The organism is Streptomyces bugieae (genome assembly GCF_036352915.1).
Lineage (GTDB): Bacteria > Actinomycetota > Actinomycetes > Streptomycetales > Streptomycetaceae > Streptomyces > Streptomyces endophytica.
The window spans coordinates 1-56,662 of record NZ_JAZBJP010000020.1 but is presented as its reverse complement, the minus strand read 5'-3'; the positions used below and the strand labels follow the sequence as shown (position 1 = coordinate 56,662).

47 protein-coding genes and 1 pseudogene (1 of these 48 cut by a window edge) are annotated in these 56,662 nt (G+C 73.4%); 28 read left to right on the top strand and 20 right to left on the bottom strand.

The features are described from left to right. Positions 1-1,334, top strand: partial view of an acyl-CoA dehydrogenase family protein gene (locus V2J85_RS26005; RefSeq protein ID WP_261955080.1) — the 3' portion only. It extends 310 nt beyond the left edge of the window; only the last 1,334 of its 1,644 coding nucleotides appear in the window; its start codon lies off the left edge, out of view; its stop codon occupies positions 1,332-1,334. Between the two features lie 343 nt (positions 1,335-1,677). Here V2J85_RS26005 and V2J85_RS26000 read toward each other — a convergent pair whose 3' ends face one another. Next, positions 1,678-2,106 carry a hypothetical protein gene (locus tag V2J85_RS26000; protein ID WP_330822889.1) on the bottom strand — a complete coding sequence of 143 codons (429 nt, stop codon included), beginning with the start codon at positions 2,104-2,106 and terminating at the stop codon, positions 1,678-1,680. Positions 2,107-2,442: 336 nt separating this feature from the next. On the opposite strand from V2J85_RS26000, the gene V2J85_RS25995 reads away from it, so the two are divergent. The 15 genes and pseudogenes from V2J85_RS25995 to V2J85_RS25930 all read left to right on the top strand — a co-directional run bounded on the left by V2J85_RS25995 (position 2,443) and on the right by V2J85_RS25930 (position 16,245). Beyond that, complete coding sequence (locus tag V2J85_RS25995; protein ID WP_261955082.1) at positions 2,443-3,741, top strand: helix-turn-helix domain-containing protein; 1,299 nt, start codon at positions 2,443-2,445, stop codon at positions 3,739-3,741. Between the two features lie 316 nt (positions 3,742-4,057). Then, a pseudogene (locus V2J85_RS25990) lies at positions 4,058-4,917 on the top strand (LLM class flavin-dependent oxidoreductase). Between the two features lie 173 nt (positions 4,918-5,090). Beyond that, positions 5,091-5,756, top strand: coding sequence for a class F sortase (locus V2J85_RS25985; protein WP_330822888.1), 666 nt, complete (start codon positions 5,091-5,093; stop codon positions 5,754-5,756). A gap of 156 nt (positions 5,757-5,912) precedes the next feature. Continuing rightward, positions 5,913-6,518: a GNAT family N-acetyltransferase gene (locus tag V2J85_RS25980; protein WP_261955084.1), complete on the top strand. Its 606-nt coding sequence runs from the start codon at positions 5,913-5,915 to the stop codon at positions 6,516-6,518. Positions 6,519-6,610: 92 nt separating this feature from the next. Then, positions 6,611-6,694: a putative leader peptide gene (locus V2J85_RS41420; protein ID WP_350257049.1), complete on the top strand. Its 84-nt coding sequence runs from the start codon at positions 6,611-6,613 to the stop codon at positions 6,692-6,694. Between the two features lie 214 nt (positions 6,695-6,908). Next, positions 6,909-8,606 (top strand): nitrite/sulfite reductase, encoded by a 1,698-nt coding sequence (locus V2J85_RS25975; RefSeq protein WP_261955085.1) that lies wholly within the window; start codon positions 6,909-6,911, stop codon positions 8,604-8,606. A 31-nt stretch (positions 8,607-8,637) separates the two neighbouring features. Further along, entirely contained in the window at positions 8,638-8,823 is a 186-nt protein-coding gene (locus V2J85_RS25970) for an eL43 family ribosomal protein (RefSeq protein WP_261955086.1), read from the top strand. Further along, positions 8,820-9,512 (top strand): phosphoadenylyl-sulfate reductase, encoded by a 693-nt coding sequence (locus V2J85_RS25965; RefSeq protein WP_261955087.1) that lies wholly within the window; start codon positions 8,820-8,822, stop codon positions 9,510-9,512. The genes V2J85_RS25970 and V2J85_RS25965 overlap by 4 nt, the downstream gene beginning before the upstream one ends. A gap of 20 nt (positions 9,513-9,532) precedes the next feature. Beyond that, positions 9,533-10,066, top strand: coding sequence for an adenylyl-sulfate kinase (gene cysC, locus V2J85_RS25960; RefSeq protein WP_261955088.1), 534 nt, complete (start codon positions 9,533-9,535; stop codon positions 10,064-10,066). Then, positions 10,063-11,013 (top strand): sulfate adenylyltransferase subunit CysD, encoded by a 951-nt coding sequence (cysD, locus tag V2J85_RS25955; RefSeq protein ID WP_261955089.1) that lies wholly within the window; start codon positions 10,063-10,065, stop codon positions 11,011-11,013. Before cysC ends, cysD begins: the two co-directional genes overlap by 4 nt. Before the next feature lie 2 nt (positions 11,014-11,015). Further along, positions 11,016-12,371: a sulfate adenylyltransferase subunit 1 gene (locus V2J85_RS25950; RefSeq protein WP_330822886.1), complete on the top strand. Its 1,356-nt coding sequence runs from the start codon at positions 11,016-11,018 to the stop codon at positions 12,369-12,371. A 212-nt stretch (positions 12,372-12,583) separates the two neighbouring features. After that, entirely contained in the window at positions 12,584-13,693 is a 1,110-nt protein-coding gene (locus V2J85_RS25945; RefSeq protein WP_261955091.1) for an aliphatic sulfonate ABC transporter substrate-binding protein, read from the top strand. Between the two features lie 36 nt (positions 13,694-13,729). Continuing rightward, positions 13,730-14,536, top strand: coding sequence for an ABC transporter ATP-binding protein (locus tag V2J85_RS25940; protein ID WP_261955092.1), 807 nt, complete (start codon positions 13,730-13,732; stop codon positions 14,534-14,536). Further along, complete coding sequence (locus tag V2J85_RS25935; RefSeq protein ID WP_261955093.1) at positions 14,523-15,470, top strand: ABC transporter permease; 948 nt, start codon at positions 14,523-14,525, stop codon at positions 15,468-15,470. Before V2J85_RS25940 ends, V2J85_RS25935 begins: the two co-directional genes overlap by 14 nt. Before the next feature lie 4 nt (positions 15,471-15,474). After that, on the top strand, positions 15,475-16,245 hold the full coding sequence (locus tag V2J85_RS25930; RefSeq protein WP_261955094.1) for a sirohydrochlorin chelatase: 771 nt from the start codon (positions 15,475-15,477) through the stop codon (positions 16,243-16,245). Between the two features lie 31 nt (positions 16,246-16,276). Here the strand turns inward: V2J85_RS25930 and V2J85_RS25925 are convergent, their stop codons facing one another. Further along, positions 16,277-17,959, bottom strand: a complete 1,683-nt coding sequence (locus V2J85_RS25925) for a glycoside hydrolase family 13 protein (protein ID WP_330822885.1) — start codon at positions 17,957-17,959, stop codon at positions 16,277-16,279. An 80-nt stretch (positions 17,960-18,039) separates the two neighbouring features. Between V2J85_RS25925 and V2J85_RS25920 the strand changes: the two genes are divergently transcribed. Both V2J85_RS25920 and V2J85_RS25915 read left to right on the top strand, forming a co-directional pair. Beyond that, positions 18,040-18,354: a hypothetical protein gene (locus tag V2J85_RS25920; protein ID WP_261955096.1), complete on the top strand. Its 315-nt coding sequence runs from the start codon at positions 18,040-18,042 to the stop codon at positions 18,352-18,354. 189 nt (positions 18,355-18,543) lie between these two features. Next, positions 18,544-19,575 (top strand): LacI family DNA-binding transcriptional regulator, encoded by a 1,032-nt coding sequence (locus tag V2J85_RS25915; RefSeq protein WP_330822884.1) that lies wholly within the window; start codon positions 18,544-18,546, stop codon positions 19,573-19,575. Between the two features lie 103 nt (positions 19,576-19,678). Here V2J85_RS25915 and V2J85_RS25910 read toward each other — a convergent pair whose 3' ends face one another. The 8 genes from V2J85_RS25910 to V2J85_RS25875 form a co-directional block, all read right to left on the bottom strand. Further along, entirely contained in the window at positions 19,679-20,782 is a 1,104-nt protein-coding gene (locus V2J85_RS25910) for a glycosyltransferase family 2 protein (protein ID WP_261955097.1), read from the bottom strand. Beyond that, positions 20,748-20,888: a hypothetical protein gene (locus V2J85_RS25905; protein ID WP_158744977.1), complete on the bottom strand. Its 141-nt coding sequence runs from the start codon at positions 20,886-20,888 to the stop codon at positions 20,748-20,750. The genes V2J85_RS25910 and V2J85_RS25905 overlap by 35 nt, the downstream gene beginning before the upstream one ends. Positions 20,889-20,955: 67 nt before the next feature. Beyond that, entirely contained in the window at positions 20,956-22,578 is a 1,623-nt protein-coding gene (locus V2J85_RS25900) for an MFS transporter (RefSeq protein ID WP_330822882.1), read from the bottom strand. Beyond that, positions 22,575-23,189: a TetR/AcrR family transcriptional regulator gene (locus V2J85_RS25895; protein ID WP_330822881.1), complete on the bottom strand. Its 615-nt coding sequence runs from the start codon at positions 23,187-23,189 to the stop codon at positions 22,575-22,577. Before V2J85_RS25895 ends, V2J85_RS25900 begins: the two co-directional genes overlap by 4 nt. A gap of 131 nt (positions 23,190-23,320) precedes the next feature. Beyond that, the gene (locus V2J85_RS25890) at positions 23,321-24,529 is read right to left on the bottom strand and encodes a S8 family peptidase (RefSeq protein WP_330822880.1); all 1,209 of its coding nucleotides are present in this window, start codon (positions 24,527-24,529) and stop codon (positions 23,321-23,323) included. A 352-nt stretch (positions 24,530-24,881) separates the two neighbouring features. Beyond that, entirely contained in the window at positions 24,882-26,210 is a 1,329-nt protein-coding gene (locus V2J85_RS25885) for an ABC transporter substrate-binding protein (protein WP_330822879.1), read from the bottom strand. After that, positions 26,210-27,049, bottom strand: coding sequence for a carbohydrate ABC transporter permease (locus V2J85_RS25880; protein WP_261955102.1), 840 nt, complete (start codon positions 27,047-27,049; stop codon positions 26,210-26,212). Before V2J85_RS25880 ends, V2J85_RS25885 begins: the two co-directional genes overlap by 1 nt. Next, positions 27,046-27,990 carry a carbohydrate ABC transporter permease gene (locus tag V2J85_RS25875; protein ID WP_330822878.1) on the bottom strand — a complete coding sequence of 315 codons (945 nt, stop codon included), beginning with the start codon at positions 27,988-27,990 and terminating at the stop codon, positions 27,046-27,048. Before V2J85_RS25875 ends, V2J85_RS25880 begins: the two co-directional genes overlap by 4 nt. A gap of 185 nt (positions 27,991-28,175) precedes the next feature. Between V2J85_RS25875 and V2J85_RS25870 the strand changes: the two genes are divergently transcribed. After that, on the top strand, positions 28,176-29,066 hold the full coding sequence (locus V2J85_RS25870) for an aminoglycoside phosphotransferase family protein (RefSeq protein WP_330822876.1): 891 nt from the start codon (positions 28,176-28,178) through the stop codon (positions 29,064-29,066). 88 nt (positions 29,067-29,154) lie between these two features. Here the strand turns inward: V2J85_RS25870 and V2J85_RS25865 are convergent, their stop codons facing one another. Continuing rightward, entirely contained in the window at positions 29,155-29,874 is a 720-nt protein-coding gene (locus tag V2J85_RS25865; protein ID WP_261955105.1) for an exonuclease domain-containing protein, read from the bottom strand. A gap of 231 nt (positions 29,875-30,105) precedes the next feature. Between V2J85_RS25865 and V2J85_RS25860 the strand changes: the two genes are divergently transcribed. Further along, a complete protein-coding gene (locus V2J85_RS25860) occupies positions 30,106-30,927 on the top strand; it encodes an SDR family NAD(P)-dependent oxidoreductase (protein WP_330822874.1) in 822 nt (273 codons plus the stop codon). Here V2J85_RS25860 and V2J85_RS25855 read toward each other — a convergent pair. The 4 genes from V2J85_RS25855 to V2J85_RS25840 all read right to left on the bottom strand — a co-directional run bounded on the left by V2J85_RS25855 (position 30,873) and on the right by V2J85_RS25840 (position 37,722). Continuing rightward, positions 30,873-34,163, bottom strand: coding sequence for an AfsR/SARP family transcriptional regulator (locus tag V2J85_RS25855; protein WP_330822873.1), 3,291 nt, complete (start codon positions 34,161-34,163; stop codon positions 30,873-30,875). The genes V2J85_RS25860 and V2J85_RS25855 overlap by 55 nt on opposite strands. Positions 34,164-34,185: 22 nt before the next feature. Beyond that, a complete protein-coding gene (locus V2J85_RS25850) occupies positions 34,186-35,436 on the bottom strand; it encodes an SAV2148 family HEPN domain-containing protein (RefSeq protein ID WP_330822871.1) in 1,251 nt (416 codons plus the stop codon). A gap of 100 nt (positions 35,437-35,536) precedes the next feature. After that, positions 35,537-36,871 carry a copper amine oxidase gene (locus V2J85_RS25845; protein ID WP_261955109.1) on the bottom strand — a complete coding sequence of 445 codons (1,335 nt, stop codon included), beginning with the start codon at positions 36,869-36,871 and terminating at the stop codon, positions 35,537-35,539. A 41-nt stretch (positions 36,872-36,912) separates the two neighbouring features. Beyond that, positions 36,913-37,722: a Tat pathway signal sequence domain protein gene (locus V2J85_RS25840; RefSeq protein WP_330822870.1), complete on the bottom strand. Its 810-nt coding sequence runs from the start codon at positions 37,720-37,722 to the stop codon at positions 36,913-36,915. A gap of 239 nt (positions 37,723-37,961) precedes the next feature. On the opposite strand from V2J85_RS25840, the gene glgX reads away from it, so the two are divergent. Beyond that, positions 37,962-40,160, top strand: a complete 2,199-nt coding sequence (gene glgX, locus V2J85_RS25835) for a glycogen debranching protein GlgX (RefSeq protein ID WP_261955111.1) — start codon at positions 37,962-37,964, stop codon at positions 40,158-40,160. On the opposite strand, the gene V2J85_RS25830 is transcribed toward glgX, so the two are convergent. Further along, complete coding sequence (locus V2J85_RS25830) at positions 40,120-41,370, bottom strand: MFS transporter (protein WP_330822869.1); 1,251 nt, start codon at positions 41,368-41,370, stop codon at positions 40,120-40,122. The genes glgX and V2J85_RS25830 overlap by 41 nt on opposite strands. A gap of 151 nt (positions 41,371-41,521) precedes the next feature. Between V2J85_RS25830 and treY the strand changes: the two genes are divergently transcribed. Beyond that, the gene (treY, locus tag V2J85_RS25825; protein WP_330822868.1) at positions 41,522-44,113 is read left to right on the top strand and encodes a malto-oligosyltrehalose synthase; all 2,592 of its coding nucleotides are present in this window, start codon (positions 41,522-41,524) and stop codon (positions 44,111-44,113) included. Positions 44,114-44,292: 179 nt separating this feature from the next. Here treY and V2J85_RS25820 read toward each other — a convergent pair whose 3' ends face one another. Next, entirely contained in the window at positions 44,293-45,189 is an 897-nt protein-coding gene (locus tag V2J85_RS25820) for a LysR family transcriptional regulator (RefSeq protein ID WP_261955114.1), read from the bottom strand. Between the two features lie 159 nt (positions 45,190-45,348). On the opposite strand from V2J85_RS25820, the gene lpdA reads away from it, so the two are divergent. Further along, entirely contained in the window at positions 45,349-46,782 is a 1,434-nt protein-coding gene (lpdA, locus tag V2J85_RS25815) for a dihydrolipoyl dehydrogenase (RefSeq protein ID WP_330822867.1), read from the top strand. Positions 46,783-46,954: 172 nt separating this feature from the next. Next, on the top strand, positions 46,955-48,883 hold the full coding sequence (otr(A), locus tag V2J85_RS25810; RefSeq protein ID WP_330822866.1) for a tetracycline resistance ribosomal protection protein Otr(A): 1,929 nt from the start codon (positions 46,955-46,957) through the stop codon (positions 48,881-48,883). Here the strand turns inward: otr(A) and V2J85_RS25805 are convergent. Beyond that, on the bottom strand, positions 48,862-49,407 hold the full coding sequence (locus tag V2J85_RS25805) for a DUF1707 and FHA domain-containing protein (protein ID WP_261955117.1): 546 nt from the start codon (positions 49,405-49,407) through the stop codon (positions 48,862-48,864). The two genes, otr(A) and V2J85_RS25805, sit on opposite strands and share 22 nt — an antisense overlap. Positions 49,408-49,618: 211 nt before the next feature. Here V2J85_RS25805 and treZ point away from each other — a divergent pair, with 211 nt between their 5' ends. Beyond that, on the top strand, positions 49,619-51,403 hold the full coding sequence (treZ, locus tag V2J85_RS25800; protein WP_330822865.1) for a malto-oligosyltrehalose trehalohydrolase: 1,785 nt from the start codon (positions 49,619-49,621) through the stop codon (positions 51,401-51,403). Positions 51,404-51,409: 6 nt separating this feature from the next. On the opposite strand, the gene V2J85_RS25795 is transcribed toward treZ, so the two are convergent. After that, positions 51,410-52,903, bottom strand: coding sequence for a purine-cytosine permease family protein (locus tag V2J85_RS25795; RefSeq protein ID WP_261955119.1), 1,494 nt, complete (start codon positions 52,901-52,903; stop codon positions 51,410-51,412). Positions 52,904-53,057: 154 nt separating this feature from the next. Between V2J85_RS25795 and V2J85_RS25790 the strand changes: the two genes are divergently transcribed. From V2J85_RS25790 to V2J85_RS25780, 3 genes are all read left to right on the top strand, one after another. After that, complete coding sequence (locus V2J85_RS25790) at positions 53,058-54,761, top strand: PucR family transcriptional regulator (protein ID WP_330822936.1); 1,704 nt, start codon at positions 53,058-53,060, stop codon at positions 54,759-54,761. Positions 54,762-54,822: 61 nt separating this feature from the next. After that, positions 54,823-55,785 carry a metallophosphoesterase family protein gene (locus tag V2J85_RS25785; protein WP_410011248.1) on the top strand — a complete coding sequence of 321 codons (963 nt, stop codon included), beginning with the start codon at positions 54,823-54,825 and terminating at the stop codon, positions 55,783-55,785. After that, positions 55,782-56,441: a 4'-phosphopantetheinyl transferase family protein gene (locus tag V2J85_RS25780; RefSeq protein WP_261955120.1), complete on the top strand. Its 660-nt coding sequence runs from the start codon at positions 55,782-55,784 to the stop codon at positions 56,439-56,441. The genes V2J85_RS25785 and V2J85_RS25780 overlap by 4 nt, the downstream gene beginning before the upstream one ends. 76 nt (positions 56,442-56,517) lie before the next feature. Here the strand turns inward: V2J85_RS25780 and V2J85_RS25775 are convergent. Beyond that, positions 56,518-56,662 (bottom strand): peptide-methionine (R)-S-oxide reductase (locus V2J85_RS25775; protein ID WP_330822934.1); only part of this gene is annotated, 145 nt, incomplete at its 5' end.

Here is a 56,662-nt window from a genome sequence, read left to right as displayed (position 1 = left end):
TGAACGACGCCTGGTCGCGGCCGGACGGCCATCTGCGGCGCACCGCGGGCTTCATCGTGTGGACCCAGGCCGAGGCCGGCCACGGCTGCCCGCTGTCGATGACCCATGCGGCGGTGCCCGCGCTGCGCCACGAGCCGGAGTTGGCCGCCGAATGGGAGCCGCTGCTGACCTCGTGGATCTACGAGCGGGAGCTGGGGCCGGCCGCCGAGAAGGCCGGCGCGCTGGCGGGCATGGCCATGACGGAGAAGCAGGGCGGCAGCGACGTACGGGCCAACACCACGCGCGCCGAGCCGCTGTCGGCGCCCGGCGAGTACGCGCTGACCGGGCACAAGTGGTTCTGCTCGGCGCCGATGTCCGACGCGTTCCTGGTGCTGGCCCAGGCGCCGGGAGGACTGACCTGCTTCCTGCTGCCGCGGGTGCTGCCGGACGGCTCCCGCAACTCCTTCCGCATCCAGCGGCTCAAGGACAAGCTCGGCAACCGGTCGAACGCCTCGGCGGAGGTCGAGTTCGACGGGCGGACGTGGGCGCGCCGGGTCGGCGAGGAGGGGCGCGGGGTGGCGACGATCATCGAGATGGTCGCGGCGACCCGGCTGGACTGCGTCAGCGCGTCGGCGGCGGTGATGCGGCAGGCGGTGGCCCAGGCGCTGCACCACACCGCGTACCGCGAGGCGTTCGGCCGCCGGCTGACCGACCAGCCGCTGATGCGCAACGTCCTGGCCGATCTGGCGCTGGAGTCGGAGGCGGCGACCACCCTCGCGCTGCGGCTGGCGGCGGCGTACGACGGCGGCACCGAACAGGACCGGCAGCTGCTGCGGCTGGCGGTCCCGGCGGCGAAGTACTGGGTGACCAAGCGCTGCACGCCGGTGGTGGCCGAGGCGCTGGAGTGCCTGGGCGGCAACGGCTACGTCGAGGAGTCGGGGCTGCCGCGGCTGCTGCGCGAGGCGCCGCTGAACTCGATCTGGGAGGGGTCCGGGAACGTCCAGGCGCTGGACGTCCTGCGCGCCCTGCGCCGCGAACCCGGGGCGCTGGACGCCTACTTGACCGAGATCGGTACGGCGCGCGGCGCGGACCACCGGCTGGACCGGGCGATCAAGGGGATGCTCACCGAACTTGCCGACCTGGAGGGCATCGAGGCCAGGGCCCGGCGCCTGGTGGAGCGGATGGCGCTGGTGCTCCAGGGCTCGCTGCTGGTGCGCCACGCACCGCCCGCGGTCGCGGACGCGTTCTGCGCCTCCCGCCTGGGCGGCGACGCCGGCGCGGCCTTCGGCACGCTGCCGCACACGTTGGACCTGGCAGCGGTGGTGGACCGGTCCCGGCCGGTACTGGATCCCTGAGAGGACGACCGGCGGCGCTGAACGCCAAAGCCCCACGGCTGCCCAAGAGTCCCGGGAATACCCCTCGCTACCACCTCGTTGTGGCCCCGCAGGGGGCCTTCGCGTCCCCTACGGGATCCGTTCGCCCGCCCCTAAGGGCAGTTCCCCCGGGGGCCCCACATGGCTGAAGCTCACCGGCCGGCGGGCCGCTGAGGCCGTGCCGGGCCCGCCCGCAAGGCCTCGACGCGGCGGCGGTTCCCCGTCGCTTCGGGCCGTGGCCTCGCGAAGGGACGGGACAGGGGGAAAACCGCCGCCGCGCCGGTCGGGGAGCGGTGCCGCGCCGACTCGGCACCGCTCCCCGGTCTCAGGGCCGCCAGGGCGTCCGGGGCGGGCCTTCCGGGTCGCCGCGCCCGCGCAGCGCCGCGTCGATGACCAGGATGATCTCGTCGTCGGGGGTGTCCGCCCCTACGGTCAGCAGCGCCCCGCGCGCGTCGCAGTAGCGCAGCACGCGGGAGGTCTCCTCCGTGGTGCTCCCTCCCGACTCGGGCAGCAGCACCACGAGGTCGGCGAAGGCCGGTACGGGCAGCAGACCGCCGACCCCGGCCACCCGGTCGAGCAGTTGCGGCGGACTGTCGATCACATAGCCGTCGGTGGGCAGTGACTGACGCTTTATCAGGACGTCGACCGCGCGCAGCAGGGGGATCGCGTAGTGGCCGGCCAGCCGGGCGGCCCGTGCCCTGCGTACCCCCTCACCCGCTCCGATCACCACGACGCGCGGAGCAGCGGCCACCATGGAGCCCCCTCCCCCGCACCGTGCCGACGTCGCGCGGCCGATGGACTTCCCGGCGACAACCGGCGGGTTCTCCGACGGGTGACCGGCGAATCCGCGGTGGCGAGATGCCATCGGCCGCTCGGGACAGAGTCCCGTTTACCCGTCATACGCCACAACGGTTGCAGTGCGTTGCACTCCCGGGGGCCGATGTGGGCAATGGCCCCTCCGGGGAAGGCCGATGACGGCACGATGGGCGCACGGGCCGGGGGTGCCTCCCGGTCGGGCCGACCGTGAACCCGTGAGCCCGGCATGATCGGGGGGACACCCCCCAGGGGACAGTGCACAACGGAGAGCAGCGTGAGCGACAGCACGATCGACAGTGCCATCTGGTCGGCCCAGGAAATCCGCGCCACGGCCCGCCGGCTCGCCACCGTCCGCGAGGCCGCGCTCGCCGGCGGGGCGCCCGGCGGCCCGGCCGACGCCCCCCGTGCGGTGATCGGCGCATCGTGGCGCCGGGCGCTGGACTCCGGTGTCGACCCGGATGCCGAGCCGCCCCAACAGCCGCTGTCCGTGGCCGAGTTGGAGCACCGGCGGCAGAAGTCGCAGCTGGCGGCGGTGCTGCCGGTGCTGAACGAGGGGCTGCTGGCGGCCGCGGACGCCGCGCAGCAGATCATGGTCGTCACCGACGCCGAGGGCCGGGTCCTGTGGCGGGAGGGCAGCGCGCCGGTGCGGCGGATGGCCGACCGGCTCGGCTTCGACAAGGGCGCCGACTGGACGGAGCAGGTCGTCGGCACCAACGCCATCGGCACCGCCCTGGTGGCCCGCCGCCCCGTACTGGTGCACTCCGCCGAGCACTTCATACGCAGCCACCACCAGTGGACCTGTGCCGCGGCGCCGCTGCACGACCCGCGGGACGGGCGGCTGCTGGGCACCGTGGACGTCAGCGGACCGGCGCAGTCCTTCCACCCCACCACGCTCTCGCTGGTGTCCGCGGTCGCCCGGCTCGCCGAGGGCGAGCTGCGCACCCGTCACCACCGGTCCCTGGAGCGGCTGCGGTCGAGCGCGGCGCCGGTGCTGGCGCGGCTCGGCGGGCAGGCGCTGGTGGTCGATCCGAACGGCTGGGTCGTGGGCGTGACGGGGCTGACGCCGCCGGACCGGGTGGCGCTGCCGAAGGCGCCCGAGGCCGGGCCGCTGTGGTTGCCGCGCTACGGCATGTGCGCCCTGGAGCCGTTGCCGGGCGGCTGGCTGATCCGGGTCGGGCGGGCGGAGCGGGAGCCGGTGCCGAGCCGGGTCGTCCTGGACGTCAGCCGGCGGGACGGCTCGACGGTCACGGTCAGCGGGCCGGCCGACAGCTGGTCGCACGAGCTGTCGCCGCGCCACGCCGAGTTGCTCTTCGTGCTGGCCGCGCAGCCGCAGGGGCGTACCGCGGCCGAACTCGCGCAGGACCTCTTCGGGGACGCCGGCCGGACGGTGACGGTGCGCGCCGAGCTGTCCCGGCTGCGCCGCCACCTGGGGAGCGTGCTGGCGCACCGGCCGTACCGCTTCGCCGACGGGGTGGAGGTGGAGCTGCGGCTCCCGGCGCGGCCCGGGCGGCTGCTGCCGCATTCGCTGGCGCCGGCGGTGGCGGCGGCCCGGCGGGGGCGGCACACGTCCTGAGCCGGCGGCGCGGCACGGCGCACCGGACGGGGGAAGCCGCCGGGTCGGAACGGGGAACGGCGAGTTCGCCTGAGCGGTAGGGCGAACCCGCGCCGGAAATTCGGATGCGGCCCCGCCCTCGCCCGTCCTACGGTGGGCGCACTCTGACTTCAGCTCTCCAGAAGGACGTCGCAGAACGGGAGCAGCCGGCGCGGTACGCACGCGCGGCCGAATGAGTGGGCGACAACGACGATCCGCGATCGTGCCTGCCCGGACGACGTGTGCGCCGGTGGCGTGCGCGCCGGCCGGCGGGTGCCCTTCCTTCTGGAGTACTTCCATGTCCGTAGGACTCGGCCTTCCCATCGGTGACCCGCGCAGCTGCTGAGCTGGGCCCGGCGCGCCGAAGCCACCCCGTTCACCAACGTCGCCCTGCTCGACCGGCTGGTGTTCACCAACCCCGAGCCGCTGATCACGCTGGCCACCCTGGCCGGCGCCACCTCCCGGATCCGGCTGCAGACCGAGGTGCTGCTCGCCCCGCTGCACCGCACGGCGCTGCTCGCCAAGCAGGCCGCCACGCTCGATCTGCTCTCCGGTTCCCGCTTCACGCTCGGCATCGGTCTGGGCGGCCGGGACGACGACTACCGGGCCGCCGGTGTCGACCTCCGCAGCCGCGGCCGGCGGCTCGACGCGCAGCCGGCGACCCTGCGGCGCCTCTGGGCCGGGGAGCCGCTCTCCGCGGACGTCGGCCCGGTCGGGCCCGCGCCGGCCCGGTCCGGCGGGCCCGAGGTGCTCTTCGGCGGGTTCGTGCCGGCCGTGATGGAGCGCGTGGCCCGCTGGGGCGACGGCTTCCTCGGGGCCGCGCTGCCCCCGCAGCACATGGACGGTCTGTTCCGGAACGTGGAGGCGGCCTGGTCGCGGGCCGGACGTGATGGCCGGCCGCGGCTGGTGGCGCAGGTCAACGCGGCTCTCGGCCCCGAGGAGACGCTCGATGGCGCCCGCCGCGAACTGCGCGCGTACTACGGCCCCGGTGATTACACGGCGCACGTCGTGGACGGGCTGCTCACCACCCCGGCGGCGATCCGCGCCGCGGTGGCCGCCTTCCGGGCGATCGGCGCGGACGAGGTGATGCTCTACTGCTGGTCGCCCGACGCGGACCAGGTCGAGCGCCTCGCCGACGCGGTGTTCGGCCCGGCGTGACCGCGGCCGGCCCGGGAACCGGCGTGACCGGGCCCGGTCCGGGACCCGACGTGACCGGGCCCGGTCCGGGGCCGGCACCCGTTCGGCCGTCCGGTGTCGCCGCCGGGGTGGGCACCGCCTAGCGTGCCGACCGGGCCATGGAGGTGGTGGCCGCGGCGTGCGGGAGGTGAGCGATGAGCCCGACGGATCCGCCGGAGGCGGCCCCGGGGGAAGCCGCCGCGGTCGCGCGCCGGCCGCGGTGGGGGGTGCTCGCGCTGGCCGGTCTGGTGGGGTTCGGGATGCTGCGGCAGGGGCTGTCGGACGATCCGGGCGGGCCGCCGCAGCCGGGGACCGCCACCTCGGTGGTGCCCGGTGGCGCGGGCGGCCCCGCGGCCGCGCCACTGCCCCGGTCGGCCCCGGCCGAGGTCGACATCCCGTCGCTCGCGGTGTCCGCGCCGGTGCTGCCGCTGGGCCTGGACAAGGACGGCTGGATCGAGGCCCCGCCGGACGGGAACCCCAATCTGGCGGGCTGGTACGCGGACGCTCCCTCTCCGGGGGAGCGGGGCACCGCCGTCCTCGTCGGGCACGTCGACACCCACAGCGGTCCCGCGGTCTTCTACGGGCTGGGCCGCCTCGCGAAGGGCAGCACGATCCGGGTGATCCGTGCGGACGGGCGGACCGCGGTCTTCGAGGTCTACGGCGTCCAGGTCTTCGACCAGCGCGACTTCCCCGCCCGTAAGGTCTACGGCAGCACCGGACGCCCCGAGCTGCGCGTGCTGACCTGCGGCGGTCCGTACGCGGCGGGGTCCGGGTACACGGGCAATGTGGTGGTCTTCGCCAGGCTGACCGGGAGCGTGTGAGGACGCACGGGACGCGAGGTTGGGTGAGCGGCCGCAGGGACCGGACGGGCCGGGAATGCCCCACGATGCGAACCACCGTCTCACGATCCGGGACATGGGACGCCCCTCCCCCTCGGCCCCGCCTCGCGCCCGCCCCCGGTGTGATGTATTGGGCGCATGAGCCTCTCGGTCACCACCTGGTATCTCGAACAGACCTCACGCGCCGCCCTGTCCCCCGGGCAGGAACCGCCGGCCGGACAGGGCGTCCGGATCGCCCGGGCCGAGGTGCCTTCGCCGGAATTCAGCCGCTTCCTCTATACGGCGGTGGGCGGGGACGTCACCTGGACCGACCGGTTGCCGTGGTCGCACGCGCAGTGGGCGGAGTACCTCGGTCGGCCGGGGGTCGAGACCTGGGTGGCGTACGAGCGCGGGACGCCCGCGGGATTCATCGAGCTGGCCGCGGGACCGGACGGTTCCGTCGAGATCGCCTACTTCGGGCTGATACCGGCCTTCCGGGGTCGCCGGATCGGCGGCCATCTGCTGACGTACGGCATCGAGCGGGCCTGGGACCTGGCCGAACGGTGGCCGGAGTGCCCGTCGACGCGGCGGGTCTGGGTGCACACCTGCAGCCTGGACGGGGTGCACGCGATGGCCAACTACGAGCGCCGCGGCTTCCGGGTCTACGAGACCACGGTGACCGAGGAGCCCGAGGTGCCTGCGCCGGGCCCCTGGCCGGGCGCCGGGCCGCTCGCGTCCCTGCCGCAGCCGACCGCCGGAAGGTGACCGACCTCACTCTGTCTCATCAAGCGGGACAGGGGTGTCCAAATCCTGGATAGCGGTGGACTGGCCGGAGAGCGGCGTGCCACGCTTCCGTCATGTCCAGAGCTGGAATTGCCTTGGTGAGTCGGCGGCACGTCGACCTCGGCCGCATGTCCAGCGCCATTTGTCGGGCGGGCTGAGGCTGTTTCCAGCCGGGGCCCATGGCCCTGGACAGCACCCGGCACCACCGATCACCCGCCGTCCCCATCGTCGCGGACGCGCCGGAACCCCCATTGACCCGCAGCTGTCGCCGACGCGTTGCCCACGCGCCGCGCTTCGGTGTGTCTGCGCAGGTCAGCCTGGGCGTCCGGCGCCGGTCCCGATCCCCCCGCCCGCCCAGAAGGACGTACATCCATGGCCGCCTCCCCCGACCGACCCGCAGCCGCTTCGACCCGCCGCAAGGCCGGACGCCACCGCGGCGAGGGCCAGTGGGCCGTAGGTCATTTCACGCCGCTCAACGGAAACGAGCAGTTCAAGAAGGACGACGACGGTCTCAATGTGCGGACACGCATTGAGACGATCTACTCCAAGGCCGGCTTCGACTCGATCGACCCCAACGACCTGCGCGGGCGCATGCGTTGGTGGGGCCTGTACACCCAGCGCAAGCCCGGGATCGACGGCGGCAAGACCGCGATCCTGGAGCCGGAGGAGCTGGACGACAAGTACTTCATGCTGCGGGTCCGGGTCGACGGCGGCCGGCTGACGGTGGCCCAGCTCCGGGCCATCGGCGAGGTCTCCGAGCAGTACGCCCGCGGCACCGCGGACATCACCGACCGGCAGAACATCCAGCTGCACTGGATCCGGATCGAGGACGTCCCCGCCATCTGGGAGAAGCTGGAGGGCGTCGGGCTGTCCACGACCGAGGCCTGCGGCGACTGCCCGCGCGTGATCATCGGCTCCCCGGTGGCCGGTATCGCCGAGGACGAGATCATCGACGGCACCCCGGCCGTGGAGGAGATCCACGAGCGCTACATCGGCAGCAAGGAGTTCTCCAACCTGCCGCGCAAGTTCAAGACCGCGATCTCCGGCTCCCCGGTCCAGGACGTGGTCCACGAGATCAACGACGTGGCGTTCGTTGGCGTCGTCCACCCCGAGCACGGCCCGGGCTTCGACCTGTGGGTCGGCGGCGGGCTCTCCACCAACCCCAAGCTCGCCCAGCGGCTGGGCACCTGGGTCCCGCTGGACGAGGTCGCGGACGTCTGGGCCGGCGTCGTCGGCATCTTCCGCGACTACGGCTACCGCCGGCTGCGCAACCGCGCCCGGCTGAAGTTCCTGGTGGCCGACTGGGGAATCGAGAAGTTCCGCCAGGTGCTGGAGGACGAGTACCTGAACCGGAAGCTGATCGACGGCCCCGCGCCCGAGGAGCCCGTCCAGAAGTGGCGCGACCACGTCGGCGTGCACCGGCAGCAGGACGGCCGCTACTACGTGGGCTTCGCCCCGCGCGTCGGCCGGGTCGACGGCACCACCCTCACCAAGATCGCCGAACTCGCCGCCGCACACGGCTCGGACCGCCTGCGCACCACCGTCGAGCAGAAGATGATCATCCTCGACGTCGCGCAGGACCAGGTCGACGCGCTGGTCGCGGGCCTGGAGGCGCTGGACTTCCAGGTCAACCCCTCGCCGTTCCGCCGCGGCACGATGGCCTGCACCGGCATCGAGTACTGCAAGCTGGCGATCGTGGAGACCAAGGGCCGCGGCGCGTCCCTGATCGACGAACTGGAGCGCCGCCTCCCGGACTTCGACGAGCCGCTGACCATCAACCTCAACGGCTGCCCCAACGCCTGCGCCCGCATCCAGGTCGCGGACATCGGCCTCAAGGGCCAGCTGGTCCTGGACGACGACGGCAACCAGGTCGAGGGCTACCAGGTGCACCTGGGCGGCGCGCTGGGCCTGGAGGCCGGCTTCGGCCGCAAGGTCCGCGGCCTGAAGGTCACCGCCGACGAGCTCCCCGACTACATCGAGCGGGTGCTGCGCAACTTCCAGGAGCAGCGCGAGGACGGCGAGCGCTTCGCCACCTGGGCCGCCCGGGCGGAAGAGGGTGCGCTGAAGTGAGCGGACGCCACACGGCCGAGCGGGAGGCACAGTGAGCGAGCGAGCGGCGCCGTTCTTCTGCCCGTACTGCGGGGACGAGGACCTGCGGCCCTCCGAGGAGGGCCACGGCTCGTGGGAATGCCGGTCCTGCAGCCGCGCGTTCCGGCTGACGTTCCGGGGCCTGCTGGCCCCCGGGACGTCCGCCAACTCCCCTGCCACTGACGGAGGTACGTCGTGACCACCGCTACCGATCTTCAGCAGCTCGCCGAGCAGGCGGGCCGCGACCTGGAGGACGCGTCCGCCCTGGAGATCCTCACCTGGGCCGCCGAGACCTTCGGTCCGCGCTTCTGCGTCACCTCCTCGATGGAGGACGCGGTCGTCGCGCACCTGGCCTCGCGGGCCTTCCCGGGCGTGGACGTGGTCTTCCTGGACACCGGCTACCACTTCCCCGAGACGATCGGGACCCGCGACGCGGTCGCCGAGGTGATGGACGTCAACGTCATCACCCTGACGCCGCGTCAGACGGTGGCCGAGCAGGACGCCGAGTACGGGCCGAAGCTGCACGACCGCGACCCGGACCTGTGCTGCGCGCTGCGCAAGGTCAAGCCGCTCGAAGAGGGCCTGACCGGGTACGACGCCTGGGCGACCGGGCTGCGCCGGGACGAGTCGCCGACCCGGGCGAACACCCCGGTCGTCGGCTGGGACCCCAAGCGGCAGAAGGTGAAGGTCTCGCCGATCGCCCGCTGGACACAGGCGGACGTGGACGCGTACGTGGCCGAGCACGGTGTGCTCACCAACCCGCTGCTGATGGACGGCTACGCCTCCGTCGGCTGCGCGCCCTGCACCCGGCGGGTGCTGGAGGGCGAGGACGCCAGGGCCGGCCGCTGGGCCGGGAGCAACAAGACCGAGTGCGGGCTGCACGGATGACGACGCATCAGGAGATATCCATGACGGGCGCCACGATCTGGCTGACCGGTCTGCCGAGCGCGGGCAAGACGACCCTCGCGCACGAGCTGGCCGGGAAGCTGCGCGGCGAGGGCCACCGCGTCGAGGTGCTCGACGGCGACGAGATCCGCGAGTTCCTCTCCGCGGGCCTGGGCTTCACCCGCGAGGACCGGCACACCAACGTCCAGCGGATCGGCTTCGTCGCCGAACTGCTGGCCAGCAACGGCGTCAAGGCGCTGGTGCCGGTGATCGCGCCGTACGCGGACAGCCGCGAGGCGGTGCGGGGGCGCCACCAGAAGGAGGGCACCGCGTACCTGGAGGTGCACGTGGCGACCCCGGTCGAGGTGTGCTCCGAGCGCGATGTGAAGGGCCTGTACGCCAAGCAGGCGGCGGGCGAGATCTCCGGGCTGACCGGCGTCGACGACCCGTACGAGGCTCCCGAGTCGCCCGATCTGCGCATCGAGTCGCACACCCAGACCGTGCAGGAGTCCGCCGCGGCGCTGTACGAGCTGCTCACCGAAAGGGGACTGGCGTGACCACGGCTGCTTCCATCACCGAGACCGGCCCGGGGCACGAGGGCGACTCCCCGTACGCGCTGTCGCACCTGGACGCGCTGGAGTCCGAGGCGGTGCACATCTTCCGCGAGGTGGCGGGCGAGTTCGAGCGGCCGGTGATCCTGTTCTCCGGCGGCAAGGACTCCATCGTCATGCTGCACCTGGCGCTCAAGGCGTTCGCGCCGGCCGCGGTGCCGTTCTCGCTGCTGCACGTCGACACCGGGCACAACTTCCCCGAGGTCCTCGACTACCGCGACCGCACCGTCGAGCGGCACGGCCTGCGACTGCACGTCGCGTCCGTGCAGGACTTCATCGACCGCGGTGAGCTGCGCGAACGCCCCGACGGCACGCGCAACCCGCTGCAGACCGTGCCGCTGCTGGACGCCATCGAGAAGAACCGCTTCGACGCGGTCTTCGGCGGCGGCCGCCGGGACGAGGAGAAGGCGCGCGCCAAGGAGCGGGTGTTCTCGCTGCGCGACGAGTTCGGCGGCTGGGACCCGCGCCGGCAGCGCCCGGAGCTGTGGCAGCTGTACAACGGCCGGCACTCGCCCGGTGAGCACGTCCGGGTCTTCCCGCTGTCCAACTGGACCGAGCTGGACGTCTGGCAGTACATCGCCCGCGAGAAGATCGAACTGCCCGCCATCTACTACGCCCACGAGCGCGAGGTCTTCGCCCGCAGCGGCATGTGGCTGGCGCCGGGCGAGTGGGGCGGCCCGAAGGACGGGGAGACGGTCGAGACCCGTCTGGTGCGCTACCGCACCGTCGGCGACATGTCCTGCACCGGTGCGGTCGATTCCGACGCCGCCACCATCGAGGCCGTGATCGCGGAGATCGCCGCGTCCCGGCTGACCGAGCGAGGCGCGACGAGGGCCGACGACAAGATGTCCGAGGCCGCCATGGAGGACCGCAAGCGCGAGGGGTACTTCTAACCATGAGCACCACCAATGCCACCCCGGGCGTCGTGGACGCCGGCGCCACTTCGCTGCTGCGCTTCGCGACCGCCGGTTCCGTCGACGACGGCAAGTCCACGCTGGTGGGCCGGCTGCTGCACGACTCCAAGTCGGTGCTGGCCGACCAGTTGGAGGCCGTCGAGCGCGCGTCGCTGGGCCGCGGGCAGGAGACGCCGGACCTGGCGCTGCTGACCGACGGGCTGCGCGCCGAGCGCGAGCAGGGCATCACCATCGACGTCGCCTACCGCTACTTCGCCACGCCGCGCCGCCGCTTCATCCTGGCGGACACCCCGGGGCACGTGCAGTACACCCGCAACATGGTCACCGGCGCCTCCACCGCCGAGCTGGCCGTGGTGCTGGTCGACGCCCGCAACGGCGTGGTCGAGCAGACCCGCCGGCACGCCGCGGTCGCCGCCCTGCTGCGCGTCCCGCACGTCGTCCTGGCCGTCAACAAGATGGACCTGGTCGGGTACGAGGAGTCCGTCTTCGCCGCGATCGCCGAGGAGTTCACGACCTACGCGGGTTCGCTGGGCGTCCCGGAGATCACCGCGATCCCGATCTCCGCGCTGGCCGGCGACAACGTCGTGACCCCGTCGGCCAACATGGACTGGTACGGCGGCCCGACGGTGCTGGAGCACCTGGAGACCGTGCCGGTGGTCGCCGATCCGTCGGACGACCCGGCGCGCTTCCCGGTGCAGTACGTGATCCGTCCGCAGACCGCCGAGCACCCCGACTACCGCGGCTACGCGGGCCAGATCGCCGCCGGTGTGCTGCGCGTCGGCGATGCGGTGACCGTGCTGCCCTCGGGCCGTACGAGCACGATCGAGGGGATCGACGCGCTCGGGGAGGCCGTGGACGTCGCCTGGGCGCCGCAGTCGGTGACCGTCCGGCTCGCCGACGACATCGACGTCTCGCGCGGTGATCTGATCGCCCCGTCCGCGACCGCGCCGGCCGTCACGCAGGACATCGAGGCGACCGTGTGCCACGTGGCGGACCGTCCGCTGACCGTCGGACAGCGGGTGCTGCTCAAGCACACCACCCGCACCGTCAAGGCGATCGTCAAGGACATCCCGTCGCGACTGACGCTGGACGACCTCTCGCAGCACCCGGCGCCCGGTGAGCTGGCCGCCAACGACATCGGCCGGGTGGTGGTCCGGACGGCCGAGGCGCTGGCCCTGGACGCGTACGCGGACTCCCGGCGCACCGGTTCGTTCCTGCTGATCGACCCGGCGGACGGCACGACGCTGACCGCGGGGATGGCGGGCACCGCGTTCGCCGAGGCGGCCGCCGAGGCGGCGCCGGCCGAGGCGACGGACGACGACGGATGGGACTTCTGAACATGCTGAACGACGTGTTCTCGACCTTCGCCAAGGAGGGCGGCCGCATCGGCAGCGGCGCCCTGGGGAGCGGACAGGGCGGAGTCGGCCGATGTGTGTGCTGACGATGCTCGACTCCGTACCCCCCACGCCTCCTTTCCGAAGATCCATCGCACCGCCGGGCGCGCCTTAGAGGGCGCGTGGTCCCCGGCCCTCCGAGAGGAAACACCTCCGTGTCTGCCGTTCGACACCGCCTGCTGGCGGCCGCCGTCTCCGTCCCCGTGCTGATCGGCGCGCTGGGCGCCTGCGGTTACGGCTCCGAGGCCAAGAAGGACACCTCCGCCCAGGTCGCCCCCAAGGGGCCCAAGACCGACGGGCTCGATCAGATCAAGCTCGGCTTCTTCGGCAACACCACCCACGCCACCCCCCTGATCGGCCTCCAGAACGGCCAGTTCCAGAAGGAGCTGGGCGGCACCGAGGTGAAGACCTCCCTCTTCAACGCGGGCCCCGCCGAGATCGAGGCGCTCAACTCGGGCGCGATCGACATCGGCTGGATCGGCCCCTCCCCCGCCATCAACGGCTACGCCAAGTCGCACGGCAAGAGCCTGAAGATCATCTCCGGTTCGGCGTCCGGCGGTGTCTCGCTCGTCGTCAACCCCAAGAAGGTCAAGGGTCTCGGCGACCTCAAGGGCAAGACGATCGCGACCCCGCAGCTGGGCAACACCCAGGACGTGGCGCTGCTCAACTTCCTTTCGGACAAGGGCTACAAGGTCGACGCCACCACCGGCAAGGGTGACGTCACCGTCCAGCGCACCGACAACAAGGTGACGCCGACCGCCTTCGAGCAGGGTTCGATCGACGGCGCCTGGGTGCCCGAGCCCACCGCCTCCAAGCTCGTCGCGGCGGGCGGCAAGACCATCCTGGACGAGAAGAAGCTGTGGAAGGACGGCAAGTTCGTCATCACGAACGTGATCGTCTCGCAGAAGTTCCTCAAGGAGCACCCGAAGGCCGTGGAGGCGGTGCTGCGCGCCTCGGTGAACACCAACTCCTGGATCCGGTCGCACCCGGACGAGGCGAAGAAGGCGCTCAACGCCAAGCTCGCCGAGCCGGACGTGGCCGGTAAGGCACTGCCGGCGAACGTCCTCGACCCGGCCTTCAAGAACATCGACATCACCGACGACCCGCTGGCCGCCACCCTCCAGGAGGAGGCCGACCACGCCGTCAAGGCGGGCCTGCTGAAGAAGCCGGACCTCAAGGGCATCTACGACCTCACGCTGCTGAACAAGGTCCTCAAGTCCGAGGGCAAGCAGCCGGTCGACGACGCCGGTCTCGGCACCAAGTAAGCCCGTAGCACCGCACTCCCCCAGGAGGTGACACCGATGACGACCACCACGCTCACCAAGCAGCGGCCCGCCACGGCGGACACGGGCACCACCGTGCCGTACGCGGCTCGCATCGATCACGTTTCGAAGTCGTTCGGCCGCCCGGGCGCCCAGCAGCACGTGCTGGACGACATCGACATCGAGGTGGCACCCGGCGAGTTCGTCTGCCTCCTGGGGGCGTCCGGCTGCGGCAAGTCCACCCTGCTCAACCTCGTGGCCGGTCTGGACGCGCCGTCCGCCGGCCGCATCGAGACGCCGGGCGGCCGGCCGGCCCTGATGTTCCAGGAACACGCGCTGTTCCCGTGGCTGACCGCGGGCCGCAACATCGAACTGGCGCTGCGGCTGCGCGGGGTGCCGCGGGCCGAGCGCCGCGACGAGGCCGAGCGGCTGCTCGAACTCGTCCGCCTCAAGGGCGCCTACGGCAAGCGGGTGCACGAGCTGTCCGGCGGCATGCGCCAGCGGGTGGCGATGGCCCGGGCGCTCGCCCAGGACAGTCAACTGCTGCTGATGGACGAGCCGTTCGCCGCGCTGGACGCCATCACCCGGGACGTGCTGCACGACGAGCTGACCCGCATCTGGCAGGAGACGCAGCTGTCGGTCCTGTTCGTCACGCACAACGTCCGCGAGGCGGTGCGGCTGGCCGAGCGGGTGGTCCTGTTGTCCTCCCGTCCGGGCCGGGTCGCCCGCGAGTGGCAGGTGGACATCCCGCAGCCGCGGCGCATCGAGGACGCCGCGGTCGCCGACCTGTCCATCGAGATCACCGAACAGCTCCGTGGGGAGATCCGCCGCCATGGCCAGCACTGAGACCCAGGCCGAGTCCACGACCACCCGGACCGGCGACGCCCCGGCCGCCTCCGGCGCCGCCGCGAAGGGCGGTGACGCCGCGGACCTCGCAGGTCTGGAGGCCGGGCTCGACGCCCTCGAATCCAGCGTGGTGCACCGGCAGCCCTGGCTGCGGACGGCCGTGTCGAAGGCGGTCCCGCCGGTCGTCGCGATCGCCATCGTGCTGGCGCTGTGGCAGCTCGCCTACCACTTCCAGCTCAAGCCGCACTACCTGCTGCCCAGCCCCGTCGACGTCGCCCGCTCGCTCCAGCAGAAGTGGCTGGAGGGCACGCTGCTGGGCTTCGTGTGGACCAGCATCTCGCGCGGTGCGCTGGGCTTCGTGGCCTCGGTCGCCATCGGTACGGTGCTCGGGCTGATCGTCGCCCAGGTCAAGGCCGTCCGGGCCGCGATCGGGCCGATCCTGAGCGGTCTGCAGTCGCTGCCGTCGGTGGCCTGGGTGCCGGCCGCGATCATCTGGTTCGGGCTGAGCGACGCCACGATCTACGCGGTGGTGCTGCTCGGCGCCGTCCCCTCCATCGCCAACGGCCTGGTGGCCGGCGTCGACCAGATCTCGCCGCTCTACCTGCGCGCGGGCCGCACCATCGGCGCGACGGGGCTGGCCGGGGTGCGGCACGTGCTGCTGCCGGCCGCGCTGCCGGGCTACCTGGCGGGCCTGAAGCAGGGCTGGGCGTTCTCCTGGCGCTCGCTGATGGCCGCCGAGCTGATCGTCAACGCGCCCGACCTGGGCACCGGTCTGGGCCAGCTGCTGGAGCAGGGCCGGGAGCTGCAGGACATGTCCTGGGTGCTCGCGGCGATCTTCCTCATCCTCGTCGTCGGCATCGGCATCGAGCTGCTGATCTTCGCGCCGATCGAGCGGCGGGTGCTGCGCAGCCGCGGTCTCCTCGTCAAGAACTGATCCCATGAGCGCACGTCCCACTCTCCTCGTCATCGCCCACGGCAGCCGCGACCCGCGGCACGCGGCGACCGTCGCCGCGCTCTGCGCGCGGGTCCGGTCGCTGCGGCCCGGGCTGCGCGTCGAGGTCGGCCACCTCGACTTCAACGCGCCCCGGGTCCCGCGGGTGCTGGAGCGGCTGGCGGCCGAGGAAACGCGGGACGTGGTGGCGCTGCCGCTGCTGCTCACCCGGGCGTTCCACGCGAAGGCCGACATCCCGGCGGTGCTGCGCGAGGCGGCCGCCCGGCTGCCCCTGCTGAACATCCGTCAGGCCGAGGTGCTCGGCCCGTCCACCCTCCTGACCGCCGCGCTGGAGCGCCGGCTGGCGGAGGCCGGGCTGCGGCCCGGCGACCGTCGCTCGACCGGGGTCGTACTGGCCTCGGCGGGCTCCTCAGACCCGGAGGCGATCGCAGTGATCGCTGAAATCGCGCGGGAGTGGCGGCGCACCGCTGGTTGGTGTGCCGTGCGACCTGCGTTCGCCTCCGCATCCCTGCCCCGCACGGCCGATGCCGTGCGGGCCCTGCGGGCCGAGGGCGTGGCGCGGGTGGCTGTCGCCCCCTACGTCATCGCCCCCGGCTTCCTCCCGGACCGGATCGCGGCCGGCGCCCGGGAGGCCCGGGCGGACGTCCTCGCGCCGGTCCTCGGCGACGCCCCCGAGCTGGCCCGGCTGCTGCTGCGCCGCTACGACCAGTCGGTGGTGGCCCGGGCCCGCGGCGATCTGTCGTCCCTGATCGCCTGAGGGCCGCGGCCCACCGGTCCGGCACCGCGGCTCAGCCGGCCGTCCGTACCCAGGCCGTCGTCCACGGCGGCAGCCGGTCGCCACTCAACGGTGCGGAGAACAGCAGCGGTTCACCGTCGGGCAGCGGCCGGGCGGTGTCCGAGAGGTTGGTCAGGCACTCCCAGCCGCCGGAGCGGCGGAAGTGCAGCAGCCCGCCGGCCACCGCTTCGGGGCCGCCGACCCACTCCAGCTCCTCGTCGGCGAGCAGTCCGCGGCGGATGCGCAGCGCGGCGCGGTAGAGCTCCAGGGGCGCGGCCGGATCGCCCTGCTGGGCCTCGACGGACAACTCGCCCCAGCCCGGCGGCTGCGGCAGCCAGGACCCGCCGCTGCCGAAGCCGTACGAGCTTCCCCCGCGCCGCCAGGGCAGCGGCACCCGGCAGCCGTCCCTGCCCTTGGAGCGGCCGCGGCTGCGGGTCCACACCGGGTCCCGCAGGGCCTCGCGGGGCAGGTCGGCGACCTCGGGCAGGCCGAGTTCCTCGCCCTGGTAGACATAGCCGGCGCCGGGCAGCGCCAGCATCAGCAGGGTGGCGGCCAGCGCCCGGCGCAGGCCGAACTCCCTCTCCACCAACGGTCGTCGGCCGTCGGCGAGCAGCCAGGACTCCTCGTCGCAGCCGTCCGGGAGGCCGTGCCGGGAGGCGTGCCGGATCACGTCGTGGTTGGAGAGCACCCAGGTCGCGGTCGCGCCGGCCGCCCGGGCGTCGGCGAGCGCGGTGTCGATGGACGACCGGAGCTCCCCGGCGTGCAGCGACGCCCTGAGGAAGTCGAAGTTGAACGCCTGGCCGAGCTCCTGCGGGGTGGCGTAGGCGGTGCGCCGGGAGTTGCGCACCCAGGCCTCGGCGACCGCGATCCGCGGCGGGTCGTACTCGTTGAAGACCCTGCGCCAGTCGCGGAAGATCTCGTGCACCTCGTCGCGGTCCCAGAAGGGGTGGCTGCCGTCCTCGGGCAGGTCGTCCGGCTGGTAGCTCTCGACGGTGCCGATGTCGCGGAGCGGCGCCGCCAGATCCTTGGCGAGGCCGTGCGCCACGTCGACCCGGAAGCCGTCCACGCCGCGGTCGGACCAGAAGCGCAGGGTCGTCCGGAACTCCGCGCGGACCTCGGGGTTGTCCCAGTTGAAGTCGGGCTGCTGCGGGGCGAAGAGGTGGAGGTACCACCAGCCGTCGGGCAGCCGGGTCCAGGCCGGGCCGCCGAAGCAGGAGACCCAGTCGGTGGGCGGCCGCTCGCCGTGTGCGCCCTTGCCCTCGCGGAAGACGTAGCGCTCCCGCGCGGCGGATCCCGGGCCGGCCCGCAGCGCCTCCTGGAACCAGACGTGCTGGTCGGAGGAGTGGTTGGGCACGATGTCGACCATCACCTTGAGGCCGAGGCGGTGCGCCTCGGTGACCACCGCGTCGAAGTCGTCGAGGGTGCCGAGCCGCGGGTCGACGTCGCGGTAGTCGGCGACGTCATAGCCGCCGTCGGCCAGTTCGGAGGGGTAGAAGGGGCTCAGCCAGACGGCGTCCACCCCCCGGTCGGCGAGGTGGCCGAGCCGGGAGGTCACACCGGGGAGGTCGCCGATGCCGTCGCCGTCGGAGTCGGCGAAGCTGCGCGGGTACACCTGGTAGACGACGGCCTGCCGCCACCAGTCGCGGCTGCTGCGGCCGGCCGTTCCGGGGTCCGGGCCGAGGTGCTGTGCGGTCACGTGGCTGCCTTTCGGTACGGGGTTGCACCGGGTGGTCGACGGACGGGAGGGGACGTCGTCCCTTGACCGCCCCTGAGGTCATGCCCGACACGATCGAGCGGCGGAAGATCACGACCGGGACGCCGATGGGCAGGGTGGCCGCCACGGCCGCCGCGAACAGCGTCCCGCAGGGGACGGTGTACTGGCTCGTCAACGGCCTCGGGCCGAAGCCCGAGGCTGCGGAATCCGCCGAACTCCAGCCGGACGTCGGCGAAGCTCAGCGGCACGGAGCAGAGCGCCGGGAAAACCGTGACGGCGGCGATGACGGGCAGCACCCGGGCGGCGAAGAAGCATCCGGTGCGGGCCCGGCGGCGGACACTCCTCCGGGCCGGCCCGCCGCGGGACGGTGCCGGTGACGGGATCCGCCGGCGAGCAGGGTTCTGCGGCTCAAGGCCATGAGTGCTCCTCACGTCTCGGCTGTCTTCATGACAGCGCTTGCAGGCTAGAAGTGGGCTCGTTGCCAGGTCAACGGCCGAGGAACCGGAGATTCCGCAAGCGATCTTTCTGCGAACGCTGTCATCGCCCGTCTGTGCTAGCGTCCCGCCATGTCCTCAGCTCGCAGCGAGGCCACGATGGCCGATGTGGCCCATCGGGCGGGGGTTTCGGTGTCGACCGTCTCGCGCACCCTGCGCGGCCTGTCGACCGTGTCGGAGACCACCCGGGCCCGGGTGGAGGCGGCGGCCCGCGAGCTCTCCTTCGCCATCACCCGCAGCGCCTCCAGCCTGGTCACCGGCCGCACCGGCCGGGTGGCCGTCCTGATGCCCCACCTGGAGTCGTGGTTCCTGAGCGCCACCCTGTCCGGCATGGCCCCGGCCCTGCGCGACGCCGGCCTCGAACTGCTGGTCTACAGCGTGACCGATGTCCAGGAACGCGCCGACTTCTTCGACCGGTTGCCCGCCCGCCGCAACGCCGACGCCCTCCTCGTGGTGAGCTTCGCGCTCTCCCCCGCCGAACGCGCCCGCCTCGACGACCTGGGCATGCCGCTGGTCTTCGTCAGCCAGCACGCCCCCGGCCGGCCCAGCGTCTACGTGGACGACGAGGAGGCCGCGCTGCGCGGCACCCGCCATCTGCTCAACCTCGGGCACCGGCGGATCGCCTTCCTGCAGACCGCCGACGAGACGGGCTTCGCCTGGAGCAGCAAGAACCGGCTCGCCGGCCATCTGCGCGCCCTCACCGAGGCGGGCATCGAGCACGACGACGACCTCGTCATGAGCGTGCCCGGCTGGAAGGGCAGCGGTATGGCCGCCGCGGTGGGCCGGCTGCTGAGCCTGCAGACCCCGCCGACCGCACTCTTCACCGAGACCGACGACCTGGCCTTCCGCCTCCTGGCCGCCCTCCGCGAGGCCAACATCCCGGTCCCCGGCCGGGTTTCCGTCATGGGCTTCGACGACCACGTCATGTCGGCCCTCATGGGCCTGACCACCCTCGCCCAACCCGCCGCCGAACTGGGCCGCACCGCCGTCCGCCTGACCCGCTCCGTCCTCGACGACACCGACGGCGACCCCCAACGCCACATCATCCTCCCCACCGAACTCGTCCCCCGCCGCACCACGGCGCCACCACCGGTGGAGCGTTAGCACGCGAAGCGTGCGGGGGCGCGTCCGGCGGCGACAGGTCAGGACCTGAAGCGGGCCGGGCGCGTCCCGCCGGTACAGAGTCCCGCCGCCTCCGTTTCCGCCGCTACCCGGCGCCGACCGGAGCCGTTCGTGCCGTCGTCCGCCCCCTCGGCGTGTCCGCTCGGCCCTTTTCGTACACCGTGAGGCCGCGGGCCAGGTGGAGGGGGACCAGGACGAGCTCGATGAGGAGGGCCTTCCAGGCGTAGACGAGGTTGACGGTCTTGGTGGCGTAGACGCAGGGGAGGTTCAACAGGACGCCGGCGAGCGGGAGTTTGCGGCGGTGGGCGGCGTAGATCAGGGGTGGGGCGGTCAGGAGCAGCTCGGCTCCGGCCCACCAGGCGAAGGTGACGGCGAGTGGCTGCCCGGTGGTCGCGGCGGTCACGAACGGGGTGGCCCACCACAGCGGTGCGGTGATGATCTCCAGGAGCGCGAGGTGCACCCAGAGGGCCAGCAGGGGTTTGTGGCGGATCAGGCTCCCCAGATGGAGGCGGACGTTCTGGCAGAAGCCCGCCATCCAGCGCCAGACCTGCTTGCGGAGATAGGTGAGGTCCTCCGGGTCGGCGGCGAGGGCGACGGCGTCGGAGACGTAGACCGCGCGTCTGCCGGCGATCTGCTGGGACCAGGTGTAATCCATGTCCTCGACGATGGTGCGTTCCGGGAAGCCGCCGAAGGACATCAGGTCGTCGCGGCGGAAGACCGAGCAGCAACCGGAGCAGACCATGGGGCTGTTGGCGCGGGCCTGGATGGGGCGGTGCCAGTGGAAGCCGAAGAGATACTCCGTGGACCGGCCGCGTTCCCAGACCGTGCGGGTGTGGCGGGTGCGGACCGTGCCGGCCGCGACCGAGACGGTGGGGTCGTCGAAGACGGGCAATACGGTTTCGAGGTAGTCCGGGGCGAGGACGGTGTCCGCGTCGACGGCCAGGACGAGATCGGTGGTGCAGTGCGGAAGGGCGTAGTTCTGGGCTTTGGCCTTGCTGCCGAGGTTGCGGGGCGGACGTAAGACCGTGACGCCGTGTGACGCCGCCACCTCGCCCGTGCGGTCCGTGGAGGCGTCGTCCACGACCAGGACGCGGTCGGGCGGGACCGTTTGCCGGGCGAGTGACTCCAGTGTGGCCGGCAGGCCCTCCTCCTCGTTATGAGCAGGAACGATGGCGGTGATGGTGCGCATGACGGGCTCCCCCCTTGGTGCGGATCGCGGTGATGACGACGCCGGTCAGACCGATGACGCCGTAGACGATGGTGCTGATGCCGATGAACGGCAGTCCTCCGTGCATGTCACCGACGGTAGTCGGAGGGAGCGGATCACGGTTCCGGAGGGTTCCTCCTGTGGATAACTTTCCGTCAGCCGAGGCGGGTTGGGGATGCCGGTGCCTTCTCGGCTTCCCCCTCGGGTTCCTCCTCGGGTTCCCCCTCGGTTTCCTTCTCGGATTCCTCCTCGGGTTCCTTCGTGGCGTTGCGGAGGGGGAGGCTCCACGCCGCCAGGGCGCCGGTGGCGGCGACGGCGGACAGGGCGAGGAGCGTGGTGCTCATCGCGGAGGTGAGGGTGGTCAGCATGGTCGCGAGGGCGACCCCCAGCGTCGGGCCGATGTTCATCGCGGTCTGCTGGAGTCCGCCGGCCACTCCCGCGTGCGCCACGGGGACATGGCGCACGATGACCGCCGTCGCGGTGACCATCACCGTACCGAATCCCGCACCGAGCAGGGCGAAACCCCCGCCGATCACCAACACAGGGGAACCGGGGGTGAGTTGGGAGAGGAGGAGGATGCCGGCGGTGAGGAGGGACATGGCCGCGAGGGTGGTCCGGCGGGGGCCGTGGCGGCGCTGGAGCACGGCCGAGGCGGGCGCGCTCAGCACCATCATGACGGCCAGCGGCAGTACCCGCAGACCGCTCTGGAGCGGGTCGAGCCCGAGGACGTCCTGCAGGAAGTACGAGCCGACGAAGAGCGCGCCGAACATGCCGGCGGAAGCGCACAGCAGGACGGAGAGAGCGGAGACCACGGCTCGTGAGGTGAGGACAGCCGGCGGGACGAGAGGGCTCGCGGTGCGGCGTTCGTGGCGGACGAAGGCGCCACAGGCGGCCGTTCCGAGGCCGGTGATGAGCAGGGTGGCCACGGTCCAGCCGGATTGCGGAAGCGCGACGAGGGTGTGGACCAGGCACAGGAGGGCGAGGGAGAGGAGGGCCGCTCCGGGGAGGTCGAGGGGGGAGCGTGCGGGCCTGGGCGAGTTGGGCGTCGGGGGCGGGGCTGCGGTGCCCGAGGCGTCGTCGGGGTGTGGTGGCGTGGGCACGCGGGCGGCGAGGGCCAGTGCGCCGACGATCAGCGCGGGCGGCACGTTGAGGAAGAAGACGGCCCGCCAGCCGAACTGGGCGGAGAGTGCCCCGCCGAGGACCGGGCCGACCGCGGCCGAGAGGCCGATGGCACTGGTGCGGAGGGCCAGGGGCATGGCGAGCCGGTCCGGTGGATACGTGGCGCGCAGCATGCCCAGGGTGGCCGGTTGCAGCAGCGCACCGAAGACGCCTTGCGCGATGCGCAGCGCGATCACCCAGCCGATGCCGGGCGCCAGTCCGATCCCCGCGGATGCGGCGCCGAAGCCCAGGATGCCGAGGGCGAAGATCCGTTGGTGGCCGTAGCGGTCGCCGAGCCGGCCGGCGAGGACGAGCAGGCCGGCCACGGCGATGAGGTAGCCGGTACTGGTCCACTGGACCTGTACGAACGAGGCATGCAGGTCCCGTTGGAGGGCCGGCTGGGCGATGGTCAGTACGGTGCCGTCCAGGGCCACGATCACCGCGCCGGTGATGCTCCCGGTGAGGATGAGACGGCGGTGGCGGCCGGAGGCGAGGCGGTGGGGCCGGTGGTCGTCGCGCGAATCGGCGGGCGGACAACTTCCGGCGTCAGCAGCACCGTGGCCCGTTACGGAGCGACCACTGTCGCCGTGCCTCCTCGAGGAGCGCAGCGGGGCGGTCATCGGGACTCCGGTCCGAGGTGCGCGTCCAGGGTGGCGCGCAGCAGCGGTTCGATGTCGTCGGAGCCGGTGGCGAGCGGGAGGCTGCCCCATCCCCACAGCTGAGCGATGCCGTGCAGGTTCGCCCACAGGGCGCCCGCCACCACCGGGGGCGGCGTGTCCGCGGGCGGCCGTATCCGGGCGATCAGGTCCACGAGTACCTGGAAGAGCGGGAGGCTGGTGTCCCGTAGGCCGAGCCGGTTGCTCTCCAACAGGTCGTGACGGAACATCAGCTCGTACATGCCGCGCTCGGACAGCGCGAAGTCGAGGTAGGTGCGGGCGAGCGAGGTGAGCCGGGCGCGGGGCGACGCGTCGTCGCCGTCGAGCACCTCGGCGGTCCGGGCGGCCAGGTCGGCGAAGCCCCGGCGGGCGATCGCGGAGAGCAGGTCGAGGTGCGTCGGGAAGTAGCGGCGCGGGGCACCGTGCGAAACCCCTGCCCGGCGGGCGATTTCCCGCAGTGACAGCGCTTGCACGCCCTCGCCGGCCACCAGCTCGACACCCGCCTCGACCAGGCGGGCGCGCAGGCCCTCGTCCTGGGCGGGTTCCTCGTTCGCGGAGTTCACAGGGGTAGGCATAGACACTGTCTACCAGGTGGCTGTAGACAGTGTCTACAGCTATCGAGGGAAGGGCGGACATGACGACGCCGGCCGCCGCGCCCCGTGGGGGCGAGCGCGACGGCCGGCGTGGAGAACGGGAGGCCGAGGTCCTACTCGACGACCTTCAGCAGCTTGTTGGGCGTTCCCTGACCCGGGTTGGTGATCTTGTCGGCGGTGGCGCCGTCGGTCAGCGCCTTCTCGACGTCGGCGGGCTTGGCGTCCTTGTGGCCCGCCAGGTAGACCGCGGCGGCACCGACCACATGCGGGGTCGCCATCGACGTACCCGAGATGGTCTTGGTGGCGTCATCGCTGCTGTTCCAGTCCGACGTGATGTCGGAACCGGGGGCGTAGATGTCCACCGCGCTGCCGAAGTTGGAGAAGTCGGACTGCTCGTCCTTGTTGGTGCTGGAGGCCACCGTGATGGCCTCCTTGACGCGCGCCGGGGAGCTCTGGCCCGCGTCACTGGACTCGTTGCCCGCCGCGACACCGAAGGTGACACCGGAGTCGATGGCCTTCTTCACGGCCGCGTCGAGCGCCTCGTCCGCGCCACCACCCAGGGACATGTTGGCGACCGAGGGGCCCTTGTGGTTCTTGGTGACCCAGTCGATGCCGGCGACGACCTGCTCGGTGGTGCCGGAGCCCTGACCGTCCAGGACCTTGACGGCCACGATCTTGGCCTTCTTGGCGACGCCGTGCGCCTCACCGGCGATGGTGCCGGAGACGTGGGTGCCGTGACCGTTGTCGTCCTCGGCCTTGTCGCTGCCGTCGATGGCGTTGAAGCCGTACGACGCGCGGCCGCCGAAGTCCTTGTGGCTGATGTGGACGCCGGTGTCGATGACGTACGCGGTGACGCCCTCACCCGCGCTGTCGGGGTAGTTGTACTTCTTGTCGCCCTGGGTGTCCTTCTGGTCGATGCGGTCCAGGCCCCACGACGGCGGGTTGTCCTGGGTGGCGTCGATGTGGAACTTCTTGTTCTGGACGACCTTGTCGACGGCCGGGTCGGCGGCGAGGTGCTTGGCCTCCTCGGCGCTCAGGCCGTTGGCCGAGAAGCCGTCGATGGCGGAGGAGAAGGTGCGCTTCACCTTGCCGCCGTACTTGGAAGCGAGATCGCCGCTCTCGGCCGTACGGACCGACTTCTTCAGCATGACGATGTAGCTGCCGTTCACGGCGCCCTTGGCCTGGGCGCCGTAGATCTTGCCTTCGGCGGGGGCGGGCGACGCGCCCGCGGTCACCGCGGTGACGGTGGCGATACCAGTCGCGGCAACCGCGGCGGCTATCGCCGTGACGAGCCGCTTCTTGCTGGAACGCTTGTGAGCCATTGCGAGGGTTCTCCTCGTTCGTGGTGTGGGGGGAAAGCGTTGCGCCAACAGCCCTTGGACACAGGAAAATCTGCGTCGGGCTGACTCGAAACCCTGTCTGATTGGTGGATCCAATTTCAAGGGAGACCCCGTCGTGTGAGATAGGCAACAACCCTGTAAAACTGCAAAAGGTCCCAGAACTGGTCAAAGCAAGCGGCCGACTTGAAGCAAGGCGACTCAACTCCGTTTACGTTCGTGTAATGGGGGGAAACCGACGACCTCTTGCCGGAAGTCCCTCTCGCCCTGCGCCGCTGCTACAACTCCGTTGCCCGCGCGGCGATTTCGGGGCCATTCGGCAAAAGGCCCCAACCCCTCAGCGCTGGTACCGCGCCAGGACCAGATTGCCGTCCCTGATAAGCCGTTTGCGGAGGGTGTCGAGGTCGATCGCGCCGCTGTAGTACTCCTGCAGGCCCGGGGTGGCGATCTTGTCCTTCCACTCCGGGTAGCCGCGGACGGACTGGGCCGGGGCGGAGCGCAGGGTTGCGGCGAGCGCGGTGCCGGTCGCCCAGTCGTACCGCCGCACCCGGAGCGCGGGGTTCCGTAGGGCCTCCTGGCCCGTCGGCAACATCCAGTCGCCCAGGGCCAGTCGGACCATGTTCGGCGGCCGGAGGAAGAAGTCGAGGAACGCCATCGCCTCCTCCTTGTACGGGCAGTCCGCGGCGATCGACAGGGTCTGCGGGCTCACGCCCTGGTCCTGCGTCGTTCCCTTCGGGGCTGGCAGCACCGTCCAGTCGAAGCCCTCGGGGGCCTGCTGGGCGATCTGCTGGCGGTACGAGAAGCCGAGCGGCACCATGGCGTAGCGCCCGGCGAAGAAGCCGGGGAGGGTGTCGGATCCGCCCATGCCCAGCGTCGTGCGGGCGGCGGTGCGGTCGACGTTCACCTGGTCGTGGATGATCCGCGGCACCACCTGGTCGACGGCGTCGAAGCGGACCTGCACCCTGCCGTCCGGGCGGCGGTGGAAGATCCGGCCGCCGGTGGACAGCGAGAGGTTGAGGGTGGCCGAGACCGGTTCCTTCAGCGGCCAGGCCACGCCGTGGTCGGTGCCACGGGTCAGCCGCTGGGCCGCCTCCGCGAACTCCTCCCAGGTCCAGGGCTCTTCCGGGGTGGGGAGGCGGACGCCGGAGCGGTGGAGTTTCGCACGGTTGGCCACCAGTACCCGTGGTTCCTGGAGGAACGGGACGCCGTATATACGGCCGTCGAAGGTGGCGGTCTCCCAGCTGTGGCCGGGGATGTCCGCCTTGAGGCGGTCCGGCAGGAGGGAGGTGAGGTCGGCCAGGTCGCCACCGTAGGCGAAGTCCGCGAGGTCGTCGGAGGCGTCATGGATGATGTCCGGCGCCTCGCCGCCCTCGAAGGAGGTCAGCAGCTGGTCGTGGACGGTCGACCAGGCGCCCTGGACGTACTGCACCTGGACGGCGGGGTGCCGGCTGTTCCACTCGGCGACCAGTTGTTCATTGGCCTTGACGGAGTCCTGCTGCCAGGCCAGCGACTGGAAGCGCAGGGTGATCCGGCCACCGGAGCCGCGCCGCGGGCGGTCGGCGGAGCAGCCCGGGAGCAGAGCCGCGGCCGGCAGCGCGGCGGCGGCCGCCAGCAGTCCCCGGCGGCTCCATCGGGCGGGGGGCCCGGGCACACGGGCGGCGGGCATCAGCTCTTCACCGCCCCGGCGAGCATGCCGCCGGTGATCCGGCGCTGGATGACGGCGAACAGCAGCAGGCCGGGGAGGGTGGCGAGCAGCGCGGCGGCGGCCAGCGGCCCGAGGTCGGCGACGCCCTCCGTACCGAGGAAGTGGGTCAGCACCACCGGGAGCGTCTGTTTTTCGGGCGACTTGAGCAGGACCAGGGCGAAGAAGAACTCGTTCCAGGCGGTGAGGAAGGCGAACAGCGCGGTGGCGACGATGCCCGGGGCGAGCAGCGGGCCGGTGACGGACCGCAGCGTACGGAGCCGGCCGGCGCCGTCGACGGCCGCCGCCTCCTCCAGTTCGCGGGGGACGGCCCGGACGTAACCGGTGAGCATCCACAGGGCGAACGGCAGCGCCCAGACCACGTAGACCAGGATCAGCCCGATCCGGGAGTCGACCAGGTGGAGTCCCTTGAGGATCAGGAACAGCGGGATGATCACCAGCACCAGGGGGAACGCCTGGCTGACGACGACCCAGCCGGTGGCCGCCCGGGCGAGGCGGGTGCGGTGACGGGCGAGGACGTACGCCATCGGGGTCGCCAGCACGACGGCGAGCAGTGCGGAGACCGCCGCGGCCAGCAGGCTGTTGCCCGCGGCGGCCAGCAGCGGCTGCTGGTCGAAGGCTTGCCGGAAGTTCTCCAGCGTGGGCGCCTCGGGGATCCAGGTGGGGTGGGCGGCGGCCAGCTCGCGCGGCGGTTTGAAGGCGGTGGAGACCAGCCAGAGGAAGGGGAGGGCGAGGAAGGCGAGATAGCCGAGGAGCGCGGCGTACTGGCCGGTGCGGGTGGCGGTGCGGCGGAGTGCGGTCATCGGTCCTCGTCCCCCTTCAGCCGGCCGGCCAGATAGAGGGCCAGCAGGACGGAGATCACCGCGACCATCGCCAGGCCCATCGCGGCGGCGTACCCGAACTGCCCGTAGCGGAAAGCCTCTTCGTACGCGAAGAGCATCGGCAGTCGCGTACGGCCACCGGGGCCGCCGTCGGTCAGCACGAAGACCAGGGCGAAGGAGTTGAAGTTCCAGATGAAGTTCAGGGCGGTGATGGCGAGGGCGACCGGCCGGAGGGCGGGCCAGGTGACGGTGCGGAACCGGCGCCAGGCGCCCGCGCCGTCGAGGGCCGCGGCCTCGCGCAGTTCGGGCGGCACGTTCTGCAGGCCGGCCAGCAGCGTGACCGTGGTCTGCGGCATCCCGGCCCAGACGCCGACGACGAGGACCGCGGGCAGCGCGGTGGCCAGGCCGCTGAGCCAGTCCCGTCCCTCGGCTCCGGACAGGCCGAGGCCGCGCAGGGTCTCGTTCAGCACACCGGCGTCGGGGTGGTAGACCAGCCGCCACATGATGCCGACGACGACCTCGGGCATCGCCCACGGGATGATCGCCAGCGCCCGGGCCAGCCAGCGCAGCCGGAGGTTCAGGTTGAGCAGCAGGGCCAGGCCGAGGGCGAGCAGGAACTGCGGGACGGTGACGCCGAACGCCCAGATCAGCCCGATCCGGAAGGAGTCCCAGAACAGGGAGTCGTGGAGCAGGTCGGAGAAGTTGAGCAGTCCGACGAATCCGGTGGATCGGGTCCGGCCCGACTGGGCGTCGGTGAACGCCAGGCCGATGCCGTACAGCAGCGGTCCGACACTCAAGACCAGGATCGGGAGCAGTGCGGGCAGTACCAGGAACCAGACGCCGTGGTCGCGCCGGGGCCGGCCGGCGCGGCCGGGGCCCGCCGTGGTGGACCGCCGCGCCACCGCGGTCGGCGCTGCTGCCATCGTTCGGACCCCCCGTCCCCGTGCCTCTCCCCCGGTGGCCGCTCCCCTGTCCGGCCGCCGTCATCGTCGTGAGAGCGGCTGCCGCCGTCAAGGTCCCGGCCGGATTCCGTGCAGGGTCTCCCCACCCGGGACACCAGGGGCACCTGCGACACTGAGGGCCGGTACGCATCGCAGGAGGCAGCACCATGACCGAACCGAGCCCGGCCGCCTTCACGGAGGCGCGCGCCCGGGACGTACTCGCCGCGGCCGGGCGCCCGGAGGCGGCGGCCGACGCCCGGCTGCTCGCGCTCGGCGAGAACGCCGTCTTCGCCCTCGGCGAGCGCGGTCCGGTCGTACGGGTGGGCCGCAGCGCCGACCTCCTGGAACGCGCCGAGCGGGAACTGGCGGTGGCCGAGTGGCTGGCGGCCGAGGGCGTGCCGGCCGTGCGGGCCGCGGAGCCGGTGGCCACGCTCGTCGACGGTCATCCCGTGACGTACTGGCAGCGGCTGCCGGAGACCGTCCGGCCGGCCGGTCCCGAGGATCTCGCCGCGCTGCTCAAGCTCGTCCACGCGCTGCCGGAGCCGCCCTTCGCACTCCCCCGCCGCGAGCTGCTCGGCGGTGTCGAGCGGTGGCTGCGGCTGGCGGGTGACGCCGTATCGGCGCCGGACGCGGAGTACTTGCGCGGGCGCCGGGACGCCTTCGCGGCGGCCGCCACGGCGCTGGAGCCGCATCTGCCGCGCGGGCCGATCCACGGCGACGCGCTGACCCGCAACGTGCATGTCGGGCCCGACGGGCCGGTGCTCGTCGACCTGGAGACCTTCTCCTTCGACCTGCGGGAGCACGACCTGGTCGTGATGGCGCTGAGCCGGGACCGCTACGGCCTGGCCGCGGACGCCTACGACACCTTCGTGTCCGTCTACGGCTGGGACGTACGGGACTGGGAGGGCTGTGCCGTGCTGCGCGGGTCGCGGGAGACCGCGAGCTGCGCCTGGGTGTCCCAGCACGCGCCCGGCAACCCGGCGGCGCTGAAGGAATTCCGGCGCCGGATCGCCTCCCTGCGCGAGAAGGACGCGACGGTGCGGTGGTACCCCTTCTGACCCGGCGTCGCGGGGACCGGCTGTGCCCCGCGCCGGCCCGGCACCGCTGCGACCGGCCGTCGCCTGCCCCGGCCCGGCGGCCGCCGGATCAGACCCTCGTCGCCTGATACGGGATCAGCGGCCAGGCCGGCTCGACTATCGCCTCCGGGTCGGTGCGCCGCAGATAGGCCTGGAAGGAGGCGGCCTGCTCGGCGGCCGCCTCTTCCTGGAGGGCGTGCAGCGCACGCGGCGACGGAAGGGCGACGGCCGGATACCGCTCACCGATGCGCCGGGCCACCCCGGCCGCGGCCGCGGCGTCGGCGCCCGCCTCGTGTGCGCCCTCCAGCCGGACGCCGTAATGACCGCAGAGCGCCTGCAGCGCGCGGCGTCCCTTGCGGAAGCGGTCCACGTGCTTGTCGAGCACCAGCGGGTCGATGACCGGCGCGGGGGCGCGCCCGAGCCGCTCGGTCAGGGTCCGTACGCCGTGGCGCCGGCACTCGCGGTCCAGGAGGGAGAGGTCGTAGCGGGCGTTCATCACCACGAGGGGGGTCTCCGCGCGCAGGGCCTCGGCCAGCGCCTCGGTGATCTCCTCTATCGCGGTCGCCGGCGGGCGACCGTGCATCTGGACATATGCGGTTGAAATGCCGTGAATGGCCGCGGCTTCCTCGGGTATCGGCACTCCCGGGTCGAGCAGCCAGGTCCGCTTCCCGGCCACCCGGCCGTCCCCCTCCAGCCGGATCAGGGCGGCGGTGACGATGCGGTCCTGCTCGACGTCCGTGCCCGTGGTCTCCAGGTCGAAGCCGACCAGCAGTTCCTGATGCCAGCTCATGCCGGTACCTCACTTCGCCCGGCCCGGCCCGCGCCCGGCGCGTCCCTTACCGTGCCGAGCTCGCCACGCTCGCTCATGCGGCCTCCTTCGGTGGTACTTCCCCCGTTGCTCCGCCACTCTCCCACGCACCACTGACAATCGACCGGCCGCCCGTCCCCGCCCGGCGGACCGGCCCGCGGAGAGAATCGCGAGCCGGGCACGATCGGGGCGGCGTCCCCCTAGGCTGGCCGCATGGACCTACGGCTGGCAGGGCGCGCGGCGCTGGTGACGGGCAGCAGTTCGGGGATCGGGGCGACGATCGCCGAGACGCTGGCGGACGAGGGGTGCGAGGTCCTCGTCCACGGCCGCAACGCGGGGGCCGCGGCGGCCGTCGCCGAGCGGGTCGCGGCGCGCGGCGTGCGGACGGAAGTGGTGCTCGGCGATCTGACGGAACCGGGCGTGGCGGAGCAGATCGCCCTGACCGCACGGGACTTCGGGGTCCAGATCCTCGTCAACAACGCCGGGCCGTTCGCCGAGCACGACTGGGAGAGCTCCCGGGCGTCCGACTGGCGGGCCGCCTTCGAGGGGAACGTGCTGCCCGCGGTGCGGGTCAGCCAGACGCTGCTGCCGTCCTTGCGCGCGCACGGCTGGGGCCGGGTCATCACCATCGGCAGCCGGGCCGTGCGGACGCCGCTGCCCAACATGGTGACGTACTCCGCCGCCAAGGCCGCCGTGGTGAACATGACCACGAGCCTGGCCCGGCACCTCGCCGGGACGGGGGTCACCGCGAACTGCGTGAGTCCCGGGGTGATCGTCAGCCCGTCGATGTACCGGATGTTCGAGGAACGGGCGGCGGACTCGACGGACGAGGGGAACGGCGCCACCGCGACCGCGGAGGCGGTGGGCCCCGTCGACGAGGCGGACATCGTCGCCGCGTACGCCGCGAACCCGACCGGGCGGCTGGGGCGCCCGGAGGACATCGCCTCCGCGGTCGCCTATCTGGCGAGCCCGCGCGCCGATTACGTCAACGGGATCGAGCTGCGGGTGGACGGCGGGATCACGGGGACTCCGTAGAGGTCCTCCGCCACCAGTTCCTCCGGGGTCCTCTCCGCCCCGTGCGCGTACGCCGCGTCGAAGGCCCTCGCGCCCAACCCGGCGCGCGCGGCGGTCGTGCTGCGCGTCACGTCCGCGCGTTCCGCGGCCGGCTGGGGTGCGCCGGCGGCGGCGCGCAGGGCGTCCGCCGCACCGAGCAGTCGGGCCGCGGAGGCGAGGTGGCCGGTCAGCGTCCGGGCGCCGGCCAGGCCCTCCAGGGCCATGGCGACGGCGCGGGGGTCGCCGGTGGCGCGGGCCGCGGCGAACCCGTCGAGGTGGTGCCGGTGGGCGGTGACGGCGTCGCCCCGGAGTTCGGCGAGGAAGCCCAGTTCGGCCAGGACGAACGCGGTTCCCGGGTCACCCTCCCGGCCCCGGCACCACTCCAGCCAGGGCAGCAGATGCGCCTCCGCCTCATCGAGGCGGCCCTCCCTCCTGGCGCCGAGGGCGAGTCCGCACTCGGCGAACATCTCGCCGCGCCGGTGGGACTGTTCGGCGGCCAGCCGCAGCGCCCGCTCGTGGTGGTCCCGGGCGGCCGCCAGGTCGCCGGTCAGCAGCGCGATCCGGCCGAGCCCGGAGAGCTTGTACGAGACCTGGATCCGCAGGCCCAGCTCCTCGGCGCTGCGCAGTCCCTCCTGGTGGAGCCGGGCCGCGCGGCCGTAGTCGCCGGTGATCTCGGCGATCGCGGCCAGGGCGTCGCCGGCCTGCAACTGGCCCCAGCGGTCGCCCAGTTCGGCGAAGAGCGCGACGCTCTCCTCGGCGGCGCGGCGGCGGGCGGGCAGGTCCTCGCCGCCGGTGCCCTGGGCGCGACTGCTGAGCGCCGCCGCGGTGCCCCAGCGGTCGCCGAGCGCACGGAACGCGGTCAGCGCCCGCACCATCCGGTCCGCCGCCATGTCCGGGTCGCCGAGGCCGACTTGGGCGTAGCCGAGGAACCACTGGGCCCAGGCGCGTTCGCCGGGGTCGTCGTGGGCTTCGTAGCGGCGGAGAACGGCGGCCGCCCGGGTCACCGGGTCGGCGTCGCCGCCGGCCAGGGAGGCCATGCCGACCTGCCAGGCCGCCGCCCGCAGCCGCCGGCCCTCCGGGACGTCCGGATGGTCCCCTTCGGACGCGGTCAGTGCCGCGTCCAGCGAGCGGCCCGCCTCCGCGAGCCGGCCGCGCAGGAACCAGTACCAGGCCAGAGCGTTCACCAGCCGGAGCGCCCGGTCCGCGGCGCCGTCCGCGACCGCGCCGTCCAGGGCGCCACGCAGGTTCGCGGTCTCCTGGTCGAGCCGCTCCAGCCACTCCCGCTGTGCCGCCCCGTACAGCAACGGGGCGGCCCGCTCGGCCAGTTCGGTGTAGTGGAGCTGGTGACGCCGGCGTACCGCGGACAGCTCACCGGCCTCCCGGAGGCGTTCCAGGCAGTACGCGGCGACGGTCTCCAGGAGGCGGTAGCGGGTCCCGTACGGCGTCCGGGCGACCGCCACCAGCGAGCGGTCCACGAGCCTGGCCAGCAGCTCCAGCACGTGCTCGCGGGCGATGCCGTCGCCGGCGCAGACCCATTCGGCGGCCTCCAGGGTGCAGCCGTCGGCGTGCACGGCCAGCCGGCGCAGCACGGTGCGTTCGGGGCCGGGCAGCAGCTCCCAGCTCCAGTCGATCATGGCGCGCAGGGTCTGCTGGCGGGGTGGGGCGCCGCGCCGGGCGGCGGCCGGCAGCCGGAACCGGTCGTCGAGCCGGGCGCTCAACTCCCGTACGCCCAGCACCCGGACGCGGGTGGCGGCGAGTTCCAGGGCGAGCGGGATGCCGTCCAGCCGGCGGCAGATCTCGGCGACCGCGGGGGCGCTCCCGGCGTCCAGCACGAAGCCGGGGTCGGCGGCGCCCGCGCGGGCCGCGAACAGGGCGATCGCACCGTCCGGGGCCAGCGGCGGCACGGGCCGGATCCGCTCGCCGGCCAGGCCCAGCGGTTCCTGGCCGGTCACCAGGACGCGCAACCGCGGTGCCGCTGCCAGGAGTTCGGCGGTGACCTCGGCGGCCGCGTCGACGAGGTGCTCGCAGTTGTCCAGGACCAGCAGCAGGCGTTTGCCGCGGACGGCCGCGACCAGGCGCTCGGCCACCGGTCCGGCCGCCGCGCCCTCCTGGACGCCGAGCACGGCCAGTACCGCCTCGGCGACCTCCGCGGCGGTGCACTTGGCGCGGCGGCCGTGGTCCGGGTCGTCCGGGCGGCCGAGGGCGGCCAGCTCCACCAGCCAGATGCCGTCGGGGAAGTCGCCGGCCAGCCGGCCGGCGGTCTCCAGGGCGAGGCGGGTCTTGCCCACCCCGCCGGGGCCGGTGAGCGTCACCAGGCGGTGGTCGGCCAGGGTCTGGCCGACCTGGCGTACCGCGTCCTCGCGGCCGAGGAGTTCGGTGAGCGGGGTGGGGAGGTTGGTGCGGGGCCGGGGGTGTGGGTCCGGCTGCGCGCCGGGGGTGTGCGCCGGTGCCGTGATGGCCGCCGGCCGGGGCTGCCAGGGTTCCTGGCGCAGGATCGCCTGGTGGACCGCGGTCAGTTCGGCGCCGGGGTCGACGCCCAGTTCCTCGGCCAGCCGGGTGCGGATCTCGCCGTAGGCGGCCAGCGCCTCGCTCTGCCGGCCGGACCGGTACAGGGCGGTCAGCTGGAGCGCGCGCAGCCGTTCCCGGAGCGGGTGCCGGGCCACGAGGGCGGCCAGTTCGCCGGTCAGTGCGGCGTGCTCGCCCAGTTCCAGGCGGGCCGCGGCGTGCTCCTCCAGGGCGGTCAGCCGCTGCTCCTCCAGGGCCTCGGCCACCGGGCGGACGAGGTCGTCGTCCGCGAAGCCGGCGAACGCCGGGCCCTGCCACAGGTCCAGCGCCTCGGTGAGCAGCCCGGCCCGGTCCGCCGCGGAACGGGCGGTCCGGGCGCGGGTGGTGAGCGCGGTGAAGCGGCCGGCGTCGAGGGCGTCGGCGGTGATGTCCAGCCGGTAGCCGGGCGGGGCGGTGGCCACCAGTTTGCGGGCGCCGGGTTCGGCGGTGTCCAGGGCGCGGCGGAGCTGGGAGACCTTGCTCTGCAGGGACGCGGTGGGGTGGGCGGGCGGCCGCGGGCCCCAGAGGTGCTCGATCAGCCGGTCGGCGGAGACCGGACGGCCGTGGTGCGCCAGGAGGGCGGCGAGCAGGGCCCGTACTTTCTTCTCCGGGACGGGGGCGGGGCGGCCGTCGGCGGACCGCACGCCCAGAGGGGCCAGTACGCGGAACTGCATACGCACAACCGTACGAGGTACGTCAGGAAACCGGCCGGGAGTCCGCCCAGATGCCCTCGAACTCCTCCCGGTAGGTCTCGAACAGCCCGTGGTCGCCGTCGCGGCCGTCCCGGGCGTCCTGGCGGACGATGTCCCGGGAGCCGCCGCGCAGGACGAAGACCGGGGATTCCATGCCGCGGCTCTTGCGGAGGTACGGCTGGATGACGGCCAGGCCGTCCGGGCCGTCGCCGTCGACGAGGTAGGCGGTGAACCGCGGGGTCTCGTCGAAGACCTGGATCTCGAAGGCGCCGGGGTCGCGCAGCCGGGCCCGCACCCGCCGCATGTGCAGGATGTTCATCTCGATGGAGCGGCTCATCTCGCCCTTCTTCAGGCCGATTTCCCGCTCCCGGCGGCGGACCGCGCTGCTCGCCGGGTTGAGGAAGAGCAGCCGGACCCGGCAGCCGGATTCGGCGAGCCGGACCAGGCGGCGGCCGGAGTAGTTCTGGACGAGGAGGTTGAGCCCGATGCCGACGGCGTCGAGCCGGCGGGCGCCGCCGAAGAGGTCCTCGGCGGGCAACTGCCGCTGGAGGCGCACCCGGTCGGGGTGGACACCGATGACGTCGGCGTAGCGGTCACCGACGAGGTCCTCGACGGCGTCGATGGGCAGTCGCCCGGAAATGCGGGTGCCGGCACCGGAGCCGAGTATGTCCAGCAGCCGGGCGGAGGCGCGCTCGGCCTGGGCGAGGACGGTCTCGGAGAGCGCGCGGTTGCGGGAGACGATGTTGCGGGCGACCTCCAGCTCGTCGAGGGCCAGCTCGACCTCCCGGCGGTCGTCGAAGTACGGCTCGAAGCAGGGCCAGTGCTGGACCATCAGTTCGCGGAGTTGCGGCAGCGTCAGGAAGCTGACGATGTTGTCGTCCGCGGGGTCGAGGAGGTAGCCCTTGCGGCGGCTGACCTCGCGGACCGCGACGGCCCGTTGCACCCATTCCTGACCGGCGGGTCCGGCCGCGGCGATCACCCATTCGTCGCCGTGCACCGGCTCGTAGATGGGCCGCAGCACGGCCGCCACCACGGCCCGCAGCCGCTGCTCGACGAGATTCAGCCAGATGTAGGCGCGGCCGGCCCGGCGGGCACGGGTGCGCACCTCGCTCCACGCCTCGGCGCCCCAGTCCAGTTCCGCCCCGATCTCCAGCGGTCGTGCCAGGGACACCGCGCCGGGTGGTGCGTCGACGGAGCCGCCTTCATGCCCCTCATGACTCTCGTCACCAGGGGGCAACTCCAGCCCGCCGCTCACCTGCCACCGCCTTCCGAACCCCCGTGCCAACGATCAAGGCAGACTACTGCGGTGCGGGAGGCGGTGCAGCAGGATGGGTCGAGTCGTCTACCAACTCCCCTTATTCATAGTGCCCGTTGTGACCGGCGAGGGCGGGCGGAGTGAGCGGATTCATAGCCGTGACGTCGCGTGGGACCAGCTGGAAGCCCTGCCAGTGCACGGGCATCGGCTCCTGGTCCTCGTCCCTGGCGATGTGGTGGAACCCGATGTTGACCCACGCGATGGGGTGTTTCAGCGGCTGTCCGTTGACCCAGGCGTCGACGCTCCGGCCGGTGCGGGGGCCGCAGTTGGCCAGGTTGTTGCTGGCGAACCGCTCGCAGCTGTTGTAGTCCGTGAAATAGACGTCGTGCCGGGTGTAACCGCGGCCGGTGTACTTGCTGGTGTGGCCCGGCACGATCTCGTACGAGCGCGGATGTCCGTCCTTGTTACGGCCGTTCGGGCTGACCACCCGCCACCAGCGCATCGGTCCGGCGTCGCCGGCGAGTTCTCGGGTGACGGGGGTACGGGTGGTGCGGATGGTGGGCGTGTTGCCGCCGCGGCGGGTGGTGGTGGCCGAATCGAACTGCTCGACCTTGTTGCCGGAGGATCCGCCCAGGCCGAAGTCGAGGCGCCAGAAGACGTTGTGGCTGTGGCTGGTGGCGTAGTCCTTGGCGCCCTTCCCAAGCGGCATGCCGCGGCCGTCGCCGGCGTCGTAGTCGCCGGGTGAGAGGGTGCCGGTGGCGCCGACCTGGAACGTCATGGTGCCGTCGCCGGCGAACCGCCATTCGGTGAGGTACTCGTACCAGCCGACCTTGTTGACGGTGTAGACCAGCAGGTCCTGGCCCTGGAGCTGGTAGGTCGGGGCGTTCTCGCCGGGGTAGGGGCCCATGCGGTAGGCGTGGCCGCGGGCGCGGGTGGTGGTGCACAGGCCGCTGACGTCGGGGTGGGCGGGGTCGTAGGCACCGGGCACCCGGACGGTCTTGACAGTGCCGCCGGGGCACTCGGCGGGGGTGAGCTTCTGCAGTCCCTGGGCGAAGCCCTGGCCGGTGAGGTCGTCGTACTCGTTCCTGCCGTCGTCGTAGGGGACGTGGATCTGGCCGAGGCGGGCGCTGGTGAGCACCTTGAGCGGGGCGGGTTCGCCCTTGGGCTGGTACGAGACGTCGTCCAGGACCAGGCCGGCGTTGCCCTCGTAGTGCCAGCACATCCGCCAGGTGGTGCCGCCGTCCAGGGTCCGGGTGATACGGAACGCGGCGGAGCAGGGCGGGGCGGGCGCGGCGGCGCGGGCGGCGGGGGCTTCGGGGGCGGCCTGGACGGCCGGGGCGGTCAGCAGGGCGGTCGCGGCGAGCAGTAGCGGGGCGGCGGCGAGCGCGGTGGTGCGCCGGCGGATGCGGGCGCCGGCGGTGCGGCTTCCGGGCATGGTGGCGGCTCCGGGGAGAGGGGTGGCGGTGGCGGGCGCGGTCAGCCGAGGCGGGCGACGGTGCGGGCGCTGAGGTCGATGACGAGGCGGCGGGTGTCGATCCACGGGCCGTTCTTGACCTTGGTGAAGAGGCGGACGCAGCGGTGCGGGCCGCAGGCGGCCAGGGCTCCCGGGGCGTCGCCCTCGGCGCGGCCGCGGTAGACGAAGCCGGTGACCGCGAGCGGGTCGGGTCCGGTGAGGTCGCGGCCGGTGGCCTGGCGGAAGTCCTGCCGCAGTCCGGCGCCGAGCGGGTCGGCGATCAGCAGCCGGGCCGCCTCGACCGCCTCGGCGTGGCTGGGCGGCGGCTGGACGCCGCGCTGGGTGTCGGTGGCCTCCACCTCGGAGGTGGTCAGGTTGACCGTCGTGGTGACGTAGCCGTCGGTCGCGTAGTCGTAGAACGAGACCAGGGCGCGGCGCGGCGGGTCGGCCAGCCCGGCTTCCGCGGGCCGGCGTTCGGCCAGATCGGTGAGGAGCGGTTCGGGCCCCGGGCGGCCGGTGACGTTCCTGGCGGCGTTGCGCAGGGCGCGCGGCTGCGCGAGGTCCCGGGCGCGCCGGAGCTCGTCGTCGGTGAGCGGATCGCGTCCGTGGCCGCGTACGCCCTGGGTGCCGGCCGGCTCGACGACGCCCGGCGGCGGCGCGCCCGGATCGCGTCCCTGGGCCGGGACGCCGGCCTCGGCCGGCCGGGTGGCCGTCGTGCCGGTGGCGCCGGCGCCGGCGGGCAGGGTGACGGCGGCCATGGCGGCGGTACCGGTGAGCGCCAGGGCGGCGCCGGCGACGGCCTTCCCGAGGTGGCGGTGCAGGAGTCGGTGCACGGTTCCCCCCTGCTGTCACGTCCGTGACATGCGGTAGCGGTCCCCCGTCGGTCCTCCAGTAGGACGACCATTAGGACGATCCGACATCCCGACGGGTTGCCACCATTCAGCGGGAATCTCGCGAAAATCCCTCTGTGAGGGACAAGTTGCGACAAGTTGGGGAAGGAATTCCCCTCGGTCCGCGGACGTGTGTCGTGGAGTCGCCGCAGCGCCCGACGAGAAAGTGGAAGAGTCTACGCATGCAGGTCTGGCCGGGACAGATGTATCCGCTGGGTGCCACCTATGACGGGGCGGGCACCAACTTCGCGGTGTTCTCCGAAGCCGCGAACCGCATCGAACTGTGTCTGCTGCACGACGACGGCTCGGAGACCGCCGTCGAGCTGCGCGAGAGTGACGCCTTTGTGCGGCACGCCTATCTTCCGGGGGTGATGCCGGGACAGCGCTACGGATTCCGGGCGCACGGTCCCTACGAACCGCAGCGGGGCAACCGCTGCAACTCCGCGAAACTGCTGCTCGACCCGTACGCCCGGGCCATGAGCGGGGTGATCGACTGGGACGAGGCGGTCTACGGCTACCACTTCGGGCGGCCCGAGGTCCGCAACGACCTGGACTCGGCGCCGCACACCATGGCCTCCGTGGTGGTCAATCCGTACTTCGACTGGGGCGACGACCGTCCGCCGCGCACCGCGTACCACGAGACCGTGCTCTACGAGGCCCATGTGAAGGGCCTGACGATGTGCCATCCGGAGCTCCCCGACGAGCTGCGCGGCACCTATGCCGCGCTGGCGCATCCGGCGATCATCGAGCACCTGACGAAGCTCGGGGTGACCGCCCTGGAGCTGATGCCGGTGCACCAGTTCGTCCAGGACCACCGGCTGGTGGACGCCGGGCTGACGAACTACTGGGGCTACAACACCATCGGTTTCTTCGCCCCGCACAACGCCTACGCCTCCTGGGGCGACCGGGGGCAGCAGGTGCTGGAGTTCAAGACGGCGGTGCGGGCGCTGCACCAGGCCGGTATCGAGGTGATCCTCGACGTGGTCTACAACCACACGGCCGAGGGCAGCCATCTGGGGCCGACGCTGTCGTTCCGGGGGCTGGACAACGCCTCGTACTACCGGCTCTGCGACGACCGGCAGTACTACATGGACACCACCGGCACCGGGAACTCCCTGCTGATGCGCAGTCCGCACGTGCTCCAGCTGGTGATGGACTCGCTGCGCTACTGGGTGCAGGAGATGCGGGTGGACGGCTTCCGCTTCGATCTGGCGGCGACGCTGGCCCGCCAGTTCCACGAGGTGGACCGGCTGTCGTCGTTCTTCGACCTGGTGCACCAGGACCCGGTCGTCAGCCAGGTGAAGCTGATCGCCGAGCCGTGGGACGTCGGCGAGGGCGGCTATCAGGTGGGGAACTTCCCGCCGCTGTGGACCGAGTGGAACGGGAAGTACCGCGACACCGTGCGGGACCTGTGGCGGGGCGAGCCCCGCACCCTCGCGGAGTTCGGGTCCCGGCTGACGGGCTCGTCGGACCTCTATCAGGAGGACGGCCGCCGCCCGCTGGCCTCGGTCAACTTCGTGACCTGCCACGACGGCTTCACGCTGCGCGATCTGGTGTCGTACAACGACAAGCACAACCAGGCCAACGGCGAGGACAACCGCGACGGTGAGCGCTACAACCGGTCCTGGAACTGCGGTGCCGAGGGGCCGGCCGACGACCCCGGGGTGCGGCGGCTGCGGGCCCGGCAGATGCGGAACTTCCTCGCCACACTGATGTTGTCGCAGGGCGTTCCGATGCTCAGCCACGGCGACGAGTTCGGCCGCAGCCAGGGCGGCAACAACAACGCGTACTGCCAGGACAACGAGCTGTCGTGGGTGCACTGGCCGGAGCCCGCGGGCCCGGAGGAGGACAGCTACGAGGCGGACGAGGAGGACGGCGCGGAGCCGGACGAGGCGGCGGCCGCGGAGTGGGGTGACGAGGAACAGCTGGAGCTGCTGGAGTTCGTCCGGCAGATGGTGTGGCTGCGGCGCGACCACCCGGTCTTCCGGCGCCGGCGGTTCTTCCAGGGTCACCCGATCGAGGGCACCCACGACGAGCTGTCGGACATCGCCTGGTGCACCGCGGGTGGCCGGGAGATGGGGCCGCGGGACTGGCAGTCGGCGCACGCCAAGTCGCTGACCGTCTTCCTCAACGGCAGCTCGATCTCGGAGCCGGGGCCCCGCGGCGAGCCGGTCACCGACGACTCGTTCCTGCTGATGTTCAACGCCCACGACCAGGAGAAGGAGTTCACGGTTCCGGAGCACCTCGGCCGGCAGTGGCAGGTCGTGGTGGACACCGACCGGCCGCGGTCGGTCGCGGACGGCGGCGGTGCGAAGGTCAAGGCGGGCGACCGGCTGACGCTCACCGACCGGAGCATGCTGGTGCTGCAGCGGCCCGCGTAGCGGCCGCGGGCGCCGGGGCCGGGCCCCGGGTGGCGAGGGCGATGCCGAGGATCAGTACGGCGGCGCAGACGGCCACCGCGAAGGCGGCGGACGGCCCGTACGCCTCGGCGAGCCGGCCGGAGGCGGCCAGGGAGAGCGCCTGGCCGCCGACCACCGCGCTGGTGAGGAAGGCCATCGATTCGGCCAGCCGGGTGGCCGGCACCAGCCGTTCGGTCAGCCCGAAGACGGTGATCAGATGCGGGGCGATGGCCGCCCCGAGCACCACGACGACCAGGTAGAGCGCCCCCAGCGTCCGTACCCACAACAGCGGCACGGACAGCACGAGCAGCGCCGCGGCGGCCGCCCGCCAGCGCGCCGGCAGGCCGATCCGGGACGGCAGCAGCGCCAGTGAGAGCCCGGCGGCGGCGCTCATCACGCCCATCGCGGCATAGACCAGGCCGGCCTGACCGGGCTGGTGCAGACGGGCGGTGAGGGCGGTGATGCCGGCCTGGCAGGCGCCGAAGAGGACGCCCTGCAACGCCATCGAGACGCGCATCCCGTGGACCGCCCGGGGCGTCCGGGCGCGGGCCGGCGCGACGGCGGCCGGTTGGCGTGCGGCGGGCCGGACCGCGGCCGCCGTCGGGTGCAGCGCGAACGCCGAACCGCAGACGGCCAGCAGGACCGCGGCCAGGCCGAGCGCGACGGCCGGCCGGGCGAGCGTGGCGGACAGCCCCACCAGGGCCGGGCCGAGCACGAACGACACCTCGTCCAGGGTGCCCTCGAAGGACAGCGCGGTGGCGACCGTGCGGTCGTCGGCGCGGGCCCGGCGGGCCAGCGCGACCAGCCGGGTGCGGGCGAGCGGGCCGATCTGCGGCACGGCGGCCCCGGCCAGCAGCGCGAGCAGCACCAGCGGCAGGGTCCCGGCCCGGGCGAGGGCGGCGGCCACCAGGGCGGCGACGGCGAGCGCGTCGCACCAGCAGGCGGCCAGCACCACCGGCCGCTGGCCGTGCCGGTCCGCGAGCCGGCCGAGCAGCGGGCCGCCGACCGTCTGACCCGCCGCCAGGGCCCCGCCGACGAGGCCCGCGGTGGTCAGCGAGCCGCTGGTGCCGGCCACCAGCAGCAGGCTGCCGAGCTGGCACATGGCGGTCGGGAGCCGGCCGAGGAAGGACACGACGGGCAGCAGCGGCCCGCTCAGGGCGATCACCCGGCGGTAGGCGGCGACGGCGGTCATCGCCCGACGCTATCCGCCCCGGGGCTGCGCGCCGTACGCACCGGACGTACGAAGCGGCCTGCCGCGCCGGCGCACCGGGTTGGAGGAAACGACGACGCCAATGCCGCGCAGCGATGACAGAACGGGCCGTCGGCGGGGTACGGGTGTTCCCATGACGGAGCCCTCGAGTGTGTCGCCGACCGCCACCTACCGGCTGCAGCTCCAGCCGGACTTCCCGTTCTCCGCCGCCGAGCGGGCGGTCCCCCATCTGGCCGCGCTGGGCGTCTCCCACCTGCACCTGTCACCGGTGCTGGAGGCCGTGCCGGGGTCCACGCACGGGTACGACGTCGTCGACCACACGGAGGTACGGGCCGAACTGGGCGGCGAGCCGGGTCTGCGGGCGCTGGCGGCGACGGCCCGGGCGCACGGCCTCGGACTGGTCGTCGACATCGTGCCGAACCACATGGCGGTGCCGGGGCCGGTGTCCTTGAACACGCCGCTGTGGGAGGTGCTGCGCGACGGCCCGGCGTCCCGGTACGCCCGCTGGTTCGACGTCGACTGGGACGGCGGGCACGACGGCCGGCTGCTGCTGCCGGTGCTGGGCGGGCGGATCGGCGACGAGGCACGGCACCTCCGCGTCGATCCGGCGGACGGGGTGCTGCGCTACCACGACAAGGTCTTCCCGCTGCGCGCCGGTACCGAGGAACTGCCGCTGCCGGACCTGCTGGAGGCGCAGTGGTACCGCCTCGCCTGGTGGCGGCTGGCCCGCACCGAACTGAACTACCGCCGTTTCTTCACCATTTCGGACCTCATCGGGGTGCGCGTCGAGGAGCCGGAGGTCTTCGAGGCGACGCACGGCACGGTGCTGCGGCTGATCCGCGAGGGCGTCATCGACGGGCTGCGCGTCGACCACCCGGACGGGCTGGCCGACCCCGCCGGCTATCTGGCGCGGCTGGGCGAGGCCACCGGCGGGCGCTGGACGGTCGTCGAGAAGATCCTCACGGGCGAGGAGCGGCTGCCCGGCAGCTGGGCGTGCGCGGGCACCACCGGGTACGACGCGCTGCGCCACATCGACGGGCTGTTCGTCTGCCCGCAGGGCGCCGGGAGACTCTTCTCCCACTACCGGGACTTCGTCACGCCGCTGGCCGACGAGGGCGGCGACTGGGAGGAGACCGTGCGCCGGGCCGCCTACGAGGTCGTCAGTCATGACCTGGCGGCCGAGGTGGAGCGGCTGGTGCGCACCGCGGCCCGGATCAGTGCGCGCGATCCGCGGCCCGGCGACCATGCGCCGTGGGCGCTGCGGCAGGCGCTCCGGGAGGTGCTGGTCCGGCTGCCGGTCTACCGGCCGTACGCGGGCGACGCCTCGCGGGCGGTGCAGGACGCGGCGATGCTGGGCCGGGCGGCGGCCGGGGCACGCACCGCGTTCCGGGTGCCCGAGGAGGCCCGGGCGGTGGACCTGGTCCACGATCTGGCGCTGGGGCTCGGCGCGGACGGTGACGCGGCGCTCGGCGGGGCTCCGGGCCCTGCCGACGGTGGCGACCGGGCCGACCGTCTCGACCGGGCCGACTTCGCCGCCCGCTTCGCCCAGACCGCGTCCGCGCTGCACGCCAAGTCCGTGGAGGACACCGCCTTCTACCGCTATCCGGTGCTGCTGTCGGCCTGTGAGGTGGGCGGCGACCCCGGTGAGCCCGCGCTCGGCCCGGAGGCGTTCCATGCCTACGGCGCCCGCATCCAGCGGGACTGGCCGGCGACCGGCACGGTGCTCTCCACACATGACACCAAGCGCAGCGCCGACGTCCGGGCGCGGATCGCGGTGCTGTCGGAGTGCCCGGACCGGTGGCGGGACGTGCTGGCCGGGATGGGCGAGGACGCGGTGTGCGGCGCCGGGGCGGCTCTGCTGCCCGGTGCCGGGCCGGCCGATCCGATGGTCTCCTGGCTGGCCTGGCAGACCGCGTTCGGCCTGGGCGCACCCGCCGACGGCTCCGCGACGGTCGGCGCACCACTCGGCGACGGCTGGGGGAGGGTGGCGCCGTCGGTCCTCAAGGCGGTGCGGGAGGCCGGGCTGCGCACCTCGTGGACGGAGCCGAACGCGGAGTACGAGGAGGCGGTGACGGAGTTCGTCCGGACCGGGCCGTGCGGCCCCGCGGCCGCGCCGCTGGCCGCGCTGGCGGCGCAGCTCGCACCGCACATCCGCGCCAACGTCCTGGGCGCGGCCCTGCTGCATCTGACGATGCCGGGCGTCCCGGACCTCTACCAGGGGACCGAACTCACCTACGCCGCGCTGGTCGACCCGGACAACCGGCGGCCCGCCGCCTTCCGGCCGGAGCTGCTCGCCGCACTGGACGGCGGGGCGGACGCCGGTGGGGACGGGCCGGCGGACGGCGGACCGGACGGTGGGGGCGCGCCGCTCGATCTGGCCGGTGAGAAGCTGCGGCTGACCGTCGCGGCGCTGCGGCTGCGGCGGGCGCGTCCGGAGTGGTTCGGCGCGGCCGGCTCGTACACCCCGGTGTACGCGGAGGGCCCGGCGGCCGAGCACTGTGTCGCCTTCTGCCGTACCGGGCGGGTGCTGACGGTGGTGACCCGGCTGTCGCTGCGGCTGGTGGAGACCGGCGGCTGGTGGGACACCGGGCTGCGGATGCCGCCGGGCGGCCCCTGGCGCGATGCGCTGGCCGGGCGCACCGGGCGGGAGCTTCCGGGCGGCGAGGTGGTGGGCCTGAGCGAGCTGCTGTCCCGGTCGCCGGTGGGGTTGTTCGTACGGGAGTGAGGGCCGGCCGGAGAGTGAGGGCCGGCCGGAGTGCCACCTTCCGGGTCCTTCGCCGGGGGCGGGACCGGTCAGGTCCGGGCAGGTCCGGTCCGGTTCGGTCCGGTCCGGTTCGGTTCGGTCCGGTTCGGTTCGGTTCGGTCAGTTCCGCTTCGGTCAGGTCCGCTTCGGTTCGGTTCGGTTCAGGGAGCGTCCGCCGGGTCGGTGGCCGCGGGGCCGGTCGTGCGCAGGAGTTCGGTGAACTCGGCCGCCGCACCGGTGAGTTCGACCCGGGAGAAGACCGTGATGTCGCGGCGCCAGGGCGGGTCGGTGGGCACCGACGCGCAGTCCAGGCCGGTCAGTTCATGGGCCGCGGTGAGCAGCACCCCGACGCCCGCCGACGCCATCCGGACGGCGGTCGAGGTGTGCTGGGTGCGGACCGCGGTGCGCGGGGTGAAGCCGACCCGTTCGCACTCCAGGTCCAGCCAGCGCCGGCCGTCGACCATCGGCTCCAGGCTGCAGCGCACCCAGGGGCGGTCCGCCAGGTCCGCCAGCCGCACCGAGGGCCGGGCGGCGAGCGGATCGCCGCGCGGGACCACGAGCACCATGCGCTCGCGCCCGACGACGGTGACCGGCCCCGGCCAGTCCTTGGGGCGGGGCCCCAACGCCATGTCGGCCACCCCGCGCGCCATTTGTTCCTCCAGCTCATCGGTGGTGGCGTATTCGTGCAGCACCAGGCGGACGCCGGGGCGGGACCGGGCCCAGCGGGCGCAGACCTCCGGCAGCACTCCGAGGGCGTGTGCGTGCACCGTGGCGATGTGGAGTTCCCCGGTCCGCGCGCCGCCCGCGGCCAGTGCGGCACGCCGGGCCTGCCGGGCGCTGCGCACGGCGAGTTCGGCGTGCGGGAAGTACGCCCGGCCCATCGCGGTCAGCCGTACGCCGCGCGGCATCCGCTCCAGCAGTGGGCCGCCGACCTCCCGTTCCAGTGCCTTGATCTGGTGGGACAGGGCGGACTGGGTGACGTGCAGGGCCTCGGCGGCGCGGGTGAAGGATTCCTCTTCGACGACGGCCACCAGGTATTCCATCCGCCGCAGGCTCATGGCCGTGCCTTCCGCTGCGCCGTGCCTGCCCGTACGTGGTCGGTTCTCCCGCCGTGGCGGCTCGGCGCCTTGGCGCTGCGGTCGGTATGACGGTTGCTCATCAGGTCCATAAAAACATTGCCTTGGACTCATGAGTGCAGGTGGGCGGAGGCTGGGCGCATGAGTGAGAGGGATCGATTCACCGACGTCATCGTGATCGGCGGGGGCACCGGCGGGTACAGCACGGCGCTGCGGGCCGCTTCTCTGGGGCTGCGGGTGGTGCTGGCCGAGCGGGATCTGATCGGCGGCACCTGTCTGCACCGCGGTTGCATCCCCAGCAAGGCGATGCTGCACGCCGCGGAGCTGGTGGACGGGATCACGGAGGCCCGGGAGCGGTGGGGCGTCAAGGCCAGTGTCGACGCGCTGGACTGGCCGTCCCTGGTGGCCACCAGGGACGGCATCGTGGCGCGCAACCACCAGGGCGTGGAGGGGCATCTGCGGACCGCGGGGGTGCGGGTGCTGCGGGGGAGCGCCCGGCTGACCGGGCCGCGGACCGTGTTTGTCGAGGGCGCCGGGGAGTTCACGGCCGGGCGCGGCATCGTGCTCGCCACCGGGTCCCGGCCGCGGCTGCTGCCGGGACTGGCGGCGGACGGGCGGACCGTCGTGACCAGCGATGACGCGCTGTTCGCCGCGGAGCTTCCGGGGTCCGTGCTGGTGCTGGGCGGGGGCGCGATCGGTGTCGAGTACGCCTCGTTCCACCGGTCCATGGGGGCCGAGGTCACGCTCGTCGAGGCGGCCGAGCGGCTGCTGCCGTTGGAGGACGCCGACGTGGGCCGCCATCTGGCCCGCGGGCTGAAGAAGCGCGGCATCGCGGTCCGGACGGGTTCCATGGTCGTCGGCACGGAGGTGGGCGCGGACGGGGGCCGGGCGACCGTACGGACCGCCAAGGGGGAGGAGGTGGTGGTCGAGGCGGAGCGGCTGCTGGTGGCAGTGGGACGGGCGCCGGTGACGGACGGGCTGGGGCTGGAGGCGGCCGGACTGGCCACCGACGAGCGGGGGTTCGTGGTGCCGGCGGACTGGTCGCGGCTGGAGACCGCGGTCCCGGGCATCCATGTGGTGGGTGACCTGCTGCCGCCGCCGTCCCTGGGGCTGGCCCACGCCTCGTTCGCCGAGGGGTTGTTGGTGGCCGAGACGCTGGCGGGGGTGCCGTCGCGGCCGGTGGACTACGCGACGGTGCCGCGGGTGACGTACTCCTCGCCGCAGACCGCCTCGGTCGGCCTCACGGAGGAGGAGGCGCGCGCCCGGGGACTGGCGGTCCAGGTCAACACCCTGCCGCTGACCGCCACCGCGAAGGGCATGGTGCACGGCAAGGGCGGCCTGGTGAAGGTGATCGCGGCGGCCGAGGGGGCGGCGGGTGCGGCCACCGGCGCGGTGCTGGGCGTGCATCTGGTGGGTCCGCACGTCTCGGAGATGATCGCGGAGAGCCAGCTGATCGTGGCCTGGGACGCCGAACCGTCCGATGTGGCGCAGCTCGTGCACGCCCATCCGACGCTGTCGGAGGCGGTCGGCGAGACGTTCCTGACGCTGGCGGGGCGCGGGCTGCACCAGCACTGAGCGCCGGTGTCGTTCGCCGGGCCGCACCGTTTAATTCGGTTGCGGTCCGGCGTACGGCTGTCAGCATGGCCCGGTACACAGGGATGACTGAACAGGAGCAACGGAATGCGCGGATTCCTCGGAACGACTCATCGCCCCATCCGGACGACTGTCTTCGAGGACGCCTCCTTCCATGCACCTTTCGCACACCCTGAACATCGGGATTCTCGCCCACGTCGACGCGGGTAAGACCAGCCTCACCGAGCGGCTGCTGTTCGACACCGGCGTCATCGACCGGCTCGGCAGTGTGGACGCCGGTGACACCCGGACCGACACCGGCGAGCTGGAGCGGCAGCGCGGCATCACGATCCGCTCGGCGGTCGCCTCCTTCACCGTCGGCGATGTCCAGGTCAATCTGATCGACACGCCCGGCCACTCGGACTTCATCGCCGAGGTCGAGCGGGCCCTCGGCGTGCTCGACGGCGCCGTGCTGCTGCTGTCCGCGGTGGAGGGCGTCCAGGCCAGGACCCGGGTGCTGATGCGGACGCTGCGGCGGCTGCGCCTGCCCACCCTGCTCTTCGTCAACAAGATCGACCGGCGGGGCGCCCGCGGGGAGGAGCTGGTGGCCGACATCCGCCGGCTGCTGACCCCGGCCGTGGTGCCCCTGACGTCCGTGACCGGGCTCGGCACCCCGCGGGCCCGCGCGGTGCCGTACGCGCTGGCGGATCCCGAGGTGCGCGAGCGGATCGCGGAATCCGTGGCGGAGGTGGACGAGTCGGTGCTGGCCCGGCTCGTCGACGGGACGCCGCCGGACGCGGAGCAGGTGCGGGCGGCGCTGTCCGCCCGGACGGCCGACGGTTCGCTGCATCCGTTGTTCTTCGGTTCGGCGCTCGGCGGGCAGGGCGTCCGGGCGCTGGTCGACGGCGTGGTCCGGCTGATCCCGCCGGCTCCGGCGCCGCCGGGCGGTCCGCCGCGCGGCACGGTCTTCGCGGTGCACCAGCCGCCGCAGGGCGAGCGGACCGCGTACCTCCGGTTGTTCGCGGGCGAGCTGCGGGCCCGGCAGCGGATCGAGCTGCACCGCGCCGGCGGCGGGCCGCTCACCGGGCGGATCACCGCGCTCGACGTCGTCGGGCGGCCGCCCGGGGACGACGGGCCGCTGACCGCCGGCAACATCGCGGTGGTCCGCGGGCTGCCCGGCGTCCGGACCGGCGACCGGCTGGGCCCGCCCGGCGACACCCCGGACGGCCCCGCCCACTTCCCCTCCCCCACCCTGGAATCCGTGGTGCGCGCCCGCGCCCCGGAGCGCGCCGCGGCCCTGCGTGCCGCACTGCTGGCGCTGGCCGACCAGGACCCGCTGCTGGCGGTCCGCCCGGCGCCGGACGGCGCGACGTCGGTGCTGCTGCACGGCGAGGTGCAGAAGGAGGTGCTGGCGGCGACGCTGCGTCAGGAGTACGGCATCGAGGCGGTCTTCGCGCCGAGCCGGGTGGTGTGCGTGGAACGGCCCCGCGGGGTCGGCGAGGCGCTGGCGGAGATCGCCCGGCGCGGGCACACCGGGCCGTGGGCCACGGTCGGGCTGCGGGTCGAGCCGGGCGCCCGCGGCTCCGGCCCGGTCTTCACCTACGAGACCGAACTGGGCGCCCTGCCGCACGGCTTCCACCAGGCCGTCGAGGAGACCGTGCTGGCCACCCTGCGCAACGGTCCGCGCGGGCTGGCGGTGACGGACTGCCGGGTCGTGCTGACCCGGTCCGGGTTCATCGGCCCGCTGAGCACGGCCGGGGACTTCCGGGCGGTCACCCCGGGTGTCCTGCTGCGGGCGCTCGACCGGGCCGGTACCCGGGTCTACGAGCCGTACCACGCCTTCGAGGCGGAGGTTCCGGTGGACGCCCTGGCGCCGGTGACCGCCCGGCTCGCGGCGTTCGGCGCGGAGCTGGAGGGGACCACCGGCGGCCGGCGGTCCTGGCTGATCAGCGGGGCTCTCGCGGCGCGTCATGTACCCGATGTGCAGCGGGAGTTGCCGGGGCTGACGCACGGCGAGGGGGTGTGGACGTCCAGCCCGTCGGGGGACCGTCCGCTGCGCTCCGGCGCCCCGGAGGCGGCGGGTCAGCGCTCCGTCAGGACGTAGTCCACGTGGCCGAAGGTGATGTGGTCGCCGGGGCCGACCGGGACCTCGCCGACCACCCGGCGGCCGTTGACGCAGGTGCCGTTGGTGGAGCCGAGGTCGCGCAGCAGCCAGCCCTTTCCGGCGCTGCGCAGCTCGGCGTGGGCGCGGGAGACCGTCTCGTGGTTGAGGCGCAGGCCGACGCCCGGTGCCCGCCCTATGACCAGCGGGAGGGGGCTCGGTTCGGGCAGCAGCAGCTTGGGCAGCCGCTCCATCCGCCAGGCCCGGCGCACCCGGAGGTGGAACGCCGAGACCCGGCCGACCATCCGCAGCAGGGTGCCCTGGACCTTGCCCCGGCTCGCCAAGTCGGCGGTGAGCAGGTCGAGTTCGGCGTTCTCCTGGGCGGTGAGCACGAGTTCCAGCCGCCGCAGGAAGGTGTCCTGGGACAGCCGCCCCTGCGCCGCGCCGTCCCGCAGCAGGTCAAGGGCGCGTTCCCGGTCGGCGTCCGACGGCCGCGCCGGACGCGCGGGGAACTCCAGCGAAGTCATGCCGTGATTGTCGGGCTCCCGCGAGCCGCTGTCCAGGCGAGGCCGGTGCGCGGCTCCGGGCGGCTCCGGGCGGTGCCGGACGGCCCGTCATCTCGCCGGAACGGACGCGCGCATTGGCGCGATGTCGGCCCGTGCCGCCACGTCGGGCTGTCGGGCGGCGCGCCGGCATGCTTGGGTCGTCCGGACCGGGTGCGAACGAAGGAGGACGGCCGTGCTGTTCGAGGTGTGGGCGCCGCGCGCCGGCCGGGTGGCTCTCCGGTGGGCGGGCGACCGGGCTACGGAACCGGAGATTCCGATGGAGCCGGACGACGCCCGCGCGGGCTGGTGGCGTACCGACGCGCCGGCCCGCGACGGCGACCGCTACGCGTTCCGGCTCGACGACGGGCCACCGCTGCCCGATCCGCGGGCCGCCCGGCTGCCGGAGGGCCCCGGCGGCCCGGCCGCGGTCGTCGAGCACGACCGGTTCGGCTGGCGCCACCCGTGGTCCGGCCGCCCGCTGCCCGGCGCGGTCCTGTACGAGCTGCACATCGGGACGTACACCCCGGAGGGCACCTTCGACGCCGCCGCCGCGCGCCTGCGGCACCTGGCCGACCTGGGCATCACCCACATCGAGCTGATGCCGGTCTGCCCCTTCCCGGGCACCCACGGGTGGGGTTACGACGGGGTCGCGCCCTGGGCGGTGCACGAGCCGTACGGCGGGCCCGAGGGGCTGAAGCGGTTCGTGGACGCGGCGCACGGTCAGGGCCTGGGCGTGGTCCTCGACGTCGTGCACAACCACCTCGGCCCGTCCGGCAACCATCTCCCGGAATTCGGCCCGTACTTCACCGACACCCACCACACGCCGTGGGGCGCGGCGGTCAACCTCGACGCGCCCGGTTCCGACGAGGTGCGCGCCTACTTCCTGGGGAGCGCGCTGTCCTGGCTGCGCGACTACCGGCTCGACGGGCTGCGGCTGGACGCCGTGCACGCGCTGCACGACGACCGGACCCCGCACTTCCTGGCCCAGCTCTCCGCCGCCGTGGACGCGCTGGCCGGCCGGCTGCGCCGCCCGCTGTTCCTGATCGCCGAGTCGGATCTGAACGATCCGCGGACGACCGCGCCGCGCGACAGCGGCGGCCAGGGCCTGCACGCCCAGTGGAACGACGACTTCCACCACGCCCTGCACACCGCGCTCACCGGTGAGTCCCAGGGCTACTACGCGGACTTCGCGCGGGCCCCGCTCGCCGCCCTCGCCAAGACCCTGACCGGCGGCTTCTTCCACGACGGTACGTACTCCAGCTTCCGCGGCCGGCCGCACGGCGCACCGCTGGACCTGCGGGAGACCCCGGCGTACCGGCTGCTGGCCTACGCCCAGACGCACGACCAGATCGGCAACCGGGCGCTCGGCGACCGGCTCGCCGCCGCCCTCTCCCCCGGCCTGCTGGCCTGCGCCGGCGCGCTGGTGCTGTGCGCGCCGTTCACCCCGATGCTGTTCATGGGCGAGGAGTGGGGGGCGCGCACGCCCTGGCAGTACTTCACCGACCACACCGATCCCGAGCTGGCGGAGGCGGTACGGGCCGGCCGGCGGCGGGAGTTCGCCGAGCACGCCTGGGCGGGCGACAGCGCCGAGTGGCCGGACCCGCAGGATCCGGCCACCCGCGACCGCTGCGTGCTGGACTGGTCCGAGCCGGCCGTGGCCCCGCACTCCGGGCTGCTGGCCTGGTACCGCACGCTGCTGACGCTCCGCCGCGAACTGCCCGCGCTGACCGACCCGGACCCCCGGCACACCTCGGTCCGCTTCGACGAGGAGGCGCGCTGGCTGCTGCTGTGCCGCGGCCCGCTGCGGGTGGCGGTCAACCTCTCGCCGGAGGCGACGGCCGCGGTGCCGCTGCCGCGGGGGGACGGCGGCCGACGGCCGGCGTTGGAGGCCCTGGCGGGCTGGCCGGCGGCCCGGCTGCCGGGGGCGGACGGCGTCCTGCGCCTGCCCCCGGAGTCGGTGGTGGTCCTGGGTCCGTGAGCCGGCTCAGGCGGGGCTGCCGGCGGCCGCCGGCGCGTCCGGGCCGGCGGCGGCATCGGGGGTGCCCTCCAGTTCCCGTTCGCTGGCGGCCACCGCGGCCTGCTCCGCCGCCAGGTCGAGGTTGCGGTTGAGGAGGTGGTAGAGGCCGCCGCCGACCAGCAGGCCGGGGACGAAGGACAGGTCGGCGCCGCCGAGGGCCTCGGTGACCGGGCCGGTGTAGAAGGACGTGGCGAAGAAGGGGATCATCGCGACGAAGCCGGCGGCGTAGGCGAGGATGCCGCGCCAGGCCCAGCGGCCGTAGAGACCGGCCGGGTCGAAGATCGCGGTGACGGCGTAGTGGCCGCGCCGGACCCAGTAGAAGTCGACGAGGTTGACCGCGGTCCAGGGGATGAGGAAGTAGAGCATCATCAGCACGAAGGTGTTGAAGCTCTCCAGGTAGTCCTCCGGGAGCAGCATCGCCACGGCGAAGATGATCAGCCCGATGGTGACGATGCCGGCGATGCGGACGCGGACAGTCGGCTTGACCGTGCGGAAGGCGTCCACCGCGCTGGTGGTGGTGAGCATCGCGCCGTACGCGTTGACCGCCATGATGCCGATCAGGGCGACGGAGGAGACGACGACCGCGAAGGTGCCGAAGCCGGGGAGGATGGCGTTGCCGACCTGGCGGAGGGCGCTGATCGCGTCCGGGTGCGGCAGTGCGGAGGCGAGCAGCGCGCCGAGCGACATCAGCCAGGCGGCCGAACCTCCGGCGCCGGCGTAGGTCCACCAGATCACCTTGCGGGCGGAGACGTCCCGGGGCAGGTAGCGGGAGTAGTCCGAGACGTAGACGGCGTAGCTGATCTGGTAGCCGGCCGCGGCAGAGAAGACCACCAGGAAGGAGGTCCAGGAGCCGTGTGCGGCGCCGGCGGCGGTGTGCGGGTGGAGCTGGACCAGCGCGCCGACGGTCAGCACGCCGAAGACCGCGATCAGCACATAGGTCAGCCAGCGCTGGACCAGGTGCAGCAGGTCGTGGCCGACCACCGCGAGGACGATGGCGACGCCGATGATCAGGACGTACCAGAGGGTGGTGCCGCCGGGGAAGACGGTGCGCAGGCCCTGGGCGGCCAGGACGACGTTGAAGACGTTGAAGCCGACGTAGACGAAGACCACCGCGGCGAACGGGACGATCGCGCCCCGGATGCCGAACTGGGCCCGCGACTGGATCATCTGCGGCAGGCCCATCCGGGGGCCCTGGTTGGCGTGGAAGGCCATGAAGAAGGTGCCGAAGCAGGCGCCGAGGACGACCGCGGCGACGGAGGCGGCCAGGCTCAGGCCGAGCGACGGGCCGAGGAAGCCGGTGACCATGGTGGTGAGCACGAAGTTGCCGGTGAACCAGAAGGGGCCCTGGTGCCAGACCTTCCCGTGCCGCTCCCGGACCGGGACGTAGTCGATGGAGCGGACCTCGATCATGCCGGAGCCGCGCCCCTGACTCGTGCGGTCCATGGGGGCCGTGGGATCCATGGGTCTCTCCTGGGGGCGTGGTCGACGACGGGTCTCCGCGGGCCACCGGCGATAGTTGCCCGATACAGCGATTCCGCGGTGGTGCGAACCTAGGCGCCCCGCCGCCGGGACTCGATCGCCCGATCGTCCATCCCATGGATATGTGGTGGACACTATGTCTATGCCGCTGCACCTCTCGGACCTGCTGACCCGGCCCGACCTGCGCCTCTCGGTCACCTACGACGTGCCGCCGCACCTGCTGGCCCGCCCGATCGAGGCCGCGACCGTCTCGGACCTGCTGTCGCCCGGCAAGTGGCTGCAGGGCGGCGAACTGCTGATGACCATCGGCCTGCTGCTGCCCATGGAGCCGGCCGCCTGCCGGGCGTACGTCCGTGATGTCGCCGAGGGCGGGGCGGCCTGCCTGGCGCTCGGGCTGGGCCAGGGCCTGCCGTACCAGGAGGCGCCGGAGCCGCTGGTGACCGCGGCCGAGGAGGCCGGGCTGCCGCTGCTGACGGTGCCGGACGAGGTGCCGTTCATCGCGGTCACCAAGGCGGTCTTCGACGCCCGCGCCACCGAGCAGCGCGACGCGCTGCACCGGGCGTTCGCCACCCAGCGGCGGCTGACCGCGGCCGCGGCCGGCGACGGGCTGCGGCCGATGCTGGAGGAGTGGACGGCCGCCACCGGCGTGGGCGCCGCGGTGCTCGATCCGCTCGGGCGGCTGCTGGCGGCCGGCGAGCGGGAGCCGCGCACGCCCCTGGCCCAGGCCCGCGATCTGCTCGACCGGGTCGCCGCGCGCGGGCTGCGCGGCAGCGCGTCCAGTACGGCCGGCGGGCAGCAGCTGGAGGTGCAGCCGCTGGGCGCGCGGCGGCTGCGCGGTCTGCTGCTGCTCACCGGCCGCCCGGACGACGCCGCCCGGTCGGTGGTCCCCGGTCTGGTCTCGCTGCTCTCGCTGGAGCTGGAGCGCCGCCACCTGCGCGACGAGCCGGAGCGCCGGCGCCGGTCGGCGCTGCTGTCGGAACTGCTGGCCGAGGAGCATCCGGCACCCGGCCGGGCCCGGGACATGCTGCACTCGGTGGGACTGACGACCGAGCGGGTGCGCGGTGTGGTGGTGGAGGCGGGCAGCGGGGGCGACGCGCGCAAGCGGGCGGCGGGGGCCGGTTCCGGCACGGCGGCCCCCGAGACCTCCGACGGGTCGGCCGCCGAGTCCGCCGCCCAGGAGATGGCCGCCGATCTCGCCCTGGCGATGCCCGGCGGACTGGTCCGGGTGGTGGGCGGCGCCGCCGACGGCACCCCGGCCGGCGCACCGGACCGCGCACCGGGCGGGCCGGCCGGCCCCTTCGTCGAGGCGGTGGTCGGCGAGGACCTCGACATCCGGGACGTACTGGCCCGCTTCGCCCCGCACCGGCCGGCCGGCATCGGCCCGGTCACCGCGCCGGAGGCGGTGCGGGTCTCGCTGCGGCAGGCGGCCGGTCTGCTGGCCGTCAGCCGGGCGTCGGGCGAGCCGGCCGAGGCCCGGCAGAGCCAGGCCAGCCGGCTGCTGCTCGACCTCGGCGACCGCCGCACGCTGCAGGGCTACGCCGACACCGTGCTCGGCCCGCTCGACCTCGCGGACAACGGCGAGGAGCTGATCGCCACCCTGGCGGCCTGGCTGGAGACCGGCGGCGTCTGGGACGCCACCAGCCGCCGGCTCGGCGTGCACCGGCACACCGTGCGCAACCGCCTCGACAAGGCCATGGATCTGACGGGGCGTCGGCTGGACGACCCGGACGACCGCTTCGACCTGTGGCTGGCCACCCGCATCCGCCGCGGCGGCACGCCCTCCCCCGGGGCCGCCGGCCGGACCGCCGCCGCACCGCCCCCGGCACGCCCGGACCGGTGACACACCGCCCGTCCCCCGGCCCGCCCTTCACTCTCCCTGGCGCACCGTCTTTACTGCGAGGGTGACCTACGAGATCCGCACCCCGGCCCCCGGCGCCGACGGCCCCGCAGCGCCGCCCCCGGCCCCCGCCCCGTCCCCGCACCCCGCACCCGCCCACGGCCCCGGCACCCTGGTCGCGGTCAGCGATCTGCACGTCCGCTATGCCGAGAACCGCGAGATCGTCGAGGGGTTAAGACCGGAGTCGGCCGACGACTGGCTGCTGGTCGCCGGCGACGTGGGCGAGTACGTCGCCGACATCCGCTGGGCGCTCGGCCTGCTCAGCGAACGCTTCGCCAAGGTGGTGTGGGTGCCGGGCAACCACGAGCTGTGGACCCCCGCCGACGATCCGGTGCAGCTGCGCGGGGTGGCACGGTACGAGCATCTGGTGGAGATCTGCCGGGAGTTGGGGGTCCTGACGCCCGAGGACCCGTACCCGGTCTGGGAGGGGGCCGGCGGCCCGGTCGTGCTCGCCCCGCTGTTCCTGCTCTACGACTACACCTTCCGGCGGCCGGGCGTGACGTCCAAGGAGGAGGCGCTCGCCCGGGCCGAGCAGGCCGGGGTGGTGTGCACGGACGAGTTCCATCTGCACCCGGACCCGTATCCCACCCGCGAGGACTGGTGCCGGGCGCGGGTGGCGGCCACCGAGGCCCGGCTCGCGGCCCTGCCGGCGGACCTGCCGACCATCCTGATCAACCACTGGCCGGTGGTCCGGGAGCCCACCGACCCGCTGTGGTACCCGGACTTCGCGCTGTGGTGCGGTACGGAGGCGACCGCCGACTGGCCGCGCCGGTTCCGTGCCGCCACCGTCGTCTACGGCCATCTGCACATCCCCCGACTGCTGATCTGCGACGGCGTACCGCACCAGGAGGTCTCGCTCGGCTATCCCCGGGAGTGGCGGCGCCGCTCCGGCGCACCGGGCCGTCCGGTGCAGATCCTGCCGGCCCCGGCCGCCGTCGGCTCCGGCACCACGGGAGCCCGGGCATGATCGACAAGCTGCTCCCGGCGCCGCTCGTGACCGCCGAGTCCTTCGAGGACGCCCCGCTGTCCGAGATGTTCCCCGAGGAATGGGCGCTGGTGGCAGACGCCGTGCCCAAGCGCCAACGGGAGTTCGGCACGGTGCGCGTCTGTGCCCGCGCCGCGCTGTCCCGGCTGGGCATCGCCCCGGCGCCGCTGCTGCCCGGCCGGGACCGGGCGCCGGAGTGGCCGGCCGGCATCGTCGGGGCGATGACGCACTGCACCGGTTACCGCGCCGTGGTGGTGGCCCGCCAACGGGACATGCTCACCGTCGGCCTGGACGCCGAGCCCAACCTGCCGGTCTCCGACCCGGGCGTCATGGACCTCGTCACCCTCCCCGAGGAACGCGCCCAGCTCCGCCACCTGGCCGACCTCGAACCGGAGGTCGCCTGGGACCGCCTGATCTTCAGCGCCAAGGAGAGCGTTTATAAGGCGTGGTACCCCCTCGCCCAGCGCTGGCTCGGCTTCGAGGACGCACTGCTCACCCTCGACCCCACCGACGCCACCTTCACCGCCCGCCTCCTCGTCCCCGGCCCCCTCGTCAAGGGCACCGAACTCACCGAGTTCACCGGCCGCTGGCTGGTCGAGGAGGGCCTGGTCGTCACGGCCATCACCATGCCGGCGTGACCCACGCCGGCATGCGCGATGCCCACGAAAGCCGCGGCTCTCGTGGGCATCGCGCATTCCGGGCCGCCGGGCGGCGTCAGCTCTCGTCGGGCGTCAGCCGCAACGAGATCGAGTTGATGCAGTACCGCTGGTCCGTAGGCGTCGGGTACCCCTCGCCCTCGAAGACATGGCCGAGGTGGGAGCCGCAGCGGGCGCAGCGCACTTCGGTGCGGACCATGCCG

Excerpts from the sequence above, each read along its gene's own strand:
- V2J85_RS26000 (WP_330822889.1), bottom strand. The coding sequence starts at position 2,106 with ATGGTGGCCGCTGCTCCGCGCGTCGTGGTGATCGGAGCGGGTGAGGGG.
- V2J85_RS25985 (WP_330822888.1), top strand. The coding sequence starts at position 5,091 with ATGAGCCCGACGGATCCGCCGGAGGCGGCCCCGGGGGAAGCCGCCGCG.
- V2J85_RS25980 (WP_261955084.1), top strand. The coding sequence starts at position 5,913 with ATGAGCCTCTCGGTCACCACCTGGTATCTCGAACAGACCTCACGCGCC.
- V2J85_RS41420 (WP_350257049.1), top strand. The coding sequence starts at position 6,611 with ATGTCCAGAGCTGGAATTGCCTTGGTGAGTCGGCGGCACGTCGACCTC.
- V2J85_RS25975 (WP_261955085.1), top strand. The coding sequence starts at position 6,909 with ATGGCCGCCTCCCCCGACCGACCCGCAGCCGCTTCGACCCGCCGCAAG.
- cysC (WP_261955088.1), top strand. The coding sequence starts at position 9,533 with ATGACGGGCGCCACGATCTGGCTGACCGGTCTGCCGAGCGCGGGCAAG.
- V2J85_RS25950 (WP_330822886.1), top strand. The coding sequence starts at position 11,016 with ATGAGCACCACCAATGCCACCCCGGGCGTCGTGGACGCCGGCGCCACT.
- V2J85_RS25940 (WP_261955092.1), top strand. The coding sequence starts at position 13,730 with ATGACGACCACCACGCTCACCAAGCAGCGGCCCGCCACGGCGGACACG.
- V2J85_RS25935 (WP_261955093.1), top strand. The coding sequence starts at position 14,523 with ATGGCCAGCACTGAGACCCAGGCCGAGTCCACGACCACCCGGACCGGC.
- V2J85_RS25930 (WP_261955094.1), top strand. The coding sequence starts at position 15,475 with ATGAGCGCACGTCCCACTCTCCTCGTCATCGCCCACGGCAGCCGCGAC.
- V2J85_RS25920 (WP_261955096.1), top strand. The coding sequence starts at position 18,040 with ATGCCCGACACGATCGAGCGGCGGAAGATCACGACCGGGACGCCGATG.
- V2J85_RS25915 (WP_330822884.1), top strand. The coding sequence starts at position 18,544 with ATGTCCTCAGCTCGCAGCGAGGCCACGATGGCCGATGTGGCCCATCGG.
- V2J85_RS25910 (WP_261955097.1), bottom strand. The coding sequence starts at position 20,782 with ATGCGCACCATCACCGCCATCGTTCCTGCTCATAACGAGGAGGAGGGC.
- V2J85_RS25905 (WP_158744977.1), bottom strand. The coding sequence starts at position 20,888 with ATGCACGGAGGACTGCCGTTCATCGGCATCAGCACCATCGTCTACGGC.
- V2J85_RS25900 (WP_330822882.1), bottom strand. The coding sequence starts at position 22,578 with ATGACCGCCCCGCTGCGCTCCTCGAGGAGGCACGGCGACAGTGGTCGC.
- V2J85_RS25895 (WP_330822881.1), bottom strand. The coding sequence starts at position 23,189 with ATGCCTACCCCTGTGAACTCCGCGAACGAGGAACCCGCCCAGGACGAG.
- V2J85_RS25890 (WP_330822880.1), bottom strand. The coding sequence starts at position 24,529 with ATGGCTCACAAGCGTTCCAGCAAGAAGCGGCTCGTCACGGCGATAGCC.
- V2J85_RS25885 (WP_330822879.1), bottom strand. The coding sequence starts at position 26,210 with ATGCCCGCCGCCCGTGTGCCCGGGCCCCCCGCCCGATGGAGCCGCCGG.
- V2J85_RS25880 (WP_261955102.1), bottom strand. The coding sequence starts at position 27,049 with ATGACCGCACTCCGCCGCACCGCCACCCGCACCGGCCAGTACGCCGCG.
- V2J85_RS25875 (WP_330822878.1), bottom strand. The coding sequence starts at position 27,990 with ATGGCAGCAGCGCCGACCGCGGTGGCGCGGCGGTCCACCACGGCGGGC.
- V2J85_RS25870 (WP_330822876.1), top strand. The coding sequence starts at position 28,176 with ATGACCGAACCGAGCCCGGCCGCCTTCACGGAGGCGCGCGCCCGGGAC.
- V2J85_RS25865 (WP_261955105.1), bottom strand. The coding sequence starts at position 29,874 with ATGAGCTGGCATCAGGAACTGCTGGTCGGCTTCGACCTGGAGACCACG.
- V2J85_RS25860 (WP_330822874.1), top strand. The coding sequence starts at position 30,106 with ATGGACCTACGGCTGGCAGGGCGCGCGGCGCTGGTGACGGGCAGCAGT.
- V2J85_RS25855 (WP_330822873.1), bottom strand. The coding sequence starts at position 34,163 with ATGCAGTTCCGCGTACTGGCCCCTCTGGGCGTGCGGTCCGCCGACGGC.
- V2J85_RS25845 (WP_261955109.1), bottom strand. The coding sequence starts at position 36,871 with ATGCCCGGAAGCCGCACCGCCGGCGCCCGCATCCGCCGGCGCACCACC.
- glgX (WP_261955111.1), top strand. The coding sequence starts at position 37,962 with ATGCAGGTCTGGCCGGGACAGATGTATCCGCTGGGTGCCACCTATGAC.
- V2J85_RS25830 (WP_330822869.1), bottom strand. The coding sequence starts at position 41,370 with ATGACCGCCGTCGCCGCCTACCGCCGGGTGATCGCCCTGAGCGGGCCG.
- treY (WP_330822868.1), top strand. The coding sequence starts at position 41,522 with ATGACGGAGCCCTCGAGTGTGTCGCCGACCGCCACCTACCGGCTGCAG.
- V2J85_RS25820 (WP_261955114.1), bottom strand. The coding sequence starts at position 45,189 with ATGAGCCTGCGGCGGATGGAATACCTGGTGGCCGTCGTCGAAGAGGAA.
- lpdA (WP_330822867.1), top strand. The coding sequence starts at position 45,349 with ATGAGTGAGAGGGATCGATTCACCGACGTCATCGTGATCGGCGGGGGC.
- V2J85_RS25805 (WP_261955117.1), bottom strand. The coding sequence starts at position 49,407 with ATGACTTCGCTGGAGTTCCCCGCGCGTCCGGCGCGGCCGTCGGACGCC.
- V2J85_RS25795 (WP_261955119.1), bottom strand. The coding sequence starts at position 52,903 with ATGGATCCCACGGCCCCCATGGACCGCACGAGTCAGGGGCGCGGCTCC.
- V2J85_RS25790 (WP_330822936.1), top strand. The coding sequence starts at position 53,058 with ATGTCTATGCCGCTGCACCTCTCGGACCTGCTGACCCGGCCCGACCTG.
- V2J85_RS25780 (WP_261955120.1), top strand. The coding sequence starts at position 55,782 with ATGATCGACAAGCTGCTCCCGGCGCCGCTCGTGACCGCCGAGTCCTTC.